The sequence below is a fragment of the Rugamonas sp. FW305-51 genome, from assembly GCF_058786935.1.
This window is the reverse complement of sequence record NZ_JBYSZG010000002.1, coordinates 1-57,245: the sequence shown is the minus strand read 5'-3', so window position 1 is coordinate 57,245 and position 57,245 is coordinate 1. Positions and strand designations below refer to the sequence as shown.

46 protein-coding genes (1 of these 46 running past the window's edge) are annotated in these 57,245 nt (G+C 67.5%); 14 read left to right on the top strand and 32 right to left on the bottom strand.

Annotated features, from left to right (window positions below):
- Both AC3WOS_RS01520 and AC3WOS_RS01515 read left to right on the top strand, forming a co-directional pair.
- On the top strand, positions 1-2,341 hold the 3' portion of the coding sequence (locus AC3WOS_RS01520) for a glycosyltransferase (RefSeq protein ID WP_492714054.1). The gene continues 107 nt to the left of window position 1, outside the view; only the last 2,341 of its 2,448 coding nucleotides appear in the window; its start codon lies beyond the left edge, outside the window; the stop codon is at positions 2,339-2,341.
- Positions 2,342-2,351: 10 nt separating this feature from the next.
- The gene (locus AC3WOS_RS01515; protein ID WP_492714053.1) at positions 2,352-3,104 is read left to right on the top strand and encodes a class I SAM-dependent methyltransferase; all 753 of its coding nucleotides are present in this window, start codon (positions 2,352-2,354) and stop codon (positions 3,102-3,104) included.
- Positions 3,105-3,121: 17 nt separating this feature from the next.
- Here the strand turns inward: AC3WOS_RS01515 and AC3WOS_RS01510 are convergent, their stop codons facing one another.
- The 10 genes from AC3WOS_RS01510 to AC3WOS_RS01465 all read right to left on the bottom strand — a co-directional run bounded on the left by AC3WOS_RS01510 (position 3,122) and on the right by AC3WOS_RS01465 (position 15,945).
- Positions 3,122-5,497 (bottom strand): efflux RND transporter permease subunit, encoded by a 2,376-nt coding sequence (locus AC3WOS_RS01510; protein ID WP_492714052.1) that lies wholly within the window; start codon positions 5,495-5,497, stop codon positions 3,122-3,124.
- Positions 5,494-6,639 carry a WD40/YVTN/BNR-like repeat-containing protein gene (locus AC3WOS_RS01505; RefSeq protein ID WP_492714051.1) on the bottom strand — a complete coding sequence of 382 codons (1,146 nt, stop codon included), beginning with the start codon at positions 6,637-6,639 and terminating at the stop codon, positions 5,494-5,496. The genes AC3WOS_RS01510 and AC3WOS_RS01505 overlap by 4 nt, the downstream gene beginning before the upstream one ends.
- Positions 6,640-6,743: 104 nt before the next feature.
- Entirely contained in the window at positions 6,744-8,084 is a 1,341-nt protein-coding gene (locus AC3WOS_RS01500; RefSeq protein WP_492714050.1) for a DUF1329 domain-containing protein, read from the bottom strand.
- A gap of 17 nt (positions 8,085-8,101) precedes the next feature.
- On the bottom strand, positions 8,102-10,090 hold the full coding sequence (locus tag AC3WOS_RS01495) for a DUF1302 domain-containing protein (protein WP_492714049.1): 1,989 nt from the start codon (positions 10,088-10,090) through the stop codon (positions 8,102-8,104).
- A gap of 159 nt (positions 10,091-10,249) precedes the next feature.
- Positions 10,250-11,401 carry an acyl-CoA dehydrogenase family protein gene (locus AC3WOS_RS01490; protein ID WP_492714048.1) on the bottom strand — a complete coding sequence of 384 codons (1,152 nt, stop codon included), beginning with the start codon at positions 11,399-11,401 and terminating at the stop codon, positions 10,250-10,252.
- Between the two features lie 2 nt (positions 11,402-11,403).
- Entirely contained in the window at positions 11,404-12,234 is an 831-nt protein-coding gene (locus AC3WOS_RS01485; RefSeq protein ID WP_492714047.1) for an SDR family NAD(P)-dependent oxidoreductase, read from the bottom strand.
- 38 nt (positions 12,235-12,272) lie between these two features.
- The gene (locus tag AC3WOS_RS01480; protein ID WP_492714046.1) at positions 12,273-12,692 is read right to left on the bottom strand and encodes a MaoC/PaaZ C-terminal domain-containing protein; all 420 of its coding nucleotides are present in this window, start codon (positions 12,690-12,692) and stop codon (positions 12,273-12,275) included.
- Between the two features lie 14 nt (positions 12,693-12,706).
- On the bottom strand, positions 12,707-13,147 hold the full coding sequence (locus AC3WOS_RS01475; protein ID WP_492714045.1) for a MaoC family dehydratase N-terminal domain-containing protein: 441 nt from the start codon (positions 13,145-13,147) through the stop codon (positions 12,707-12,709).
- A gap of 12 nt (positions 13,148-13,159) precedes the next feature.
- Complete coding sequence (locus tag AC3WOS_RS01470) at positions 13,160-14,341, bottom strand: lipid-transfer protein (protein ID WP_492714044.1); 1,182 nt, start codon at positions 14,339-14,341, stop codon at positions 13,160-13,162.
- 44 nt (positions 14,342-14,385) lie between these two features.
- Complete coding sequence (locus AC3WOS_RS01465; RefSeq protein WP_492714043.1) at positions 14,386-15,945, bottom strand: long-chain-fatty-acid--CoA ligase; 1,560 nt, start codon at positions 15,943-15,945, stop codon at positions 14,386-14,388.
- A 302-nt stretch (positions 15,946-16,247) separates the two neighbouring features.
- On the opposite strand from AC3WOS_RS01465, the gene AC3WOS_RS01460 reads away from it, so the two are divergent.
- Positions 16,248-17,207, top strand: a complete 960-nt coding sequence (locus AC3WOS_RS01460; protein WP_492714042.1) for an AraC family transcriptional regulator — start codon at positions 16,248-16,250, stop codon at positions 17,205-17,207.
- Positions 17,208-17,359: 152 nt separating this feature from the next.
- Here AC3WOS_RS01460 and AC3WOS_RS01455 read toward each other — a convergent pair whose 3' ends face one another.
- The 6 genes from AC3WOS_RS01455 to AC3WOS_RS01430 all read right to left on the bottom strand — a co-directional run bounded on the left by AC3WOS_RS01455 (position 17,360) and on the right by AC3WOS_RS01430 (position 22,472).
- The gene (locus AC3WOS_RS01455) at positions 17,360-17,650 is read right to left on the bottom strand and encodes a hypothetical protein (RefSeq protein ID WP_492714041.1); all 291 of its coding nucleotides are present in this window, start codon (positions 17,648-17,650) and stop codon (positions 17,360-17,362) included.
- A gap of 7 nt (positions 17,651-17,657) precedes the next feature.
- The gene (locus AC3WOS_RS01450; RefSeq protein WP_492714040.1) at positions 17,658-17,933 is read right to left on the bottom strand and encodes a DUF5676 family membrane protein; all 276 of its coding nucleotides are present in this window, start codon (positions 17,931-17,933) and stop codon (positions 17,658-17,660) included.
- Positions 17,930-18,577 carry a methyltransferase family protein gene (locus tag AC3WOS_RS01445; RefSeq protein ID WP_492714039.1) on the bottom strand — a complete coding sequence of 216 codons (648 nt, stop codon included), beginning with the start codon at positions 18,575-18,577 and terminating at the stop codon, positions 17,930-17,932. The genes AC3WOS_RS01450 and AC3WOS_RS01445 overlap by 4 nt, the downstream gene beginning before the upstream one ends.
- Positions 18,574-18,837: a DUF2933 domain-containing protein gene (locus tag AC3WOS_RS01440; RefSeq protein WP_492714038.1), complete on the bottom strand. Its 264-nt coding sequence runs from the start codon at positions 18,835-18,837 to the stop codon at positions 18,574-18,576. Before AC3WOS_RS01440 ends, AC3WOS_RS01445 begins: the two co-directional genes overlap by 4 nt.
- A 301-nt stretch (positions 18,838-19,138) precedes the next feature.
- A complete protein-coding gene (locus AC3WOS_RS01435) occupies positions 19,139-20,200 on the bottom strand; it encodes a glycosyltransferase (protein ID WP_492714037.1) in 1,062 nt (353 codons plus the stop codon).
- 193 nt (positions 20,201-20,393) lie between these two features.
- Complete coding sequence (locus AC3WOS_RS01430) at positions 20,394-22,472, bottom strand: glycosyltransferase (protein ID WP_492714036.1); 2,079 nt, start codon at positions 22,470-22,472, stop codon at positions 20,394-20,396.
- 72 nt (positions 22,473-22,544) lie between these two features.
- On the opposite strand from AC3WOS_RS01430, the gene AC3WOS_RS01425 reads away from it, so the two are divergent.
- Both AC3WOS_RS01425 and AC3WOS_RS01420 read left to right on the top strand, forming a co-directional pair.
- Entirely contained in the window at positions 22,545-23,864 is a 1,320-nt protein-coding gene (locus AC3WOS_RS01425) for a putative O-glycosylation ligase, exosortase A system-associated (RefSeq protein WP_492714035.1), read from the top strand.
- Positions 23,864-24,772, top strand: a complete 909-nt coding sequence (locus AC3WOS_RS01420; RefSeq protein ID WP_492714034.1) for a polysaccharide deacetylase family protein — start codon at positions 23,864-23,866, stop codon at positions 24,770-24,772. The genes AC3WOS_RS01425 and AC3WOS_RS01420 overlap by 1 nt, the downstream gene beginning before the upstream one ends.
- On the opposite strand, the gene AC3WOS_RS01415 is transcribed toward AC3WOS_RS01420, so the two are convergent.
- Genes AC3WOS_RS01415 through AC3WOS_RS01400 form a run of 4 tightly spaced genes read right to left on the bottom strand, consistent with a single transcriptional unit; the run spans position 24,699 to position 30,238 of the window.
- The gene (locus tag AC3WOS_RS01415; protein ID WP_492714033.1) at positions 24,699-25,568 is read right to left on the bottom strand and encodes a class I SAM-dependent methyltransferase; all 870 of its coding nucleotides are present in this window, start codon (positions 25,566-25,568) and stop codon (positions 24,699-24,701) included. The genes AC3WOS_RS01420 and AC3WOS_RS01415 overlap by 74 nt on opposite strands.
- Positions 25,543-27,426 carry an asparagine synthetase B family protein gene (locus AC3WOS_RS01410; RefSeq protein ID WP_492714032.1) on the bottom strand — a complete coding sequence of 628 codons (1,884 nt, stop codon included), beginning with the start codon at positions 27,424-27,426 and terminating at the stop codon, positions 25,543-25,545. The genes AC3WOS_RS01415 and AC3WOS_RS01410 overlap by 26 nt, the downstream gene beginning before the upstream one ends.
- Entirely contained in the window at positions 27,423-28,652 is a 1,230-nt protein-coding gene (locus AC3WOS_RS01405) for a pyridoxal-dependent decarboxylase, exosortase A system-associated (RefSeq protein ID WP_492714031.1), read from the bottom strand. Before AC3WOS_RS01405 ends, AC3WOS_RS01410 begins: the two co-directional genes overlap by 4 nt.
- The gene (locus AC3WOS_RS01400; RefSeq protein WP_492714030.1) at positions 28,649-30,238 is read right to left on the bottom strand and encodes an acyl-CoA ligase (AMP-forming), exosortase A system-associated; all 1,590 of its coding nucleotides are present in this window, start codon (positions 30,236-30,238) and stop codon (positions 28,649-28,651) included. Before AC3WOS_RS01400 ends, AC3WOS_RS01405 begins: the two co-directional genes overlap by 4 nt.
- A 168-nt stretch (positions 30,239-30,406) precedes the next feature.
- Here AC3WOS_RS01400 and AC3WOS_RS01395 point away from each other — a divergent pair, with 168 nt between their 5' ends.
- The 6 genes from AC3WOS_RS01395 to AC3WOS_RS01370 are packed head-to-tail and all read left to right on the top strand — an operon-like array spanning position 30,407 to position 34,907.
- Positions 30,407-31,138: a GNAT family N-acetyltransferase gene (locus AC3WOS_RS01395; protein ID WP_492714029.1), complete on the top strand. Its 732-nt coding sequence runs from the start codon at positions 30,407-30,409 to the stop codon at positions 31,136-31,138.
- Complete coding sequence (locus AC3WOS_RS01390; RefSeq protein WP_492714028.1) at positions 31,117-31,359, top strand: acyl carrier protein; 243 nt, start codon at positions 31,117-31,119, stop codon at positions 31,357-31,359. Before AC3WOS_RS01395 ends, AC3WOS_RS01390 begins: the two co-directional genes overlap by 22 nt.
- A complete protein-coding gene (locus AC3WOS_RS01385; protein ID WP_492714027.1) occupies positions 31,356-32,195 on the top strand; it encodes a hydrolase 2, exosortase A system-associated in 840 nt (279 codons plus the stop codon). Before AC3WOS_RS01390 ends, AC3WOS_RS01385 begins: the two co-directional genes overlap by 4 nt.
- Positions 32,192-33,031, top strand: coding sequence for a hydrolase 1, exosortase A system-associated (locus tag AC3WOS_RS01380; protein WP_492714026.1), 840 nt, complete (start codon positions 32,192-32,194; stop codon positions 33,029-33,031). The genes AC3WOS_RS01385 and AC3WOS_RS01380 overlap by 4 nt, the downstream gene beginning before the upstream one ends.
- Entirely contained in the window at positions 33,025-34,293 is a 1,269-nt protein-coding gene (locus AC3WOS_RS01375) for a glycosyltransferase (protein ID WP_492714025.1), read from the top strand. The genes AC3WOS_RS01380 and AC3WOS_RS01375 overlap by 7 nt, the downstream gene beginning before the upstream one ends.
- The gene (locus AC3WOS_RS01370; protein ID WP_492714024.1) at positions 34,290-34,907 is read left to right on the top strand and encodes a tetratricopeptide repeat protein; all 618 of its coding nucleotides are present in this window, start codon (positions 34,290-34,292) and stop codon (positions 34,905-34,907) included. Before AC3WOS_RS01375 ends, AC3WOS_RS01370 begins: the two co-directional genes overlap by 4 nt.
- Before the next feature lie 38 nt (positions 34,908-34,945).
- Here the strand turns inward: AC3WOS_RS01370 and prsR are convergent, their stop codons facing one another.
- From prsR to AC3WOS_RS01355, 3 genes are read right to left on the bottom strand one after another with little or no spacing between them, the layout of a single operon-like run.
- On the bottom strand, positions 34,946-36,301 hold the full coding sequence (gene prsR, locus AC3WOS_RS01365) for a PEP-CTERM-box response regulator transcription factor (RefSeq protein ID WP_492714023.1): 1,356 nt from the start codon (positions 36,299-36,301) through the stop codon (positions 34,946-34,948).
- 16 nt (positions 36,302-36,317) lie between these two features.
- Positions 36,318-38,378 carry an XrtA/PEP-CTERM system histidine kinase PrsK gene (gene prsK, locus AC3WOS_RS01360; protein WP_492714022.1) on the bottom strand — a complete coding sequence of 687 codons (2,061 nt, stop codon included), beginning with the start codon at positions 38,376-38,378 and terminating at the stop codon, positions 36,318-36,320.
- Positions 38,378-39,754: a TIGR03013 family XrtA/PEP-CTERM system glycosyltransferase gene (locus AC3WOS_RS01355; protein WP_492714021.1), complete on the bottom strand. Its 1,377-nt coding sequence runs from the start codon at positions 39,752-39,754 to the stop codon at positions 38,378-38,380. Before AC3WOS_RS01355 ends, prsK begins: the two co-directional genes overlap by 1 nt.
- A gap of 184 nt (positions 39,755-39,938) precedes the next feature.
- On the opposite strand from AC3WOS_RS01355, the gene nadB reads away from it, so the two are divergent.
- Positions 39,939-41,555, top strand: a complete 1,617-nt coding sequence (gene nadB / locus AC3WOS_RS01350) for an L-aspartate oxidase (RefSeq protein ID WP_492714020.1) — start codon at positions 39,939-39,941, stop codon at positions 41,553-41,555.
- Positions 41,556-41,562: 7 nt separating this feature from the next.
- Here nadB and AC3WOS_RS01345 read toward each other — a convergent pair whose 3' ends face one another.
- The gene (locus tag AC3WOS_RS01345) at positions 41,563-42,294 is read right to left on the bottom strand and encodes a substrate-binding periplasmic protein (RefSeq protein ID WP_492714019.1); all 732 of its coding nucleotides are present in this window, start codon (positions 42,292-42,294) and stop codon (positions 41,563-41,565) included.
- 233 nt (positions 42,295-42,527) lie between these two features.
- Between AC3WOS_RS01345 and AC3WOS_RS01340 the strand changes: the two genes are divergently transcribed.
- Positions 42,528-43,097: a GNAT family N-acetyltransferase gene (locus tag AC3WOS_RS01340; protein ID WP_492714018.1), complete on the top strand. Its 570-nt coding sequence runs from the start codon at positions 42,528-42,530 to the stop codon at positions 43,095-43,097.
- Between the two features lie 15 nt (positions 43,098-43,112).
- On the opposite strand, the gene AC3WOS_RS01335 is transcribed toward AC3WOS_RS01340, so the two are convergent.
- From AC3WOS_RS01335 to AC3WOS_RS01305, 7 genes are all read right to left on the bottom strand, one after another.
- Positions 43,113-45,728, bottom strand: a complete 2,616-nt coding sequence (locus AC3WOS_RS01335; RefSeq protein WP_492714017.1) for an EAL domain-containing protein — start codon at positions 45,726-45,728, stop codon at positions 43,113-43,115.
- Between the two features lie 3 nt (positions 45,729-45,731).
- Positions 45,732-48,821, bottom strand: coding sequence for a sensor histidine kinase, YfiR-like protein-associated (locus AC3WOS_RS01330; protein WP_492714016.1), 3,090 nt, complete (start codon positions 48,819-48,821; stop codon positions 45,732-45,734).
- The gene (locus AC3WOS_RS01325; protein WP_492714015.1) at positions 48,821-49,327 is read right to left on the bottom strand and encodes a TOL_0243 family YfiR-like periplasmic protein; all 507 of its coding nucleotides are present in this window, start codon (positions 49,325-49,327) and stop codon (positions 48,821-48,823) included. The genes AC3WOS_RS01330 and AC3WOS_RS01325 overlap by 1 nt, the downstream gene beginning before the upstream one ends.
- 99 nt (positions 49,328-49,426) lie before the next feature.
- Positions 49,427-51,388, bottom strand: coding sequence for a TOL_0244 family TonB-dependent receptor (locus AC3WOS_RS01320; RefSeq protein ID WP_492714014.1), 1,962 nt, complete (start codon positions 51,386-51,388; stop codon positions 49,427-49,429).
- 303 nt (positions 51,389-51,691) lie between these two features.
- Positions 51,692-52,558 carry a carboxylating nicotinate-nucleotide diphosphorylase gene (nadC, locus tag AC3WOS_RS01315; RefSeq protein WP_492714013.1) on the bottom strand — a complete coding sequence of 289 codons (867 nt, stop codon included), beginning with the start codon at positions 52,556-52,558 and terminating at the stop codon, positions 51,692-51,694.
- A complete protein-coding gene (gene nadA / locus AC3WOS_RS01310) occupies positions 52,555-53,688 on the bottom strand; it encodes a quinolinate synthase NadA (protein ID WP_492714012.1) in 1,134 nt (377 codons plus the stop codon). Before nadA ends, nadC begins: the two co-directional genes overlap by 4 nt.
- A gap of 93 nt (positions 53,689-53,781) precedes the next feature.
- Complete coding sequence (locus tag AC3WOS_RS01305; RefSeq protein WP_492714011.1) at positions 53,782-55,380, bottom strand: ABC-F family ATPase; 1,599 nt, start codon at positions 55,378-55,380, stop codon at positions 53,782-53,784.
- Between the two features lie 266 nt (positions 55,381-55,646).
- Between AC3WOS_RS01305 and AC3WOS_RS01300 the strand changes: the two genes are divergently transcribed.
- The gene (locus tag AC3WOS_RS01300) at positions 55,647-56,315 is read left to right on the top strand and encodes a hypothetical protein (RefSeq protein ID WP_492714010.1); all 669 of its coding nucleotides are present in this window, start codon (positions 55,647-55,649) and stop codon (positions 56,313-56,315) included.
- Positions 56,316-56,332: 17 nt separating this feature from the next.
- On the opposite strand, the gene AC3WOS_RS01295 is transcribed toward AC3WOS_RS01300, so the two are convergent.
- The gene (locus AC3WOS_RS01295; RefSeq protein ID WP_492714009.1) at positions 56,333-57,094 is read right to left on the bottom strand and encodes a DeoR/GlpR family DNA-binding transcription regulator; all 762 of its coding nucleotides are present in this window, start codon (positions 57,092-57,094) and stop codon (positions 56,333-56,335) included.
- Positions 57,095-57,245: the final 151 nt, after the last annotated feature.

Here is a 57,245-nt window from a genome sequence, read left to right as displayed (position 1 = left end):
GGACGCGGGCGCGCAGGTGGAACTGGTGCCCACCAACCGCCCGCCCCGGCAAGCCTGGCTGGCCCCGCTGCGCGGACTGCGCGCCCTGTTCCGATTGTTTCCCTATCTGGGCGCCCTGTGGCAGGCGGCGGGCCGGGCCGACATCGTGCACATCATGGCCAATTCCGGCTGGGCCTGGCATCTGCATGCGGCGCCGGCCGTCTGGATAGCCCGCATGCGCCGCAAGGGAGTGCTGGTGCATTACCACGGCGGCGAGGCGGCCGCCTTCCTGTCCCGGCAGGGGCGCCTGGTCACGGTCACACTGGCCCGTGCCCACGCCATCGTCGTGCCGTCGGACTTCCTGGCCCAGGTGTTCAGGCAGCATGGCCTGGCCGTGCAGATCCTGCCCAACGTGGTGGACCTGGCCCGTTTCTCGCCCGGCCCGCCCGTCCCGCGGCCCGGGCCCATGATACTGGTCTGCCGCCACCTGGAGCCGCTCTACGACCACGCCACCGCCCTGCGCGCCTTCCGGCAGCTGCGCCTGGCCGTGCCGCATGCGCAGCTGACCATCGCCGGCGACGGCCCGGAACTGGCGCGCCTGCGGCAGCTGGCCTGCGAGCTGGACGTAGCCGACGCCGTCGTCTTCGCCGGCGCCCTGGACCAGGATGGCATGGCCGGCCTGTACCGGCAGGCCGACGCCGTGCTCAATCCCAGCCTGGCCGACAACATGCCCGTCTCGATACTGGAGGCGCTGGCCAGCGGCGTGCCCGTGGTCAGCACCGACGTGGGCGGCATCCCCTGCCTGCTCGAGCACGGCCACACGGGCCTGCTGGCGGCCCCCGGCGACGCCGAAGCCATGGCGCGCCACCTGCTGTCCATCCTGCACGACACGGACGCGGCCCAGCGCATGGCCGCCGCCGGCCTGCGGCTGGCCCAGCGCTACACGTGGCAGGAAGTCGGTCCCCGCCTGCTGGCCCAGTACCGGCGCCTGCAACTGCGTCCGCGCGCGGACTGGTACAAGGGCCTCGTCGCCCGTCCCCTGTTCCTGCTGCAGGAAAAGATTAAGCACCACGCAGGCGCCACCCTGCTGCGCCGGCTCGAAACGAGTCAGTGGCTCGCGCCCGCCCATCTGCGGCAACTGCAGCTGCAACGGCTGCAAGCGCTGCTGCGCCACGCCGGCCGGCATGTGCCTTACTATCAGGCGCAATTTGCCCGGCTGGGTTTCGATCCGGCCAGGGTGCATGACCTGCGCGACCTGCGCTGCCTGCCCATCCTGGGCAAGCGCGACATCAGCGCCCAGCGCGACGCTTTCCGCTCGGACGTGGCCGGCCCCCTGCAGCGCGGCAACACGGGCGGCTCCAGCGGCGAACCGCTGATCTTCTACCTGGGCCGCGACCGGGTCAGCCACGACGTGGCGGCCAAGTGGCGCGCCACCCGCTGGTGGGGCGTGGACATCGGCGAACCGGAAGCGGTGGTCTGGGGCTCGCCCATCGAACTTGGGGCGCAGGACCGCTGGCGCGCCTGGCGCGACCGGCTGCTGCGCACCAGCCTGCTGCCCGCCTTCCAGATGTCGACGCCGCGGCTTGATAACTACCTGCAGCGCCTGCAGCACCAGCGCCCGCGCATGGTGTTCGGCTACCCGTCGGCCCTGTGCCATATCGCCCGTCATGCGCAGGCGCGCCGGGTCCGGCTCGATACGCTGGGGGTGCGCGTCGTCTTCGTCACCGCCGAGCGGCTGTACGACGAACAGCGCAAGCTGCTGTCGGCCACCTTCGGTTGCGCGGTGGCCAACGGCTACGGCGGGCGCGACGCCGGCTTCATCGCCCATGAGTGTCCCGAGGGCGGCATGCACCTGAGCGCGGAAGATGTGATCGTGGAAATCGTCGACGCGCAGGGCCAGCCGGTGCCGGACGGCACGCCGGGCGCCATCGTCGTCACCCACCTGGCCAGCGCCGACTTTCCGTTCATCCGCTACGCCACCGGAGATGTCGGCGCGCTGGGCACGGCACCCTGCCCTTGCGGCCGCGGCCTGCCGCTGCTGGAAAGGCTGGAAGGGCGCAGCACGGACTTCGTCGTCGCCCGCGACGGCACCGTCATGCACGGCCTGGCCCTGATCTACATCCTGCGCGACATTGCCCAGGTGCGGGCCTTCAAGATCGTGCAGGAAAGCCTGCTGCTGACCCGCGTGCTGCTGGTGTGCGTGCCTGCGCTGGGCGAGGAAATGCGGCGCCACATCGCCACCCAGTTCCAGGCCAGGCTGGGCGCCGACGTGGCCATCGACATCGCCGAAGTGCCCGAAATCGCCGCCGATGCGTCCGGCAAATACCGCTATGTGGTCAGCAAAGTCGCTGCCCCGTCCTGAAAGGCCCGCCATGCTACCGTATGCCACCGTGTCGCTTGTCTGCCTGGTCTTGCTGCTTGGCCTGTACAGCCTGCGCAAGCTGCGTCTGGTCCACATCCTGCTGCACCAGGTGCATGACCTGACCCGCCAGCAGCCGGCCACCCTGTTCCGCCAGCTGGAAGCCCTGCAAGGCCTGTACGTGGAACTGGCCTTGCGCCGCAGCCTGCCCGACACGCGGGGCTGGGCCGCGTCGCCGGACTTTCTGCTGGAGCTGGTGCGCCACGCCCGCGCGGCCCATCCGCTGACCGTGGTCGAATGCAGCAGCGGCACCTCGACCCTGGTGCTGGCGCGCTGCATGCAGTTGAACGGCGTGGGCAAGGTCTACAGCCTCGAACATGACTTGCATTTCGCCGAGCAAACCCGCCACCAGTTGCACCAGCATGGCCTGCATGGCTGGGCCGAAGTGCTGTATGCGCCCCTGCTGGCGCACAGCCTGGACGGCGAGCGCTGGCCCTGGTATGCCACCGAAGGCTTGCCGGCCGCCGGCATCGACATGCTGGTGATCGACGGCCCGCCCCAGGCCACCCGGGCCCAGGCACGGTTCCCGGCCGGGCCGCTGCTGTTTCCGCGGCTCTCCGACAGCGCGGCCGTGTTCCTCGACGATGCGGCCCGGACCGACGAACTGGCCATCGTCCAGCGCTGGCAACAGGCCTATCCCGACCTGGCGCTGTCATCGCGCCAGTGTGAGAAAGGCTGCGCGGTGCTGCAACGGCGCGCCGGCTAGGGCGCTCGTCGCGGCCGCTAGGGCGCTCGTCCCGACCGCGACGGCTGGCGCACGATCAGGGCGGCCAGCGCCGGTATCATGACAATGGCGCCTATCATATTCCACAGAAACATGAACGTCAGCAGCAGCCCCATGTCCGCCTGGAACTTGATGTCGGACCAGACCCAGGTCAGCACGCCCAGCGCCAGTGTCACGCCGGTCAGGGCCACGGCGGCCCCGGTGCCTTTCAAGGTTTCAAAATAGGCCGCTTTCAGATTCAGTCCCCGGTCCAGGAAATGCTGCAGCCGGTTATAGATGTAGATGCCATAGTCGACCCCGATGCCGATCCCCAGCGCGATTACGGGCAAGGTCGCCACCTTCACGCCCAGCCCCAGGCGCGCCATGATCGCCTCGCACAGGGCCGACGTGATGTACAGCGGCAGCATGATGCACAGCGTGACGCGCAGCGAGCGAAATTCCCACCAGACCAGCAAGGCCACGATCACGTAGACCAACAGCAGCATCTGCGTTTCGGCCTGCTTGATGACGATATTGGTGGCCGCCTCGATGCCGGCATTGCCTGCCGCCAGCGTGAAACGGACGTGGGCGTCGTCATTGGCGGCGGCAAATTGCTGCACCGCCGCCACGACCCGGCTCAGGGTTTCGGCCTTGTGATCGGCCAGGAACACCAGCACCGGCACCATCGAACAATCGTTGCTGTACAGCTCAGCCGGCAGCACCCGCTGCGCCGCGTTGGACACGAAGCGGTTGCGCGACAGCGCCGCCCAGCGCAGATCGCCGCCGTTGGTATTGGCGATGATCTTCTTCATGGCGGAGAACAGCGACGTGGTCGACTCGACCCCGGCCACGTTCTCCATCTCCCACTGGAACTGGTCGACCTTGTCGGCCGCCGGCCAGGCGCCGCACTCGCCCTTGTCGGTCTGCACCAGCACCACAAACACGTCGGCGCTGGTGGCGTAATGGGCGCTGACGTAGGCGCTGTCGCGGTTGTAGCGCGCCTCCGGACGCAATTCCGGCGCACCGGGATCGAGGTCGCCGATCTTCAGGTCGCCGCTCATGCTCCAGGCGGCGCCCAGCACCAGCAAGGCCAGCGCCACAGCCACGCGGGCATATTTCGGTTCGGCGAAGCGCGACAACTGGCGCGCCAACCGGTGGCCGCTGTCGCGCTTGCGCCGCTGGTGGCGCAAGCAGGCATCGGACACGCCCACGTACGACATCAGCACCGGCAGCAGGAACATCTTGGTCAGGATGATGACGCCGACGCCGATCGAGGCCGAGATGGCCAGTTCACGGATCACACCGATGTCGATCACCAGCAGCGTCGAAAAGCCCACCACGTCGCACAACAGGGCCACCGTGCCGGGCACGAACAGCTGGCGGAACGTCAATCTGGCGGTGGCCATGTTGGAGCCATCGGCCAGGCGCGCGCTGGCCATGGTATTGATGTTCTGTACGGCGTGGCTGACGCCGATGGCAAAGGTCAGGAACGGCACCAGGATGGAATAGGGATCGAGCCCGAAGCCGATCAGGCGCACCAGTCCCAGCTGCCACAGCACGGCCAGCCCGCAGCAGGCCACGGTCGCCAGCGTGCTGCGCCAGCAGCGCGAATACCACAGCAGCAGCAGCACCGTCAGCACCACCGCGATGGCGAAGAACAGGCCGATCGCGCCGGCGCCGGCGATCAGATCGCCCACCACCTTGGCAAAGCCGGTGATGTGGATGGCGATACCGTTCCTGCCATACTTCTGCCGCACCAGCTGTTCCAGGCGGGCCGAGAACTGGCCATAATCGAGCTTGGCGCCCGTTTCCGGGTCGCGCTCCAGCAGCGGCACCAGCACGACGCTGGAACGCTGGTCGGCCGCCACCAGGCTGCCGATGCGGCCGGAACGCTCGACATTGGTGCGCACCTGGCCGATGGTGGCGGGACTGCCGTCGAAGTCGGGCGGGATGATCTTGCCGCCGACCATGCCCGCTTCCGTCACCTCCATCCACAGCACGTTCGGCGTCCATAGCGACTTCAGGTTGCCGCGGTCGACGCCGGGAATGTAGAACACCTCATCGGTGATCCGCTTCAGCGTTTCCAGGTAGGCGCGATTGTAGATGTCGCCCTGCTCAGCCTCCACGACGATCCTCACCACGTTGCCCAGCGGGCGTAATTCCGCCTCGTACTTGAGGGAGTTGGCGATAAAGGGATGGGATGCCGGCACCATCTTCTGGAAGCTGGCGTCCGCCTTGAGCTGGCTGGCCTGCCAGCCGAAGAACAGCGACGCCAACACGAACAGCAGCAACACCGGCAGCCGGTGCGCGAACAGGCGCTGCTCGAGGAAGCGTTCCACGGCGCCGAACTTCGTGTGGCCACCGTTCACGTCCGGTTCTATCGATTCGATTTTCATTTTGGTCCTTTCGCCGCGCCGGCCATATTGAGGACCCGGACGCCGCCGATGCCGGCCACGGCCAGCCGGGCGGCACCGCGATCGAGTGCCAGGGCGCCAGCCAGCTCCAGGCCGGCGGCGGCTTGCTGCAAGGCGAAACTGCGGCCCTGATCGACACTGCGCAGGACGCTGCCGTCGCGTCCCACCAGCAGCACGGCGCCGTCGCCGGCACGTACCGCGCCGATCAGGCTACGGGTGACGACCCGCGGAACGGCCTGCCAGCTGCGGCCGCCGTCGGCGCTACGCAGCACGTTACCGCCGAAACCGTAGGCCAGCAGCGCGCCGCCGCAATCGATCACGCCATAGAGCTGGCCGCTGTAGCCGGTATCGAGCACTTGCCAATGCAGCCCGTGGTCGGACGAACGATATACCTTGCCGCCCTCGCCCGCCATCAGCAGCGTGTCGTCCGCGCCGCTACCGATTGCGTTCAGGTGCAGGCCATCGGGGTTGGCAATGGCGGCCGCCATGGATTGCCAGTGCACGCCGCCGTCGGCCGTGCGCAGGGCCTGGCCGAACGCACCGACCGCGTATCCCTCGTTGACGTTGCGGAACCAGATCGCCAGTAGCGGCCGGTCCGGTCCGGACTTGGCCGCCGCTTCGCGCTCGGCCACGACGCTGTCGGCGGCGTCCAGTGCCGCCGCCGCGGCGTTATCGGCCGTGGGCGTGTGCGCGTCCGGCGCCGCGCGGGCGTGCGCGGCCCCGGCCCTGGCGTCGGCCAGCAGCATGGCGTTGATGTCGCGGCCATCGAGCTGGCGGTGCCAGTGCTTGCCGCCGTCGCTGGTGTGCAGGATCACGCCGTCGTGGCCGGCCGCGTAGCCCGACAGGCGCTCGGCAAAGGTCACGCTGGTGAGCGTGCCCGACACGGGCACCTGGGCCTGGGTCCAGCGCGCCCCGCCGTCATCCGAATACAAGATAATGCCGCGCTCGCCCACCGCCACCAGCCGGCCTTCGGCCTGGGCCAGCGCCAGCAGCATGGCGCGCGGCGCCAGGACCGACATGCGGGCCGGGCGTGTCAGCGTGTCGGCCCGCGCCGGCATGGCCGGCACCGCGCCCAGCAGGCCGCACAGCAGCGCGGCCGCCATTTTGCTCCAATTTCTGTTCATTCCAATTTCCTCGTAGTGGTGCGCATGACATCACCGTCCTGCCCGGCGCGGGCGGGACGGCGCCGGGGCGCGCCGGCGTCAGCGCCGCCGCGCCGGCAGACGGGCTAGTTGCTCAGGCGCCGCAGGTTATCGGGCGTGAAATACTTGGCATCGACCTTGGGATGGAACTTGATCGGCTTTTCCTGGTTGGTCAGGCCGATCACGATATAGCGGCGCGCCTGCAGGTCGTACTGCACCTCGGCCGCGAACCAGGGGGTGGGCGCGTCGTAGAACTGGATCGCGTCCACTTCGTGCACGCGCCACAGTTCGCCGCGGCCGTCGTAGGCATCCGCATGGGCCACCTGCCAGCTGTCCTCGTCCACGTAGAACATGCGCTTGGCGTACACGTGGCGCTGCCCCGGCTTGAGCGTGGCCTCCACCACCCACACCCGGTGCAGCTCATAGCGCACCAGGTCCTGGTTCAGGTGGCTGGGGCGGACGATGTCGGCGTACTTCAGGCCGCGGCTGGCCAGCCTGTAGTTGTTGTAGGAGATGATCATCTCCTTCTTGCCCACCAGCTTCCAGTCGTAGCGGTCCGGCGAGCCGTTGTAGCCGTCGTAGTCGTCGGTCGTGCGCAGCGCGTCGGAGCCGGAACCGGGGCTGTCGTAGGCCACGTCCGGCGCCCGCAGCACGCGGCGCGCGCCGGGGTTGTAGATCCACGCCAGGCGCGCTTCCTTGACCTGGTCGAGCGGGTCGATCACCAGCAGCGCTTCGCCGGCCACATTCGACGGGCCCGTGATGGCGCCCATGTAGTACAGCTGGCGGTTCGGTTCCGGCTGGTCGAGCGAGTGGGCATTCATCAACGTCTCGGTGCGGGTGACGGGCGTGAAGTTGCCGTTGGCCTGCACCGGGAATTCAGCGTTATGCCGCTGCACGCTGCCGCCCCGGTAGCGCATCACGTGGTTCCACATCACTTCCACGCCCGTCTTCGGTTGCGGGAACGGCACGCTGGAACGGGCCACGTGCTGCACGCTGTTGCCACCGGCCGCCAGTTCGGCCTTGCCCGCCTCGGCCTTGATGTTGTCGTACATGGTTTGCGGGTAGGCGGCGCTGCGGTGGCTGGGGTAGACCGTGATCTTGTAGCTGGGGAAGCGCTTGAGCATCTCCAGCTGGCCCGGCGCCAGCTTGTCCCGGTATTGCGCCATGTTGGCGGCCGTGATGGTGTACAGCGGCTTGTCGCCCGGGTACGGGTCCTGGTAGCCCTGCTCCGGCGCGAAGCCGGCCGGCGCCCTGGCGATGCCGCCGTCCCACGGGGGGATGGCGCCATCCTTGCTGCCGGCCTTCTCGGCGCCCATCGGCGTCAGGTCACGCCCCAGCCGCTCCACCTCGGCGGCCGGCATGGCCGCCAGCGCGGGGCCGGCGATGGCAAGGCCGGCGGCCAGCGTCAGTTGGTACAGTGTCTTCATGGTCTCGTCTCCCAGGCTTAGAAATTGACGCCGGCCACGAACGCGTAGTTGTCGCGGTCGTGCATCGTGTCGTATTTGGCGTTGTGGTTGAAGCGGGTGTAGCTCAGCTCCGCGTAATACCTGCTGTTGTAGTCGGCGCGCACGGTGGCGCCCAGCGTCCGGCGGTCTTCGAGGAAGATGCCGTCGCCGGAATAGCCCTTCACATCGTGCGACCAGAACAGGCGCGGCTTGAGGTTCACGCCGGCGTACACGTCGGCGTAATTGAGCTCGCCTTGCAGCCGGTAACCCCAGGCGGACGGCGTCGCGTAGCCCTTGTTCTCGCAGTACGGCGCATAGCCGTTCAAGCCGGCGCAGGTGTTGCCCAGCGCCGCCGTGGGGCCGAAACCGTACAGGAAGCCGCGGCCGTAGCGGGTCGCGGTGGCCGGGTCGCCGATGCCGGTCCAGCGCTGCACGCCCACTTCGCCCATGATGCTGGCCGAACTGGCGCCGGCCACGGCCGGCAGCAGGCGCAGCATCGACACCTGCAGCTGGCGCTTGTTCTTGCGCTCGTAGCCGGGCAACACGGTGCCGGCGGCGACCGACGGGTCGCGCGCGAACTTGCCCACCGACGCCTGGGGCCCGATGCCGACCACGGTGCCCACCAGGAGGTCCACGGCGTTGATCTGCAGCGGCACGCCGCGCGTGTAGCTGGCCTCGCCGAACACGGAAAAGCCGGCCACGGTGGTGGCGGCCGACAGGCCCGCGGCCTGGATGTTCTCGGCGTCATACAGCCAGTTGCTTTGCACGCCAGGCACGCCGCCCAGCAGGCCGAACTGCGCCGCCGGCCCGGCCTGGCCCGCGGCGGCCAGCGCCTTGGACAAGCCCGTCAGCACCGGGCCGAACTGGCCGGAGAAGATGGAATTGCCGGCCGACGGCGTCTTGACGATGGAGATGCTGGGCAGGCGCGCATGGTAGTTGATGGCGTAGGCGCCAAAGTCGCTGCCGATGCGCTCGGCCAGGTAGTGGACCGACAGGCCGAACTGGCCGCCGTCGCGCGGCTTGACGGGCGCCGTCTGGTTCAGGATGAAGTTGACCGGCGTGGCGGCGTAGGCGCTGCCGCCCACGGCCGCCAGCAAGGCCGGCGGCGGCGCGGCCAGGATGGGCACGCCCGCGTACTGGGCGCGGTCGCCGCCCAGGCTGTCGCCGAACACCACGGTGCCGCCATTGCAGTTGAGCGAATCGGCCGCGCTCCAGTAGGTGCCGCAGCCATCGAGCACGGTCGGCTTCCAGCGCAGCTGGTAGAAGCCTTCCAGCGACACGCCGTTGCTCAGGCCCAGGTTGGCCGTCAACATGGGCAGCGGGCGCAGGATGTCTTTCACCAGGGCGCCGGGCCGGTGCGCCGCCGTCAGGTCGAACGCGCCCATGGCGTTCAGGCCGGGGATGAACGTGCTCTCGCCCCAGTTCAGCACCTGGTTGCCCAGCTTGACCTTGAGCGGCGTATCGGCGTCCAGGTCGAAGCTGTCGTACACATAAGCGTCGGCCAGCGCCAGGCCGGCAAAGCCCGATAGCCGGTCGAAGCCCGCGTCGTTCAGCCGCCCCGGCAGGTAGCCGTTGTTCCAGCTGCCATGTTCGACTTCCTGGTGCTTGAGCGTGTAGTCATACCAGCCCGTGCCGCGCAGGAACAGGCCCAGCTTGTCCTTCTTCAGCTGCAGCTCGCCCGTGAAGCGGGGGCCGCTGGAATAGACGCCGTTCTTCTTGAAGTTCAGGTTGCCGTCGTCCTGGCCGTTGCCGGCCTTGCCGCCGTTGCGGATGGCGATCAGGCGGGGATCGGCGTCATGGGCGCGCCAGCTGGCGCCCACGCTCATGTTGAGCGACCACAGGCCCTCCACGTCGTCGCCCAGCGTAAAATTGCCCGCTTGGGCGCCAGCGCCGGCCGCGATGGCCAGCGCCGCCATGGCCAGCTGGCAGGCACGGGCCATGCGCGTGGGCCGGATCCGCCGCCCCTTACGTTCTATCGATTGCTGCATATTGTCTCCGTTATTATTTCTTATTTTTTAACGCCGTGACGGCGGCTGCGCCATGTCGACTTCATGACTAAATCTGACTGCCGGCTCCCCCTTTCTCCTGACGCGCCGAGCTTACTGTTATGCAACGGCTGGCGCCGCCCGGCGGCTTCCCGCAACAGATCAGGCCAGCAGCCGGCGCGCGATCAAGTCCTTCATGATCTCGTTGGTGCCGCCATAGATGCGCTGCACGCGGGCGTCGGCATACAGGCGGGCGATCGGGTACTCGACCATGTAGCCGTAGCCGCCGAACAATTGCAGACACGCGTCCGTCACCTGGCATTGCTGCTCGGTGCACCACCACTTGGCCATGTAGGCGGCCTCGTCGTCGAGCGTGCCGTCCAGCAGGCGCTGGACGCAGTCGTTGACAAAGCCGCGCACCACGTGCGCCATGGTGGCGCACTCGGCCAGCTTGAAGCGGGTGTTCTGGAACTCGGCCAGCGCCTGGCCAAACGCCTTGCGCTGCCGGGTGTACTCCACCGTCAACCGCACGGCCGTCTCGATCACGGCCGCCGCCGGCACGGCCAGCAGCAGGCGCTCGTAGGGCAGCTGGCTCATCAGTTGCCGGAAGCCCTGGCCCTCCTGCCCGCCCAGCAGGTTGCCGGCCGGCACGCGGATGCCGCTAAAGGCCAGCTCGGCGGTGTCGGAAGCGTGCTGCCCCAGCTTTTCCAGCCGGCGCCCGACGCTGAAGCCGGCCAGGTTTTCCGTCTCCAGCACCACCAGCGACACGCCGCGGCTGCCCTCGCCGCCCGTGCGCACGGCCACCACCAGCAAGTTGGCCGTGTAGCCGTTGGTGATGAAGGTCTTGGCGCCGTCGATCACCAGCGCGTCGCCGTCGCGCACGGCGCGGCTGCGGATGGCTTTCAAGTCGGAGCCGCAACCGGGCTCGGTCAGCGCGATCCCGGCCAGCAGCTCGCCGCTGGCCAGCCTGGGCAGCCAGCGCTGCTTCTGCTGCTCGGTGCCGTAGTCGAGGATGTAGTGGGCGGCGATGGTGTGCACGGCCGTGTTGGCCGGCAGTTCCGCCTTGGCCAGTTCGTCCTGCACCACCAGCTGGTAGGCCAGCGACACGCCGGAGCCGCCATATTGCTCGGGCAGTTCCGGCAGCATGAAGCCCATGGCGCCGAACGGGCGCCACACTTCGCGCGGGATGTAGCCCTGGCGGCGCCAGCCCTCCAGCTGGGGCGCCAGCTCGCCCGCCACGTAGCGGCGCACCTGCTCGCGGAACGCTTCGATGTCCTGGTCCATCCACTGATGGCGATACAGTTGGGGCAGCATGGTCAGATCCCCGTCAGGCCGCCGCTGCACAGCAGCGTCTGGCCACTCACATAGTCCGACTCCGGAATGCACAACAGGTAGACGGCGCCGGCCGCCTCCTCCACCGTGCCGCCCCGGCCCAGTGGAATGCTGCGCTCCATCATGGCGATCAGGTCGGGGTTCACGCCCAGCTTGATGTCGCGGCCTTCGATGTTGGCCGACGATGCACCCGCCACGCCGTCGGTCAGGCGCGTCTTGACCAGGCCATAGGCCACGCAGTTGACAGTCACATTCATGCGGCCCCATTCCTTGGCCAGGGTCATGGTCATGCCGGTGATGCCGGCCTTGGCGGCCGCATAGTTGGCCTGGCCGGCGTTGCCGAACAGGCCGGCCACGGACGAGATATTGACCACCTTGCGCACCACGCGCTGGCCCGCCTCGCCTTCCGCCTTGCTCAGTGCGCGGATAACGGGCTGGGCGGCGCGCAGGATGCGGAACGGCGCCGTCAGGTGGCAGTCGAGCATGGCGTACCACTGTTCGTCGCTCATCTTCTGGATCACGCTGTCCCACGTGTAGCCGGCGTTGTTGACGATGATGTCCAGGCCCTGGAAGGCGCTGACGGCCGTGCCCACGAAGCGCTCGGCGAAATCGGGCGCGGTGACGCTGCCGATGCAGGCCACCGCCTGGCCGCCCGCTGCGCGGATGGTCTGCACGGTGTCCATGGCCGGCGCTTCGTCCAGGTCGTTGACGACGACGCGCGCGCCCTCGCTGGCCAGCTTGAGGGCGATGGCGCGGCCGATGCCGCGGCCGGAACCGGAAATGAGGGCGACTTTGCCTTCGAGTTTATTGCTCATGGTGCGGTACTCTCTTCTATGATGGAGGAAATGGGCGCTCAGGCCAGCGCGACGAGCGCCTCGCCGACCAGCTTGACCTGGCCGTACTGGTTGCTGCTGTGCAGTTCGATGCGCACGCAAGGCACGCCCTGGTATTCCAGCTGCTCGACCACGCGGCCGCCGCAGCGCATGGCGTGGCCCAGGTGGGTGATGCCCTGGAAGCGCACGTCGAAGCGGCGCAAGCGGCTTTGGGGCGCCCAGGCCGTCAGCAGCCGGCCCAGCCAGGCCATGCCCAGCATGCCCTGGGCGAACACGTCCGGCATGCCGGCCTGGCGCGCCACGTCCAGGTCGATGTGGATGGGGTTGAGGTCGCCCGAGGCGCCGGCGAACAGGCCCAGCGTGGTGCGGCCGACGGGCGGCAGTTGCAGCGCCGGCAGTTCGGCGCCGACGGCGACGCCGGCGTGGCGGGGTGGATGCATGTTGTCTTTCCCTTTCAATGGCGGCAAACGAGGACCGTGCGCAGCTCGGCCACCAGTTCCGCGCGCTGGTTGACGGCGCGGGCCGTCTTGACGACGAATTCCAGCGCGCCGTCTTTCTTGTCGTAGATGTCCGTGATGGTGGAGCGCACGGTCACGGTGTCGCCGGCGCAGGCCGGACGGTGGTAGCTGAAGCTCTGCTCGCCGTGCAGCAACTTGGCAATGGGAATTGCCAGATCGGCCAGCATCTGCTCCGAGGCGCCCGAGTCGAGCTCGGCGGCAAACAGGAAGGTGGGCGGGGCCGGCAGGTCGGGGTAGCCGGCGGCCCGGGCCGCGGCCACGTCGCTGTAGACGGGATCGGTCTCGCCGATGGCCTTGGCGAAGAACCGCAGCCGGGTGCGCTCGATGCTCAGCACCGATGGCGGCAAGGCGTGGCCTATCCACTTCTTGTCGATCATGATGGCTCCGCTTCAAACGCGTTCGTACAGGGTGACCACGCAGGCGCCGCCCAGTCCCAGGTTGTGGGCCAGCGCCAGGCGCGCGCCCTCGACCTGGCGCTGCCCGGCCGTGCCGCGCAGTTGCTGCACCAGCTCCGTGCACTGGGCCAGGCCGGTGGCGCCCAGCGGGTGGCCCTTGCTGAGCAGGCCGCCGGATGGATTGGTGACGATACGGCCGCCATAGCTGTTGTCGCCGTCGCACACGAAGCGCTCGGCGCCGCCCGGCGGGCACAATCCCAAGGCTTCGTAAGTCAGCAGCTCGTTGTGGGCGAAGCAATCGTGCAGTTCCACCACGTCCAGGTCTTCCGGGCCGATGCCGGCCGCCCGGTAGACTTGCTGCGCGGCCGACCGCGCCATGCTGTAGCCCACCAGCTCGCGCATGTCGCGCGCCTCGAACGTGACCGGGGTGTCGGTCGTCATGGCCTGGGCCCGGATGCGCACGCGCTGATCCAGGTCGTGGCGTTTGGCGAACCCGGCCGAGCAGACGATGGCGGCCGCCGCGCCGCAGGTGGGCGGGCATGCCATCAGGCGCGTCATCACGCCGTCCCACAGCATGGGCGCCTGCATCACGTCCTCCTCCGTCAGCACTTTGCGCAGCAAGGCCAGGGGATTGTTGGCCGCGTGGCGGCTGGCCTTGGCGCGGATCTTGGCGAAGGTCGACAATTTGGTACCGTACTGCTTCATGTGGGCCAGGCCGGCGCCACCGAAATAGCGCAGTGCCAGCGGCAGGTCGGCCTCGACCAGCTCGCCGGCCAGGGCGTCGAAGCGCTCGAACGGGCTGGGACGGTCGGCGTGCTGCATGGCCAGCGCGCCGGGACTCATCTGCTCGAAGCCGAGCGCCAGCACGCAGTCGGCGGCGCCGCTGGCCACGGCCTGGCGCGCCAGGAACAGGGCGCTGGAACCGGTGGCGCAGTTGTTGTTGACGTTAAAGACGGGAATGCCGCTCATGCCCACCTCGTACAGCGCGCGCTGGCCGGCCGTGGAATCGCCGTATACATAGCCCACGTAGGCTTGCTCGATGGCGGCGTAGCCGATGCCGGCATCGGCCAGCGCCTTGTGGGTGGCCTCGGCGGCCATTTGCGGATAGGGGGCGCTGCAGCCCGGCTTGGTGAACGGGATCATGCCGACCCCGGTGATGCAGACGTCACGGCTCATGCTTACTCCTGTGGTGGATGTATGAAATGGGGGAGGATGGCGGATCAGACGATGCCGCTGCCGCGGCCCTGCCAGAATTGTTCCCGCAGTTTGGTTTTCAGTACCTTGCCGGCGCCCGACAGGGGCAGCGCCGCCACGAAGGCCACGCTGCGCGGGCACTTGTAGCCGGCGATCATGCCCTTGCAGTGCGCTGTCAAGTCGGCCGCCGCCACGTCCGCGCCGGCGCGGCGCACGACGACGGCGTGCACGGTTTCGCCCCACTCGGGGCTGGGAATGCCGACCACGGCGCACGCGGCCACGGCCGGATGCTGGGCCAGCGCGTTTTCCACCTCGGCCGAATAGATGTTCTCGCCGCCGCTGATGATCATGTCTTTCAGGCGGTCGACGATGTAGATGTAGCCGTCCTGGTCCATGTAGGCGCCGTCGCCCGTATGCATCCAGCCATCGACGATGGCGGCCGCCGTCTGCTCCGGCCGGTTCCAATAGCCTTGCATGACGTTGGGCCCGCGCACCACGACCTCGCCTATCTGCCCGCGCGGCAGCTCATTCCCGTCGAGGTCGACGATGCGCAATTCAACCATGTGGCACGGCCGTCCGGCCGAACGGTGGCGGCCCGACTGGCGCCCGGCCGCGGTATAGTTGCGGGGCGGATTGATGGTCGCCAAGGGCGACAGCTCCGTCATGCCATAGGCCTGCATAATCTCGACCTGCGGCAGGGCCGCGACGGTGCGCTCCAACAACGCTTCCGTCATGGGTGCCGCGCCGTAAACCAGGCTGCGTAGCGAGGACAGCTCGCCCGCCCCGGCGCCCTCCATATGGTCGAGCAGCATCTGTATCATGGTGGGCACCAGCAGTGTCTGGTTGGCCCGGTATTGTTCGATCGCATCGAGTACTCGTGCCGGCGAAAAAGACGGGATCACGGCGTGGGTACTGCCCTGCATCCAGTGCGCCATCGCGATCCCCATGTCCGCCAGGTGAAACATGGGGGCGGCATGCAGATAAGTGGCTTCCGGCGCAGCGTAGCCCTCGGCCAACAGGGACAAGCCGGAACTGCACAGGTTGTTATGGCTGAGCATTACCCCTTTGGGGAAGCCTGTGGTGCCGCCCGTGTAGAAAATGCCGGCCAGGTCTTCGCCGCGGCGCAGCGCGTCCGCCACGGGTGCGCTGTGCGTCAGCAACGTCTCGTAATCGTGCATGCCGGCCGGGGTCACGCCTTCACCGCAGTAGATCACTTCCCTCAGGGTGCTGGAATTGGCCCGGAACTGCTGTACCTGATCCAGGAAGGCATCGTCCACCAGCAAGATGGCGGAGCCGGAGTCTTCCAGCGAATACAGGATTTCGGCCGCCGACCAGCGCGTGTTGCAGGGATTGATGACGCCGCCGCCCCAAGGCACGGCCATCTGATATTCCAGGTAGCGATCCGAGTTAAGGGCCAGCATCGCCACCCGATCGCCCCGGGCCATGCCCAGTGCCTGCAGCGCGCCGGCCAGGCGGGCGACTCGTTCGCCCAGTTGGCGGAAGGTCCGATGGCGGCCGTCAAAACGCACCGCGATGCGTTCGGGGTGCTGTTGCACGGCCCGGTGTAGGAATTGCGTCATATACATGCTTGTCTCCAGGTTTCCCTTCAGGGCGGGGAATTGTTGCCACGAAAGCCATCATAGGAAGCGGTGCCGGCGCCGGCAATGGCAGGGCGCGCCAATCCGATGGCCAAATACATCAAAGCACGCCAGGAGCGCGCCCGTCCCCCAGTCGGGCCCGTCCCGCGCATCCTGTGGGGACGGTCTGGGCAGGCCGGCAACGATTGCGCCGTGTACCGATGGCATGGCAGAATGCCCCCACCTTTTGACTTCCTCCCCCCACAATGGCCTGTCCTCCCGTCACCATTCAAATCGCCTTTGTGCACAACATGCTGTCAGGCGTGCTGGCCGGCGGCCACGATGTGCGGCCCTTCCTGCTCGAGGCCGGGATCGCACCGGAACTGCTGCAGGAGGCCGGCGCCCGTGTCACGGCGGAGCAGTACATCGCCCTGTTCCGGACGCTGACCGACCGGCTGGGCGACGAGGGTATGGCGCTGTTCTCGCGGCCACTGCGCCCCGGCAGCTTCGCCTTGATGGTGCGCTCCGCAGCCAGCGCAGACACGCTGGGCTCGAGCATGCGCCGCGCGATGCGCACTTTCCTCATTCTGCAAGACGACATCGTTCCGGAATTGCTGCGCGAAGGCGAGCTGGCCGGTTTTGGCTTGCGCTTCACCAGTCCCGTCAAGGCGCAGCAAGTGTTTTTGCATGAATTGCTGTTGCGCCTGTTCTGGCGCATGTTCGCGTGGCTGGCCGGCGGCCATCTGGCGGCCACACGTTTCGATTTCGCGTTCGAATGCCCGCCGTATGCGGGCTGGTACGGCAAGGCCTATACGGCGCCCCTATGCTTCGGCTGCGGGCAGTCGGCATTCTGGTTCGACGCGGACCGGCTGGAAGATCCCGTGCACCGCCCCGAGGCGGCGGTGCGCAGTTATCTGGCCGACGGACAGGGAAACATCATCTTGCCCAAGTTCAGGGGCGACCTGGTCAGCCAGCGTGTGCGCCGCCAACTACAGCAGGCGCACCGGACGTGGCCGGACCTGATCGCCATGGCGGAAATGTTGCACATGTCAACGTCCACCCTGCAACGGCGGCTGGCGGCGGAAGGCACCTCGTTCCAGGCGTTAAAGGATGAATTGCGGCGCGACGTCGCCATTGTGCGGCTCAATACCTGTACCATTTCGCTGGCGGAACTGGCCAGCGAACTCGGTTTTGCGGACAGCACGGCGTTCCAGCGCGCGTTCAAGGGCTGGACCGGCAGCGCACCGGGCGTGTACCGCCGCGGCGCCTGAAGGACCGGCGTTCGAACGCATTACCGCAGCCGGCCAGGTACACGTGCCGGATGCGGAACCGCTTGCCGCCGGCGATCGCACGCACGCGGTCGGCGCGGGCTTCGAGATGATCGGTCCAGACGGCGCAGGTGTGGGCGTTTGTGCCGGGCGGGTCAAGGTCCTATCTTGAATCCGCCATAGACGTCAATCAAACCGTGCGCCAGGTCATGTGCCCCGGTATCGTCGAGAGCATTAATGTGAACAATCGATCCGGGCGGCAGTGCACCCCTCAAGACCGTCTCGGCTGCATGCTTGACCTCAAGATACTCGGACACTCCGCCGATATTCCGGTCGACACTGCTGCGGCAAGCTCCGCAAATCGGGGCCTTCGCCAGACCACGCGTGTCAGGGTTAAGCTCGGCGCTGGCCGCCGATGCAGGACGTTGGTTGGCGCGCTCGTTCATTGTTGGCTCACTCACGTAGTCGCAGGGCGGATATTCGCCCGTGAATCCATGCGAAAAATGCGCCGACGCCAAAGGCCCATAGCCCCATAACCGTCACGGCAAAGAGGAACGCTCCGACGGTATACGGCTGTGCAACAACCATCGGACGGAAGTCGAGGCCATGGAATAAGGCATTCATGAATCCGAGGAACGGGCCAGGCCATACAATGGCGACCAGCGTACACAACGTGTAAAACACCATCACGGTCAGCGCGAGCGCGGCTCCGGTGGAAAAAGGCTTCATGCCGCCCCCCTTTCCTTGAAAAATATTGGGATAAATGCCGGGGTACGCTTCCGGTAGTCGGCGTACTCGGCACCGAACTGCGCTAGCATGTCCCTTTCCTCGGCGACAGCCAAGCGCATGTACACGACGACCAGCACCGGGAACATCACGAGCGTAATCAGGGTCGGCCATTGCAGCAGGAATCCGAACATGATGAGCACGAAGGCAACGTACTGCGGATGACGCATACGCGCATAAAGGCCGGTCGCTGCCAGCCGGTGTCGTTGCTGCGCCTTATACAGCACGCTCCACGCCGACGACAGCATGATGAAGCCGCCGAAAATGAACAGATTGCTTGCCAGATGGAATGGCCCGAAATGCGGGTTGACACGCCAGCCGAACATCATTTCGAGCAAATGGCCGGCATCATGCGAGAGGAAATCAATGCCCGGGAAATGCTTGGACAGCCACGGCAGCAGCAAATATATCGTCAGCGGAAAGCCATACATTTCCGTGAACAAGGCAACAATGAAGGCTGAGAATGCGCCAAACGAGCGCCAGTCCCGGCCCGTCTTCGGCATCGTGAAGCTGAACGCGAAGATGATGAACACCAGGGAATTGAGCACGACCAACGTCCACAGGCCATAGGCGGGATAGTCGTTCATGGCTGCCCCCGGCCTTCGCTCTTGGGCTGTCCAGTCGGATCCGAAGAGGGATTGCCGCCGTGGTGGTGGCGGCCGTGCCCATGATGGTGAAACAGGTGCATGAGTGGGCAGGCCAGAAAAACGAGATACGGCAGGATGCCAAGCAAATGCGCCCGATGTTCTGTCAACAGGAAGAAAACCGCGACACCGATAAACCCTGTCAGCACCCATTTCCCCCGCTTGGCGGCACCTTGTCCGTACTCCGCATGGTCATGTTCCATGGCTATCCCCTTTCTGGCATAGCTACCTTCGATGCCGGACACCGGACTGTCGGGCAGGTCCCGGGGTTTCCAATCGGTCCATCATCATTTATGGACGGGACTTAGCATTGAATTTAAATATGCTCCATGCTATGGCTCAAGATCCTAGGATTCCTTGATCCAAGTCAAATTAGGGAATCTGGAGGAAAATTAATAGCACTAAGCGTAAGTAGGCTAGTCCAAGTACATAGTCGGCGCTGATCCATGTTCAGAATTCGAAATAGAGAAATGCGCTGGCTTTGTTCATGCGGAGCCGAAAGAATTAAACAGCACCGGCCACCTCCTGCCGCGTGCGCAACACGTCGACATAGCAGGCGGCGATGCGCTCGGCCACGTGGCGCCAGGTATAGTCGGCCACCAGCGCCCGCACGGCGGGCCGCGGCGGCGGTGCAGCCAGCAAGGCGGCCACGGCATCGCGCTGGCCCCGCCTGTCATCCCAGCGCACCTGCCTGATGGCGCACTCGCTGCCGGCCAACCGCAGTGCGCTCTCCTCCGTCATGACGACGGGCGTGCCGGCCGCCAGGGCTTCCAGCACGCAGAGAGGAAACACTTCACCCTGGCTGGACAGGGCCAGGACCGAGGCGGCCGCATAGGCGCTGGCCAGCAAGGGATCGCCATGGTCGAAGGAGCCGAGCCAGCGCACCCGCGGATCGCGCTGCAGCTGCTGCAGATAAGCGTGGTGCTGGCGCTGGGCATGACCGATCAGCACGACGGGCACGTCCATACCGCCCAGCGCCTGGACCAGCCCCAGCTGGTTCTTGTAGGGCGAGATGGCGCCCACCATGAGCACGAACGACCCCGTGATGCCGAAGCAGGCGCGGAACAAAGCGCCATCGGCCTGGAAGAAATGGCCGCTGATGCCGTTAGGCAGCACGCATATCTTGCTGGCCTCGATCTGGAACGCGCTGCGGATGGCATCCCGTTCGGCGCTGCCCAGGGCGATGACCAGCTGCGCCAGTTGCAGGGCGCGCTTGGTGTGGGCATAGCTGGTTTGCACGGTCCAGGCCGTCAAGCGGCCCGTCAGGCGGTCGGCCAGGCGGGCGCGCCAGCCGTTGGCCCGGTTCCAGCCCGGCGACAGCAACGGCGACAGCACGATGGGCACCCGCATTTCATCGGCCGATTCCACCACCCGGTGGTTGCCGTTGATGGCGGCGAACACATGGATCAAGTCGAACTCGTCCAGCCGCTGGCGGTTGGGATCGAGCAATTCGACCTGCAGCTTGCCGCCCTGGCTGCCCCGGTAGCCGTTGAGGGCGGCAATCGTCTCCCGCACCTGGATCTGCAAGCCGCCTTCGCGCTGGAACAACATAGGATATGAAACCACGCCTACCCGCATCATGTTCTCCCCTTGCCTGATCTATATGCCCAGCGATATGCCCGGCCTTAGGCTGCCGGCCATGCCGACGAAGCCTGCGCCAGGACGGCCATGCCCATGCTGAACATGCTATCGAACGCCGATGCGCAACCCATGATGCGTATCAAAGCCCGGGCTGCCGCCATACTCACGGCGCGCCCCGTCAAACCAGGTCGCGGTAGAAGTCGCGCACCTGCTTGCCGACGACGGCGCTGCTGTAGCGCAGCTCGGCCTCGGCCCGCGCATGGTGGCCCATCTCCTGGCGCAGGGGCGCGTCGGCCAGCAGGCCGGCCAGCCGGTCGGTGGTTTCGTCGAGGTCGTTGTCCGGCACCAGCATGCCGCCCCGGCTGTCGCGCAGGATATCGATGCTGCCCGGCACGCTGGTGGCTACGGCCGGTACGCCGCACGCCATGGCCTCAATGGTGGCGATGCCAAATCCTTCATTTCGACTCATCAACAAATGAAGGTCGAAGGCCGGCATCACCGTTTCCACCGCCTCCACAAACCCGGCAAAGACCACGTAAGGCCCCAGCCCGGCCTGCTTGGCCTGCTGCCGCAGCGCCGTTTCCAGCGGGCCTGCCCCGACCAGCACCAGATACAGCTGGGGATAGCGGCGCCGCAGCCGGGCCAGCACCGCGATGAGCTGCGATGGCCGCTTTTGCACCGACAGCCGGCCCACGCTGCCCAGCACCAGGCTGTCGGGCGGCAGCTGCCACTGTTCGCGCATCGTGGCGCGCCGCTGGTCGCAGGGGCGGAACCGGTCCGTGTCCACGCAATTGGGAATGACGGCCAGCCGCGCGGACGGCAACAGATAGGGCTGGTAGATGGCCAGGAAATGCTGCATGGCCGACTCCGACACGGCATACACGCCCCGCACGGCCTCGAAAGCCTGGCGCAGCAAGGGCGCGTGCCAATCGCTGATGGTGTCCGGCGCGAATGCGTTGTGGACGCTGAGCACGACGGGCAGGCGGCAATGGCGGGCCAGCCACAGGGCCGAGAGCCCATAGTGGGTCCAGCACAGGGCGACATGGACCAGGGCCGGCCTGATCCGGCGCAAGGCGCGCGCCGCGAACAGGCGGGCGCGCCATTTGTTGAGGCGGTGCCAGCGCCACTGCTCGAAGAACAGGGGCGGCGCGAACGGTGTCCAGCGCAAGCCTTCGGCCAGCAGGCGGGCCGTCCACGCCGGGCTGCCGGGAAAGCGGCGGGTGCCGATCAGGCACTGGCAGCCGGCCCCGGCCAGGAAGCGCGCTTCCTGCGCCATGCGCAACTCCATGCCGCCCAGCTCCCCGGAATAACTGGTAATAAAGACCGTCCTGCCGCGCCGGGCCGCGCCGCGCCACGCTTCGCGGAAGTAACCTTGCAAATACGCCAGCTCCCAACGGTGCTGGAACAGGGCCCCGCCATCGCGGCGCAGCAGCGCCAGCGCCGCACCGGCCCCTTCCAGCAGCCAGCGCTTGAACATCCAGCGCGGCACGCCCAGCCATTCCGGGAACGTGCCGGGCTGCTCCTGGCGGTACTTGCCCCGCCCGAAACGCCGGGCCCGCTGCAGCAGGAACGGCGCTTCCAGCTGATGGGCACGGATATGGTGGGCCACCACGGCCTCGCGGCAGAACCAGCTGCGGTAGCCCGCTTCCGCCAGGCGCCGCGTGAACGCCGTCTCGCCCCCCATCGCGTACTCGCCGCCGTTGGGGCCCAGGCTTTCGTCGAAGCGGTAGCCGGCATCAAACACGGCGCGCCGCACGGCCATGTTGGCGCCCCAGACCAGGCCGGGAAATACGGGACCGTCCATCAGGCTGGCGGCCGTCAGGCCGAAGGTCAGGCCGAGCGGGACCCGCTCCAGCACCCAGTCCGGCGGCGGCGCGGCCCAGTCGGCCACGATGCTGCCGCCGAACACGGCGTAATCGGGCTGGGCCGCCGCGCACTGGGCCAGGCGGCGCAGCCAGCCCGGCGCCGGCATGGCGTCGTCGTCCGTGAAGACGAGCAGGTCGGTCGCCTTGTCGTCCAGCACCAGCGCCAGGCCCCGGTTGAGGGCCGCATTCTTGCCGCGCCGGCCTTCATATAGATAGTGCAAGGGCAAGCGGTCGGCATGGGCGGCAATGATGTCGCGGCTATGGTCGGTGCTGCCATTGTCGACCACCACCAGGCGCCAGCCGCCGTCCGGTGCGTCCAGCGCACAGTAGGCCGCCAGCACCCGGGGCAGGGTCGACGCGCCGTTGTAGGTTGCCATGAGAACGGTCAACAAGGGCGCTGCTCCTCTGTCCTATGATGGGTAGGCGTTACAGCCACAGTGTAGCGACGGCGGCCGGTCCGGCCGTTGAGACGCATCAACCCCATCCGTCCCATGCGCGACATTCTCGTCACCCTGATCGTGTTCGGCTGCCTGCCGCTGGTGTTCAGGCGGCCCGTGGCCGGCGTGCTGCTGTGGGTATGGATCAGCGTGATGAATCCGCACACCCAGGGTTGGGGTTACGCCCAGAACTTCCCGTTCGCCTACATCATCGCCATCTGCACCCTGATCGGCATGGCCGGCTGGCGCGGGCCCAAGGCGCTGCCCATCAACGGCATCACACTGACCTTGCTCGGCTTCATCCTGTGGATGAACGTGACGACCCTGTTCGCCCTGTTTCCCGACGCCAGCTATGACCAGTGGAACAAGGTGATGAAAATCATGCTGATGAGCCTGGTTACCATGATGCTCATACGCAGCCGCGAAGACGTGCACCGCCTGATATGGGTGCTGGTGATCTCGCTCGGCTTCTACGGCGTCAAGGGTGGACTGTTCACCTTGCGCAGCGGCGGCGCCGATCGCGTGTGGGGACCGGAAGGCACCTTCATCGGCGACAACAACGCCATCGCGCTGGCCCTGATCATGACCATCCCGCTGATGCACTACCTGCTGCAGCAAAGCGCCAACAAATGGACACGCGCGGCGATAGCCGTCACCATGGTGCTGTCGGCGCTGGCGGCGCTGGGCTCGTACTCGCGCGGCGCCCTGCTGGCCATCGCCGCCATGACGCTGTTCATGTGGTGCAAGAGCGGCAACAAATGGCTGAGCGGCTCCGTGATCGTGCTGCTGGCGCCGCTGCTGCTGCTGTTCATGCCGCCCAGCTGGAGCAACCGCATGGATACCATCGGCGACTATCAGGCCGACGACTCGGCCCAGGGCCGCATCAACGCCTGGTATATGGCCTACAACCTGGCCCGGGACCGACTGCTGGGCGGCGGCTTCGATGTCGCCGAACCGTCCACCTTCGCCCGCTACGCGCCCAATCCCACCGACGTGCACGCGGCCCACAGCATCTATTTCCAGGTGCTGGGCGAGCACGGTTTCGTGGGGCTGGTGCTGTACCTGATGCTGGGCATCTTCACCTGGCGCTGCGCCGCATGGATCGTGCACCACGCCGACGGGCAGCCGGAACTGGCCTGGGCGGCGCATCTGGCGACCATGATACAGGCCAGCTTCATCGGTTTTGCCGTGGGTGGCGCCTTCCTCAGCCTGGTCTACTACGACGTGCCCTACTACCTGATGGCGGCCCTGATCGCCACGCGCGCCCTGATCCGCGCCCGCCAGGCCGGCCACGCCCTGCCCCACGCGGCACCGCGCAGGGTCCGCTCGCCGGCGCCGGAGCTGTGATGCGCTGGCCCCACCGCCGCCTGTCTATCCTCATGTACCACCGGGTGCTGGCGCGGCGCGACCCGTTGCAACCGGACTTGCCGGATGTGCATCAGTTCGAGCGCCACATGCGTCTGCTGGCCCGCTGCTTCCACGTCCTGCCGCTGCACGAAGGGGCGCGGCGCCTGCGCGAGGGAACGCTGCCGCCGCGCGCGGCCTGCCTGACCTTCGACGACGGCTATGCGGACAATGTGGAACTCGCCCTGCCTGTGCTGCGCCGGCAAGGCCTGAGCGCCTGCTTCTTCATCAGCACCGGCTACCTGGGCGGCGGGCGCATGTGGAACGACAGCGTGATCGCCCACGTGCGCCACGCGCCCGGCCCCCTGCTCGACCTGCATCACCTGGGGCTGGGCAGCCATGCCGTGCATGACTGGCCGCACAAGATCGCGGTCCTGGACCATCTGTTGCAGCGCCTGAAGTACCTGCCACAGGGGCAGCGCCAGGCCATCGCCGACCAGCTGGCGCCGCCCATTGCCCCCGGTTTGATGATGACGCCGGCCCAGCTGCAACTGCTGCACCAGGCTGGCATGGAAATCGGCGCCCACACGGTACGCCATCCCATCCTGGTCACCTTGACGGCGCCGGCGGCCCGGCACGAGATCGGGGCCGGCAAGGCGGCCCTGGAACAGCTGATCGACGCGCCGGTGCGCTGTTTCGCCTACCCCAACGGCAGGCCGGGCCAGGACTACGACCGGCGCCACGTGCGCATGGTGGCCGAGCTCGGCTTCGAGGCGGCCGTCTCCACCCAGGCGGCGGCCGCCCACCGTGACAGCGACCCGCTGCAGCTGCCCCGCTTCACGCCGTGGGAGGCGGCGCCGTGGCGCTTTGGCCTGCGCCTGCTGCAAAGCCGCTGGCGGCGCCCGGCTTAATCCCCAGCAAGATGGTGTAAGGCGTGGCCACATGGGCCAGGAAGCGCAGCGGTGCCAGCCTGCGTATCGCTCGCACCAGGGCCGCGGCCAGGGGACCGTGGCGGCTCACGTCCATCATGTCGAACCGGTCCATGCAGCGCAGCCCCTGGGCCGCCAGGTGCCGGCGCAAGCCATAGTAGGTGAACCAGTTCACGGCCGGATAGGTGGCGTAGCCGGCCAGTTCGGGCCGGATGGTGCGGGCCAGGTGTTCGTAGCGGCGCTTGAGAAAGGATGGATACCACGAATACAAGGGCAGGGAAAATTCCTCCTGAACGGGACACAACATATTGCTGGTGCTCACGAACAGTGCGCCGCCCGGCCGCAGCACGCGCACCATCTCGCTCAGGCAGGTGGCCCAGTCCGTCACGTGCTCGAGCAGTTCCGGCGCGACGCACAAGTCCATCGAACCATCGTCCCATGGCAAGGCGGTGGCCGAGGCGACGGCGAAGTTGATGTCCAGCCCGGCCTGCCCGGCCCGCTTGCGGGCCAGGCCAATCAGCGCTTCGTTGATGTCGACGCCCGACACCCGGTGTCCCATGCCGGCCCACAGCCGGCATTGGGTACCGGCGCCGCAGCCGATGTCGCCCACCCGCAGCGCCCCGGCCGGCTGCCCCAGCGCCCGCCACAGCGTCGCATGGATCATCTGGAACCGGCCCCAGTCCGCCTCGCCGCCGCTTTGCCGCTCGTAGTGGTGGTAGAAGTCCTCGTGGCAAGCCGTATTCCAGTCCGGATCATCCTTGACGAATTTCGAACCCATCGTGCGCCTCTTCATGTGAGCGGCGTGCCCCGGCGCGCCGTTGGAACCACTGTTCCAGCATCATCAATACCCATACCATGGTGCCGTGGTACGGGGGATGGCTGGCCAGGTGCGTATCGAGCAGCGCGTCGATGAAGGCGGGCCGCACGATATGGCGCCGTTTCAGGTCGCTCAGACTGTCGCCGGCCAGGCTGCGCAGGCGGGCATGGCTGTGCAGCCAGTGGCCGACGGGCAGGCCGAAGCCGTGCTTGCGCTTGTTCAGTATGGCGCGCGGCAAGGTATCACTCAGCGCGGCCCGGAAGAAATGGCGCAGGCGGGTGCCATGCAGCTTGTCCTCCGGCCGCAGGCGGGCGGCGAACGCCACCACATCGTCGTGCAGGAAGGGGAACGCCGCTTCCAGCCCGGCCAGCTCGCATGCCTTGCTGACCTTGGGCAGATCGTTGTCGGCCAGCGTGTAGCGCATGTCGAGCGCCAGCAGACGGTTGATCTGGCTCAGGTGGCGGGTGCGCCAGTACGCCTGGTCCAGGGCGCCGGCCGGTGCCGCGCTGTCCACCATGGCCAGGAAGTCGGCTTCCAGCACCTGCCCCGGGCCGTAGCCTTGCAGCAGATTGTAGGTTTCCAGCCGGGCCGGCAAGGGCAGCAATGCTTGCCGCACGTAGCTGCGGGCCTTGCGCAGCAGCCGATGCTGTTGTCCGGCCAGCAGTCCGAACAGCACCGGTTCCAGCAGCAGCTGGCGCAGCGGCGCCGGACAACGTTCGTAGCGCGACAGCACGGCCTGGTGCGCATAGCGCGCATTGCCGCCGAACAGCTCATCGCCGCCATCGCCGCCCAGCATGCGGGTAATGCCGTCCGCCCTGGCCATGCGGGCGCAATAATAGGCGGGCACGGCGGACGCGTTGCCGAACGGCTGGTCGAACACGGCGCTGATATGGGGAATGGCGGCGATCACATCCTCGGCCGTCACATACAGTTCCCGGTGCCGGGTGTTGAAGGCCTGGACGGCGATGTTGGCGTACTCCATCTCGTCGTAGCCTTCCACGTCGAAACCGATGGAATAGGTGCGGGCCGTGGCGCCGCCCTGCGACAACATGGCGACCACGGTCGAACTGTCCGTGCCGCCGCTGAGGAAGGCGCCCACTTCATGCCCGGCCAACGATGCCTGGACGGCGCCCGCCACGGTGGCGAGAAATTGTGGCTTGAGCCGGGACCAGGGCGTGTGCTCGTGCTCCAGATAGCGCATTTCCCAGTACTGGCCGCGGCTGAGCTTGCCGCGCCGGTAGTGCAGGTACTCGCCCGGCAGCAAGCGCTGCTGCTGGCGGTAGATAGTGCCCGGGGCCGGTACCATATGAAAATACAGGTAATTGTAGATGGCCTGGTGGTCGAGCGCGGCATCGGCCCAGGGGTGGGCCAGCAGCGCATCGGCCGAGCTGGCAAACAGCAGGCCCTGCGGGGCGGGCTGGTACAGCATGGGACGGGCGCCGTTGCGGTCCACGGCCAGCAGCACCTCGCCGTTGCGGCTGTCGAGTATGCACAGCGCGAATGCGCCGGCCAGCCCGGCGCATGCCTGCGCGCCCCGCTGCGGCCACAGCGCGGCCAGCCGGTACGCGACGCCGTCCGCCTGGTCTGCCAGGGTGGGCTGGCCCCAGACGGCCACCAGCAAGCCATCCTCGCGGTGCAGCTGGGCGCTGTCCTCGCTGGCGGCGATGGCGGCGCCGGCCGCGCCGCAGGCGATGGCTTGTACGTCGCTGCCGTCAAAGCGCGTCAACGGCGCGGCCATGCGGGCCAGCTGGCGGCGCGGCTCGGCCGGGTCGGCGCCCTCGTCCCGCACCAGGCTGAACCAGCCGCACAAGCCGCTCATACCAGCACCTCCAGCGGCTGCGGATGACCGAGGAAGGCGGTCGGGCTGGCGCTGAGCCCGTAGGCGCCGGACTGGAACACGACCACCAGGTCCCCTTCCACGGCGGGCGCCAGCGCCATTTGCTCGGCCAGCACGTCGAGCGGTGTGCACAGGGGGCCGACCACGGACACCACTTCGCGCTGTCCTTCGGCCATGCGGTTGCCTATCGCCACGGGAAAGTTGCGCCGCACCCGCTGCCCGAAATTGCCGGACGCGGCCAGGTGATGATGGAGGCCGCCATCGGTGATCAGATAAGTCTGGCCGTGCGAGTGCTTGCGCTCGAGCACGCGGCACACGTAGACGCCGGCCTCGGCCACCAGATAGCGGCCCAGCTCTAGCGCCAGCATCGTGTCTGGCGCAGCGCGCTGCAACAGTTCCTGCGCGCGCTGCAAGGCGACGGCCACCGCTTCCATCATCAGCGGCTGGTCGCCGGGAAAGTACGGCACGCCGAAGCCGGCCCCGAGATTGAGCCGGCGCAGCGGGACGGACGCATGGCCGGCCATGCGCAGGGCCAGCTGCACGCTCAAGGCATGGGCCTCGGCGATGGCCGGCGCCGACAGGTTCTGCGCGCCGCAAAAAATGTGGAAGCCCTGGAACTCCAGGCCCAGGCGTGCCGCGCCTTGCAGCATGGCCGGCACCCGTTCCTCGTCCACGCCGAACGGCCGGGCGCCGCCGCCCATCTTCATGCCGGCCAGCTTGAGCTCGAAGTCGGGATTGATCCGTATCGCCACCCGCGGCACGATGCCCAGCCGCTGGCCCGTCTCGGCCACCCGCTCCATCTCCCGTTCCGATTCCAGGTGCAGCAGCACGCCCGCCGCCACGGCGCAGCGCAACTCGGCGTCGGACTTGCCCGGCCCGGCAAAGCTGATGCGCCCGGATTCCATGCCCGCGTCCAGCGCCACCCGCAGCTCGCCGCCGGAGGCGACGTCGATGCCATCCACCAGGCCCGCCATCATCTGCACCAGGGCCGGCATGGGATTGGCCTTCATGGCGTAATGCAAGCCCACACCGGGCGGCAACTGCCGGCGCAGGGCTGCCACGCGGTTGCGGATGTGCTGGCGTTCGTAGGCGTAGAACGGCGTGCGGCCCACCCGCTGCGCCAGCCGCGTCAGCGCGATGCCGCCCAGCTGCAGGCAGCCATCCTGCACGGCGAACTGGTCGAGCGGCGCATGGCGCGGCGTGTTCATGTCCGGCCCCCGTTGGCGGCCGCCGCCAGCCCGGCGGCCAGCAGCGGCCGGTCTATCTTGCCGTTCGGATTGCGCGGCAAGGGGCCATCGTACAATTTGACCCATGCCGGCACCATGTAGTTGGGCAAGGCGGCCTTGCACGCGGCCAGCACCTGTTCTGCGCTGGCCGGCACGGCATTGGGCACCACGGCCGCCAGCACGATGGCCTGGCCCAGCTGCGGATGGGGCACGCCGACGGCGGCCGCCTCGCTTACCAGGCCGGACGCGTAGACCACGTCTTCCACTTCGGTGGGACTGACCCGGTAGCCGGAAGTCTTGATCATGTCGTCGCTGCGGCCGATGAAATACAGATAGCCTTCCTCGTCCGTGCGCACGGTGTCGCCCGACCACACGGCCGCCTCCAGCAGCGGCAGCCCGGGCAGGCGCGGCGGCAGCGGCCGGAAGCGCAGCGCGGTACGTTCCGCATCGTTCCAGTAGCCCAGCGCCACCAGCGCGCCGCGGTGCACCAGTTCGCCCGGCTCGTTCGGCCCGCAGGGCGTGCCGTCGGCGCGCAGCACCAGCACCTCGGCGTTGGGAATGGCCTTGCCGATGGAGTCGGGCCGCCGGTCCAGCTGCTCCGGCGCCAGATAGGTGGAGCGGAACGCTTCCGTCAAGCCGTACATGAGGTAGACCTTGGTGCTGGGCAGCGCGCGGCGCAGGGCGTCGAGCGTGCGGCGCTGCATGACGCCGCCGGAATTGGTGATGTAGCGCAATCCCGTGGCGCTGTTCCAGCTCAGCTGGGCCAGCTGTATCCACAGGGGCGGCACGGCGGCCAGGCCCGTGATGCGTTCCTGTTCCACCGTGTCGATGATGTCGCGCAGCAGCAGATAATTCATCAGCACGGCGCAGGCGCCGCTGTGGAAAGCCGTCGTCAGCTGGCTCAGCCCGTAGTCGAAGCTGAGCGGCAGCACGCACAGGATGCGGTCCTCGGTCCGGTTTTCCAGATAGCTGGCGACGCTGACGGCGCCGGCCACCAGGTTGCGGTGCGACAGCACCACCCCCTTGGGCTTGCCCGTGCTGCCGGACGTGTACAGGATGGCCGCCACGTCGCTGTCGATGCGCCGGTGCGGGGTCGCCACGCTGGCCACGGCCATGCAGCCATGCCAGGCCAGCATGTCGAGCCCGGGCGCGGCCGGCAGCTTGTCTTCCATGCCGCCGACCAGCACCACGGTGCGCAGGTCCGGACACGCCGGCAGCACGGCCAGCAGCCGGTTCAACCGTTCGCGCGACGTGACGAGGATGCGCACGTTGCAATCGGCCAGGATGTGGGCCACCTGTTCCGCCTTGAGCAGCGGGTTGACGGGCACGAAGACGCCGCCGGCGGCGGCCGCGCCGAACATGGCGGCCACCGCTTCCTCGCGTTTTTCCAGGTAGACGGCTACCCGTTCGCCGGGGGCCAGCCCGCAGCGCAGCCACGCCCCCGCCGCCGCGCCCACCATGGCCGCCAGGCCCGCGTACGACAGCGACACGCCCTGGTACGACAAGGCCGGCGCCTGTGGCGCACGCAGGGCGGACTGGAAAATGAATTCTTGGATAAGCTGCGCCATCGCGCGACCTCTGAGCAGTGAGTATGGCCTATGATTGGGACAAACCGCGTACCGCTCTTTGATGTTAGTCAATCAACATCGCCGCTTGCGCGGGCGCAAACCGGCGCAGCGGCGGCCAGTGTCTAATCGGTGCTGTACGCAAGCACCCGGCCGCCGCCCGCTCCCGCCATGACCAACCGCCTGACCCGCGCATTCGCCCAACTGGGATGGCTCAACGCCCTCCTGTACCTGTGCGACCGCGCCCTGGCGCCGTTGTCGGGGGGGCGCTGGGGCATCCACAAATACCAGTTCGTGGCCCAGCGCCTGGGCGAACAGCCGCTGTGCGCCAACCGCGGCCGCGACATCGACGTGCGCCTGCTGGCCAGCCGCGCCGCCATCCCGCCCGGCTATCCGCGTCCGGCCGACGTGCTGGACCGGCGCTACGCCCAGGGCGCCATCAGCCTGGCAGCGTTCCGCCGGCAAGACCTGGTGGGCTTCCTGTGGCTGCTGTTCGACGCCTACCAGGAAGATGAGGTGCGGGCCCGCTACCGCCTTGTATCGCCCCGCTCATGCTGGGATTTCGATGTCTATGTGCGCCCGGAAGACCGCCTGGGCTGGGCCTTCCGCCGCCTGTGGGACGAGGCGCGCTGCCTGTTGCGGGCGCGCGCCGTGCGCTGGTCCTGCAGCCGCATCTCGGCCTTCAACCCGGCCTCGCTGGCGGCCCACGCCCGCATCGGCACGGTGCCGCTGGGCAGCGCCGTCTTCCTGCGCTGCGGTAACTGGCAATGGATGGTGGCCACGCTGGCGCCCCATTTCCACTGCTCGCGCCACCCCGCTTCCTATCCCCAGCTGCTGCTCGACACCAGCCGGCTGGACCACCACGCCAACCTGGAGCCGCCATGCCGCCACTCGAGCAAGTAAGAATCATCCTGTGCGATACCCTGGGACTGGGCCAGCTGCGCCTGGCGCCCGACACACCGCTGCTTGGCAGCGTGGCCGAACTCGATTCGATGGCCGTGGCCGGCGTCATCACGGCGCTGGAACAGCATTTCGGCATCGAAGTGATGGACGACGAAATCAGCGCGCGCCACTTTGCCACCCTCGGCACGCTCAGCGACTTCGTCGACAGCAAGCTGGCATGATGCGCGACCTGGCGACGGGCGCCACGCCCTTTTTCCTCGACACCAGCCGCGGCCAGCGCTTCTGCCTGTTTCATGCGCCCGATCCCGGCCGCGCGCGCGGCGCCATCGTCTACGTGCCGCCGTTTGCCGAAGAGCTCAACAAGTGCCGCCGCATGGCCGCCCTGCAGGCCCGCCGCTTCGCGCAGGCCGGCTACGCCGTGTTGCAGATCGACTTGTACGGCTGCGGCGACAGCAGCGGCGATTTCGGCGACGCCCGCTGGGAAATCTGGCTGCAGGACCTGGTGCAAGCGTGCCGCTGGCTCAGCCAGCGCGGCTACAGGCAAGTCAGCCTGTGGGGGGTACGGCTGGGTGCCCTGCTGGCGATCGACTTCGCCTGCTCGGCCGGCGTCACGCCGCAGGCCCTGGTGCTGTGGCAGCCCGTGGTCAGCGGCCGCACCCACCTGCACCAGTTCCTGCGTGTGGGCCGGGCGGCACGGATGCTGGCGATGGAGGGCGGCCCGGAAACGCACTCTGTGGTTAGCCAGGCAGCCGCCGTCGAGACGGCACCGGTCGAAGTGGCCGGCTACACGCTGGCCCCGGCGCTGGTCGATGCCATCGGCCAGCGCGACGCGGCCTTCGTCACGCCTCCCTGCACGGTCTACTGGCTGGAAGTACCCATCGGGCCGACGGCTACGCACGACGTGGCCCCCTCGTCGGCGCGCCACATTACCCACTGGCGCGCGATGGGGGTGCCGGTGGAGGTACAGCTTGTGCCAGGTCCCGCATTCTGGGCCAGCACGGAAACGGTACTGTGTCCGGCACTGCTGGACGCCACCAGCGCGCTGGAGCTGCCGTGACGCAGCCGCAGCAAGTGTTGCGCTTCCCGTGCGACGGCGACTGGCTGATCGGCGTATTGCATCTGCCGCCCAGCCCCCTGCCGCGCGGCGTGCTGATCGTGACGGGCGGCCCGCAGTACCGGGTCGGCAGCCATCGCCAATTCGTCCTGCTGGCGCGCGCCCTGTGCGCCGGCGGCATACCGGTCATGCGCTTCGACTATCGGGGCATGGGCGACAGCGAAGGCGAAAGCCGTAATTTCGAGCAGGTGGACGACGACTTGCAGGCCGCCGTCCACCAATTCTTCCACTCCGTTCCCGCGCTGCGCGAGCTGGTGCTGTGGGGCCTGTGCGACGGCGCCACGGCCGCCGCCTTCCACGCCGCCGCCGACCCGCGCATACGTGGCCTGGTCCTGCTCAATCCCTGGGTGCGCAGCACACGCGGCGAAGCGCGCGCCACCTTGCGCTATTACTATCTGGCGCGGCTGCGGGAGCCTGAATTCTGGCGCAAGCTGGGCAACGGCACCTTCGGCCTGCTGCAGGCCTTGCGTAGCCTGGGGCAGGTACTGCGGCGCGCCCGCGGCGGCGGCGCCGGCGATAACGGCCAGGCGGACTTGCCGCAACGGCTGTACCGGGCGCTGGCGGGGTTCGATGGCCGCATCCTCGTCGTCCTGAGCGGCGCCGATCTCACCGGGCGCGAATTCGCCGGCCTGCAGGCCGACCATGCGCACTGGCGCGCACTGCTGGCGAGGCCGCGCATACGGCAGGTGACGCTGCCCCAGGCCAACCACACCTTCGCCAGCGCGGCCTGGCGCGATGAAGTGGCCACGCTGTGCGCCGATTGGATCGCATCATGGTAAAGCGCGTGCTGATGATCGCCTTCCACTATCCGCCGATGCAAGGCAGCAGCGGCATCCAGCGCGCGCTGAAATTCTCGCAATACCTGCCGCAGTCGGGCTGGCAGCCGCTGGTGCTGTCGGCCCACCCGCGCGCCTATCCCGACACCAGCGCCGACCAGGTGGCCGAAGTGCCGGCCGGACTGGCCGTGTGCCGCAGCGCGGCCTGGGATGCGGCCCGCCATTTCGCCGTGCGGGGCCGCTACCCATCCCTGCTGGCCCAGCCCGACCGCTGGATCTCGTGGTGGCTGAGCGCCGTGCCGGCCGGCCTGCGGCTGATACGCCAGCACCGGCCCGACGTCATCTGGTCCAGCTACCCCATCGCCACGGCCCACCTGGTGGCGCTGACGCTGCAGCGCCTGAGCGGGTTGCCGTGGATCGCCGACCAGCGCGATCCGCTGACCGAACCAGGGTTCCCGCTCGATGGCCGCACCCGCCGCATCCACCAGTGGCTGGAACGGCAGGCGGCCCTGCGCAGCGCCGCCATCGTCTGCACCACGGCCGGCGCCATGCGCGCCTGCCAGGGCCGGCATCCGCAGTTGACGGATGAGCGTCTGCGCCTGATCGAAAACGGCTATGACGAGGACAACTTCCGCGACGCGGCGGCCGCCACCACGCCGGGCGCGCCCAGGGGACGCGTGTTCCGACTGCTGCACAGTGGCCTGATCTATCCGTCCGAACGCGATCCGCGCTTCCTGTTCGCCGCCCTGCAGACGCTGCAGGCCGGCGGCGATATTGGCCCCGACAACTTCCGGCTGGTGCTGCGCGCGCATGGGCACGACGATTTCCTGCGTCCCCTGATAGACCGCTACGGCGTCGGCGCGCTGGTCGAACTGGCGCCGCCCCTGCCCTACCAGGCGGCGCTGGCCGAAATGCTGGCCGCGGACGGGCTGCTGCTGCTGCAGGCGGCCAATTGCAACCATCAGATTCCGGCCAAGCTGTACGAATACCTGCGCGCGCGCCGCCCCATCCTGGCCCTGACCGATCCGTCCGGCGATACCGCCGCCACCTTGCGCCGGGCCGGCATCGACACGATAGGCATGCTCGACTCGGAGCCCGACATCGTGTCGGCGCTGCTGCGCTTCCTGCGGCTGGCGCGGCAAGGGGCGGCACCGCTGGCCGGCCAGGCCGCCATCGCCCGCCACTCACGCGCGGCGCGCACGCAGGAGCTGGCGGCGCTGCTCGACGAAGTGAGCGTCAGGGCAAGAAACATGGAGAAAAGATGAAACTTCCATACGCACTGTGCACGCTGCTGCTGTCGGGCGCCGTCCACGCCGCCAACGACTGCGGACCGCTGATCCACCACGACCAGGGCGGCGACTACACCAACGCCACCGATCGCGAGGGATTGCCCGTGGTCGAACAATTCCATTTCACCCCGGAGGTCGAACACCTGATCCGAGGCAAATCCGGTGACCTGGGCAGCGACATCGATTACACGCTGGACCATTTCCCCAACCATCACCGGGCCCTGGCCGCCATGGCCCGGCTGGCCCTGCGCGGCAAGACCAACCGGCCGTCGGGGGCCAAGTACACGGTGCAATGCTATTTCGACCGGGCGCTGCGGGTCCGCGCCGACGCCCCCCAGGTCCATTCCCTGTTCGGCAGCTACCTGCTGGCGCTCGGCGACCTCGATTCGGCGCTGGAGCAGTTAAGCATGGCCGCCCGGCTGGAACCGGGCAACGCGACGGCCCAGTACAATCTGGGCCTGCTCTACGTGCGCAAGCACGACTACGCCCAGGCGCTCGTGTGCGCCCACGCCGCCTATGCGCTCGGGTTCCCCCTCGAAGGCTTGAAGAAGCAGCTGATCGCCGCCGGCCAGTGGCACGACGCGCCTTAGGCACGGGCGCTCGCGCGCCGGGGATAGCTCTTCCCCCTTCAGCCGGGGCTGCGCAGGCCGTGGTGGGCCATCAGGTCATACAGCGTGGGCCGGCTGACCCCCATCAACTCCGCGGCCTTGACGATGTTGCCGTCCACGCGCGCCAGCGCCCGCACCATGACGCGGTACTCGGCCGCGTCGCGCGCCTGCCGCAGGTTGAAGGTTTCCTCGGCCGCGCCGCCCTCCGGCAGGCCCAGGTCTGCGGCCGTGATGAGCGCACCGTCGGCCATGATGACGGCGCGCTTGATGCAGTTCTCCATCTCCCGCACGTTGCCCGGCCAGGCATAGCCCTCGATGGCGGCGAGCGCCTCGGGGCTGAAAGCCATGGCCGGCCGTCCTTCGCTGGCGCTGAACTTGTTCTTGAAGTGGTGCGCCAGCAGCGCGCAGTCGCCCACCCGCTCGCGCAGGGGCGGCAGCATCAGGACGATCTCACTGAGGCGGTAGAACAGGTCTTCACGGAAGCGGCCCGCCTCGGCCAGCGCGCGCAGGTTCTGGTGTGTGGCGCACACGATGCGCACGTCGACGCCGATCTCGGTGCGCCCGCCCACCCGCTCGATCACGCGCTCCTGCAGGAAACGCAGCAGCTTGGCCTGCAGCGCCATGGCCATGTCTCCTATCTCGTCGAGGAAGAAGGTGCCGCCGTGGGCCAGCTCGATCTTGCCCAGGGTCTGGCGCAGCGCGCCCGTGAACGCCCCCTTCTCGTAACCGAACAATTCGCTCTCCAGCAGATGCTCGGGGATGGCGGCGCAGTTGATGGCCACAAAGCGCTTGTCGTGGCGCGCGCTCAGCGCATGCAGGCCGCGCGCGATCAGCTCCTTGCCGCTGCCCGAATCGCCCAGCAACATGACGGTGGCCGACGACGGCGCCACTTTTTCCACGCTGCGGCACACCTTGAGCATGCTCGGATCGCGGCTGACGATACCGGCCAGCGGCGAATCGGCCTGGGTCTGCAGCATGCGCCGGTTCTCCTGCTGCATCTCGTGCAGATAGTAGGCGCGCCCGATCACGAGTGCCAGCAGGTCCGCGTCCAGCGGCTTCTGATGAAAATCGTAGGCGCCGGCGCTGATCGCCTTGAGCGCATTACCGCGGTCCTGGTTGCCCGACAGGATGATGACCTTGGTGTCCGGCGCCGCCGCCAGGATCAGCGGCAGCAGGGTCAGCCCCTCGCTGGCGCCATCGGGGTCGGGCGGCAGGCCCAGGTCCATCGTCACCACGGGCGGCTGGTGCCGGCGCAGCTGGGCCAGCGCCGCTTCGCGGTCGGCGGCCACCACCACTTCATAATTGTCCAGGCTCCAGCGCAGCTGCTTTTGCAGTCCGGGGTCGTCCTCGATCACCAGCAGCTTCTTCTTGCCCATGGCCTGCCTCCCTGTCCTAGGCTGCCGCCGCGGCCTGCTGATACAACGGCAGGACCACGCGGAAGGTCGAGCCCATCCCCGGCGTGCTGGCCACTTCCAGTTCGCCCCCCAGGTCGCGGACGTATTCGCGGCTCTCGAACACGCCTATCCCCATGCCGGCCGGCTTGGTCGAGTCGAAGGGCTGGAACAGGCGTTCGCGAATGAACTGCTCGCTCATGCCATGGCCGGTGTCGGCCAGTTCGACCACGGCCGCCTGGCCCACGCGCAGCAGCCGCACGGTGATGGCGCCGCCGACCGGGGTGGCATCGACGGCATTTTGCAGCAGGTGGCCCAGCACCCTTTCCAGGCGGCTGCCATCGGCCCGTACCGTGAGGCCCGGCGTGCAGCAGGCCAGCGCGGGCGGAGGCGCCCGGTCCGCATGGGCCTGCAGCGCCCGCAGCAGCAGCTGGTCCAGCGGCTGCGGGCCGTCCTGTTCCTGCCGCCCGTCGCGATGCAGCTTGTGCAGCAGCAGCTTCATCTTGTCCACGGAATGGGCCAGCGTAGCCAGCATGTCCTGCTGGAACTCGGGATTGGCCTGGTGGCGGGCCGCATTCGACAAGAGCAGCGACAGCTGCGACACCAGGTTCTTCAAGTCATGCACGATAAAGGCCGACATGCGGTTGAACGACTCGAACTGGCGCGCCACGGCCAGCGAGTCGGCCGATTCCCGGTGCGCCAGGTAGCCGGCCGCCTGGCTGCCGGCGATCTTTAACACGTCAGTCACTTCCCAGTTAAGCGCGATGCGGGTGCGCGGCTGATCCAGCGTGACGAAGCCGAACAGGCGCCCATGCAGCATCAGTGGCACCACCAGCCACACCTGCGCCATCGCCGCCAGCCAATCCGGCAGCGGCAGCTGGCCGTATGGCTGGCGCGACTGGCGCCATGCGCCCACGTCCATCACCCACTGGCGCGCTTCGAGAAACTGGCAGAAGGCGCTGCCGGCATCCTCGACCGCCGCTGGCGCGGCCTGGTTCCAGCCGGCGGCCGGCTCGAAGCGTTCCCGCTCGCGCCGTATCCACAGCGTGCCGGCCGGGCTTTCGACCAGCGCCGCCACGGCCTGGATGGCGCGTTCGGCCAGCGCGGGGCCGTCGTCGGCCAGCGCCCGGGTAAAGCGCAGCCATTCCTGGCGATAGTCGAAACTGCCCCGGTAGAAGTGCTTGTTGATCTGTACCTTGAGACTGGCGCGCATGGCGCCGGAAAACAATACCCCGGCCAGCAGCAGCGCCGCGCCGAACAGGCAGGCCAGTTGCATCAGCGGGCCCCATACGCCACCGATGTAGCGCAGATAATAGGCGCTCGATGCCATGGCCAACAGATAGGTGGCTGAACCGAGCAGCGCGGCCGAACGGAACAGGATCTGGCGCGACAGCATCAGCTCCGGCGCCCAGGCCCGGTTGCGCGCGGCGGCGATGCCGATCAGCGGCGCGCACAAGGCGGTGACGATGCCGCGCGCGGCCCAGATTTCGCTGTTGATGTGCCGAAACAGCAAGGCGTCGCTGTACAGGTAGAACTCGTAGGCGAACAGGCCGCCTATCCCCAGGCAGGCGAACTTGATGCCCCACCGGCCCACGGGCGGCGTGTTGCGGTACAGATGTTCCACCAGCAGCATGCCCAGCACGGCCAGGCTCACGTGGATGATGATGGCCAGCATGGCCCCCCGGCCGCCGCCCTCCTCCGGCGCCGCCGGCCAGAACTGGGCGCCCATGCCGGCAACGACGGCGACGGCCAGCACCACGGCCCCGGCCAGCAGGCCGGCCGGCATGCGCCGTTCCTGGTACAGCAGGCGCTGCAGGAACAGCAGCCAGGCTCCGGTGCGCAGCAACTCGAGCCACTGCAAGGCCGGCGCGGCGGGCCGGGCCGCGCCCAGGGCCGCAGCGGCAGCCCAGGCCGCCGTCAGCAGGCAGGCGCAGCCGAGCGCGGCGCCGTGCCGGCGCGATTTACTCTTTTGCAACAGGAGCAGGAACAGGATCAGAAAAGCGACGCCCGCGCTGCCGTAGCTGAAGGCGGCAACGTCGGACGGCGCCCAACGGGGCAGCATTATCGGCTGCCTTTGCCGAACAACACCACTTGCACCGTGTCGATCAGGATCAGCAAATCGAGGAACAGGCTGTTGTTCTTGACGTAATACAGGTCGTATTGCAATTTTTGCACGGCATCGTCCACCGATGCGCCGTAACGGTAGCGCACCTGGGCCAGGCCCGTGATGCCGGGCTTGATGCTGTGCCGCAGATTGTAGTACGGTACCTTTCCGCACAGCTGGTCGACGAAATAACCGCGCTCGGGCCGGGGGCCGACAAAGCTCATCTCGCCCTTGAACACGTTGAGCATCTGGGGCAGCTCGTCGATGCGCAGCTTGCGTATCCAGTGGCCCACCCGCGTCACGCGCGGATCGTCGGCGGCGGCCCAGCGCGGCTGGCCATCGCGCTCCGCGTCCATGCGCATGCTGCGGAACTTGAGCACGTTGAAGTTGCGCCCGTCCTTGCCCACCCGTTCCTGCTGGTAGAACACGGGACCGCCATCCTCGGCCACGATCAGCATGGCCGTCAGCGCCATCAGCGGCAAGGTGACCAGGCAGATGGCGCCGCTGGCCAGCAGGTCGAAGGCGCGCTTGACGGCGGCCCGCAGGAAGCTCTGGTCGAAGCCGCCACCGAAGATCAGGTAGCTCGGTTGCAGCGAATCGATGCGGATCTGGCACGCCTCGCGCTCGAAGAAGGTGGCCGCATCGGTGATACGCAGGCCGCCCAGCGCGCACTCTAGCAGCTGGCGCACGGGGAAGGCGCCGTTGCGGCGATCGCCGACGGTGACGACGATTTCGTTGACGCCATGGCGGCGGGCCAGGGCCAGCAAGGACTGGTCCACCGGCAGCAGGGCCTGGCCCGTCACGCGCGACGGCTCGCCGGCCACCGGCACGCAACCGACCACCTGGAACTGGTGCAGCCCGGCCCGGCCGGCGGCCAGGGCCAGGCATTCGCTGGCCGTGGCGCCATCGCCGACCAGGATCACCTTTTCCACCAGCATGCTGGACTGGGCCGAGGCCAGCACGGCCAGCCGGATCAGCAGCACGCCGATGGCGCCCAGCAGAAAAACAACAGCGGCCGACTGGCCGAACTGGATGGCCGGCGCCACCCCGATCAACATGCTCAGCAAGCCGAAACCGAGCGCGAACGAAGGCAGGATGCGCAGCAACGTATGTTTGATGTCTTCCCGGGAATTGTTCTGGTACATGCCCAGCGTGCTCATGCTAAATACCAGCACCAGGGCGAAGGCCAGGGCCGACAGATAGGGGTAGTCGAGGTGGCGCCGCCCCAGCCACGCCAATGATGGGGCCGCTGCGACCGTCAGCAGTATCAGCAGCTCCATCAGCAACAGCATGAAGCCCATTTTCGACACATAATGGTGGAAAATCCTGATCACGGCGACCTCCTGCCCACCCAACCGACGGGGGAGCCTCCATGATGGCGAACTGTGGCGACATGCGTGTTGAGGCGCCACAAGGCCGGGTTAGCCCGGCAGTAAATTCGCCTGTCCAGCCCGCCCGGCTGACGGCTTGCTGCCAAATGGTCTATAGTAGAGGTCTTCACCGAATACAGACTTCACCATGAAATTTGATGTTGCTATCGTCGGCAGCGGACTGGCCGGCTTGTCGGTCGCCTTGCATTTGGCCGAAACGCGCACTGTCGCGATCATTTCCAAACGTGCCCTGCAGGATGGCGCCAGTAACTGGGCCCAGGGCGGCATTGCCGCCGTGCTCGATTCAGGCGACAGCCACGGGGAGCATATCAACGACACCCTGGTGGCCGGCGGCGGCCTGTGCGACGAAGCAGCCACCCGCTTCATCGTCGAGCACGGCCGCGAAGCCATCGAATGGCTGATCGAGCAAGGCGTGCCGTTCACGCGCGACGAATCGGCCGAACTGGGCTTCCACCTGACGCGCGAAGGGGGCCACAGCCAGCGCCGCATCATCCACGCGGCCGACGCCACCGGCCACGCGGTGCAGGTCACACTGGAAGAGAAAGTGCGGGCCCACCCGAACATCACCCTGTTCGAACATCACTGCGCCATCGACCTGATCACGTCCGACAAGTTGCATCCGGCCAAGAAAGGCCACGCCCAGCCCAAGTGCCACGGCCTGTACGTGCAGGACGAGCAGAGCGGCCAGGTGCACACCTGCGCGGCCGAGCACACGGTGCTAGCCACGGGCGGCGCCGGCAAGGTCTACCTGTACACCACCAATCCGGACACGGCCAGCGGCGACGGCATTGCCATGGCCTGGCGCGCCGGCTGCCGCGTGTCGAACATGGAATTCATCCAGTTCCACCCCACCTGCCTGTACCACCCATACGCCAAGTCGTTCCTGATCACGGAAGCGATCCGCGGCGAAGGCGGCCTGCTCAAGCTGCCGCCCGAAGCGGGTGCGGCGGCCGGCAGCCGCTTCATGCTGGCCCATGACGAGCGGGCCGAACTGGCGCCGCGCGACGTGGTGGCGCGCGCCATCGACTTCGAGATCAAGAAACGGGGACTCGATTATGTGCACCTGGACATCAGCCACAAGCCGGCCGCATTCCTGATCGAGCACTTCCCCACCATCTACGCGCGCTGCCTGGAACTGGGCATCGACATCACCAAGCAGCCCATCCCCATCGTGCCGGCCGCCCACTACACCTGCGGCGGCGTGGTGACTGACCTGGCCGGGCGCACCGACCTGCCCGGCCTGTACGCCGTGGGCGAGACGGCCTGCACCGGCCTGCATGGCGCCAACCGCCTGGCCAGCAACTCGCTGCTCGAATGCCTGGTGATCGGACGCGCGTGCGCGACCGACATCGCGGCCAAGGAAAAGGACGAAGTGCCCTACCTGCCGGACTGGGACGAAAGCCGGGTGACGGACGCCGACGAGGAAGTGGTCATTTCCCACAACTGGGACGAGCTGCGCCGCTTCATGTGGAATTACGTGGGCATCGTGCGCACCACCAAGCGCCTGGAGCGGGCCCAGCACCGGATTGCCCTGCTGAAGGAAGAAATCGACGAGTACTACCGCAACTTCCGCATCACGCACGATTTGCTGGAGCTGCGCAACCTGGTCGATGTGGCCTCGCTGATCGTCAACAGCGCCCTGCAGCGGCACGAAAGCCGCGGCCTGCATTTCAGCCGCGACTATCCGGAAACGCTGCCCAAGGCGCTGCCGAGCGTGCTCACGCCGCCGCGCCGCAAGGGCTAGCAACCTGCTAGGGCACCTGCACGCCGAAACGCTGCCCGAGGCGTTTCAACTCGCCCTGCTCAACCAGCGTCTTGAAGGCCGCGTCGAAACGGGCGCGGAATGCGTCGTGCTCCGCGTCGCGGGGAAAGGCAAAATAGCCGTCCTGCTGGTCGAACGCCTGCGGCAAGGCCGTCACCACGCCGGCCAGATGGAGCCGGGCCAGCACCGGCTCCGTGTTGCGCACATTGGTCGCAAACAGATCCACGTGCTGGTGCGCCACCATCAGCAGCCCGCTTTCGACCGTGTTGGCCACGCTGGTGTGCAGGCTGCCGCTGGCCTGGGCGAAGGCGGCGCCATAAACCCAGCCGTTCAGGATCACGATACGGCGTCCGCTCAGCTTGCCGTAGTCGCCGTCCCACCCGATGCGCGCCTCCGGACGGGCGTAGAACACCATCTGGTCGCGGTAGAACGGCAATTGCGAAAACGCCATCTGCCCCAGGCGGGCCGGCGATTTGTAGGGGCCGACCAGCAGATCGACCTTCCCCTGCGCGACCAGCGCCTGCGCGCGCGGCCACGGATACAGCTCGAAGCGCACCGTATCGTTCATCGCCTGCGCCACGCGGCGCACGATGGCCGGGCCGAGACCGGCGAATTCGCCCTCGGGTGTACGCTCGTACACGCGCTCGAAGTGCGCGCCGGCCACCAGCCACTCGCGCGCGGCAACCGGCGCGGCCACGCACGGCAGCATCAACGCCAGCACCAATAGCGTCGGCAGGCCGGACCAATGGCTTCGCCGGGAATCGTGATTCGACCACGCAAACCGCATAGTTGCTCCTTGCCGTAGGCAGCCTCGTCATCACATCATACCCAATTCCCGCCCTGCCCAGCCAATTTGCTCGGCGCACGCGGCACCTGGCGCTGGACGGGGCTGGCGAACTGCGTTAACTTGACGCTACCACAACCACTTTGCAGCCCATCGCGCTTCGCCACCGAATGAACCAAGCCTCCAGCAACCCGACCACCAGCGGCCTGCAACTGCGCGCCGCCCTGCCCGCCGACATCGCCCGCATGGAGGCGCTGATCGCCCGCTCCGGCATTGAACTGAGCGCAGGTTTCTACACGGCAGAGCAGGCGCATGCCATCACGCGCCACGTGTTCGGCGTCGACACGCAGCTGGTAGCGGACCAGACTTACTTTTTGATTGAACGGGATGGGGAAATGCTGGCCTGCGGCGGCTGGAGCAAGCGCGCCACGCTGTTCGGGGCCGACCGCACCAAGCGCGGCGCCGATCCGTTGCTCGATCCGGCCACCGAACCGGCCCGCATCCGCGCCTTCTTCGTTTCGCCGGACGCGGCGCGCCAGGGGCTGGGCCGCATGCTGCTGCGGCACTGCGAACAGCAGGCCGCCGGCGCCGGCTTCGGCGCGCTGGAACTGGCCGCCACCCTGCCCGGCGTGCCGCTCTACCTGGCCTGCGGGTTCAGGAAGATGGAGCAGCTCGACCTGACGTTGCCGGGCGGCGTGCATGTGCCGCTGGCGCGCATGCGCAAGGAAATGACGCGCTGACGCACGGCCTGCCCGTCAGCCCGACTGGTGCCGCCGCAGCGCATCGACCACCGTGTGCTTGAGCAGCTGGTCGTCCCACGGCTTGGTCAGGAAGCGGTAGACCTCGCCCCGGTTGAGCGCATCGAGCGCCGCCTGCAGCTCGGCATAGCCGCTCAACACGATCCGTATCGTATCGGGATACAGCCGGGCGACGATGGAGATCAAGGGTCGCCCATCGCGCTTGTGCACCATGCGGTCGCTCAGCACCACCTGCACGGACTCGGTGGCCAGCACGGTGAGCGCTTCGCTGGCCGACCTGGCCTGCAGGATGCGGTAGCCCTCGTTGCCCAGCGCCCGCTGTACGGAATCGCGCAGTTCCGTCGCCTCGTCCACTACCAGGATGGTCGGCGCGGGACCGGCGCCGCATACGCCCAGGTCCAGGCACTGCCCGCTGGCCAGCATGGCGTGGAACGCCGGCGCCGCCACGGGACGGCTGAAATAGTAGCCCTGGATATAGTCGCAGTCGCGGGCCCGCAGGAACTGCAGCTGGGCCGCCGTTTCCACACCTTCCGCGATCACGCGCATGCGCAGGCTGTGGGCCATGGCGATGATGGCCATCGAGATGGCTGCGTCGTCGGGGTTGGTGGTGACGTCGGTGATGAAGGCGCGGTCGATCTTCACGTATTGGAACGGAAAACGCTTCAGGTAGGCCAGCGATGAGTATCCGGTGCCGAAGTCGTCGAGCGACAGCTTGAGGCCCAGGGCGCCGAAGGCCAGCATGGTCTGCTGGGCGATGGCCGGGTCCTGCATCACCACCGATTCCGTCAGCTCCAGTTCGACGCAGGCCGGATCGAGCGCATGCTCTTCGAGCACGCTGCGCAGCGTGGCCAGTACGTTGCCCTGCCGGAACTGCAGCGCCGACAGGTTCAGGGCCACAGGCACCACCGGGCCGCCAGCCCGCTGCCATGCGCTTTGCTGAGCGCACACGGCCCGTATCACCCAGTCGCCGATTGGCACGATCAAGCCCGTCTCTTCGGCCAGCGGAATGAAGCGGTCGGGCGGCACCATGCCCCGCTCGGGGTGCTGCCACCGTATCAACGCTTCCGCGCCGGCGATGGCGCCGGTGCGCAGATCGACCTTGGGCTGGTAGTACAGCACGAACTGCCCTTCCTGGATGGCGAGCTTGAGCATCTGTTCCAGTTCCAGCTTTTCCGCCATCCGTGCGTTGAGCTCCTGCGAAAAGTACAGGAAGCGGGCCAGCGCCGCCTTGCTCTGCTTCTGGGCCGCCTCGGCGTTCCTGAGCAGGGCTTCGGCGTCGTCGCCGTCGGCCGGGAATACGGCCACCCCGAGGCGGGGCGCCAGCTGTACCGCCTGTTCGCCTATCGTGATGGGCGCGCTCACCAGCTCGATCACCTGCTCGCACAGGGCGGCCAGGTCGTCGCCCGGCGCCAGTTCGCCGGCCAGCGCAAAATTGTCGGCGCCGATACGGGCCACCGTGCAAGGCCGGCACAGCTCCTGGCTCAGGCGCGAGGCGACCGTGCGCAGGGCCTGGTCGCCACCGTGCCGTCCCACCCCGTCGTTGACCTGTTTGAACCGTTCCAGGTTGAGCGCGATGACGAACGCACCGCCGGCCTCGTGGCGCGCGCCGTTGACGAGCTGCTCGAGCCGGTCCAGGAACAGCGTGGTGTTCGGCACGCCCGTCAAGGCGTCGTAATAGGACAGGAAATTGGCGCGTTTCTCGTTCTCTATCGATTCCAGCGCAAAGGCGATGTCGCCGGCCAGTTCGTCGAGCAGCTTGCGCTCCTCGTCGTCGAAGGAGCCGGCGCTGCGCGCGTACAGCAGCATCACGCCGATCACGCCGCCCGACGCGTGCAGCGGCAGGCCCAGCACGGAGTGGTAGCCGCGCGCCCGCGCGTCGGCGCAGTTGGCGCCGCAGTCGGCCGGCACTTTGCCATCGTCGCACACGGCCGCCGCGCCGTGGTGCAGCACGTGGGCCACGATGTCGCGCGCCGGGGGCGGCAGCCCGGTGGCGGCGGCGGCGCCGTCCACGCTGGCCGACAGGGTGATGGCCTGGGCGGCGTCGGCCAGGCCTATCCATGCATGGCCGAAGCCGCCGTGCGCCACGGCGATGCGGCACGCTTCCTGCAGCAGGGCCAGCGGCTGGCGGATGCGCACGATGGCGCTGTTGGTGCCGCTTAGCACGGCGTGGATACGGCTCAAGCGTGCCGTCTTGGCCTGCTCCAGCTCCAGTTCCCGCACGTAGTGTTCCAGCTTGGCGGCCCGCACCAGCGACAGCTGGTTGCGCACCCGGGCATGGACCAGGGCCGCCGACACGGGCTTGATGATGTAGTCGACGGCGCCGCAGGCAAAGCCGGCTGCCTCGTCGCCCACTTCGCTCATGGACGATACGAAGATCACCGGGGTATCCTCCGTCAGCGGGTCGCTCTTCAGGCTGCGGCACACGGCGTAGCCGTCCATGTCCGGCATCTGCACGTCGAGCAGGATCAGGATGGGCCGGTGCTTGCGCGCCGCGGCCAGGCCTTCGGCGCCGTTGCGGGCAAAGGCCAGCGTATACTGGTCGCCAAGGATCTGCTCCAGCAGCGCCAGGTTGCTCGGTTCGTCATCGACGATCAGGATGGGACCTGCTTGCATGATCTACTCCCGTGTTGCCACGTCCAGTTGTGTCATCAGTTCCCGCGCCAATGACTCGGCCGCGCGGAAGTCGAAATCGTCGATGCGGGCCCTCAGCTGGCCGGCGCTGGCGGCGCCGATGCGGGGCGCCAGCGCGTCGAGCCGGGCGCTGGCCCGGGCCCGGGCGTCGGCGTCCAGGGCGGCCAGCAGTTCGCGCAGCAGTTCGGCCGTCGCGGCGCAGTCGCCGTCCGGCTCGGGCTCCGGTTCCGATGCCGCAACGGCGGGCGGCGCCGCCTCGGCCGCGTAACCGGCGATCGATTCAAGCGCGGTGGCGATGGCCCGCTGCAGCGGCTCCATCGCCGCGTCAGGATCGGTGCCGGCCCGCTCGGCCGTCTCCAGCAACGCCGCCGCGCCGGCCACCTCCATCAAGGCCAGGCTGGCGGCGCTGCCCTTGAGCTTATGGGTCAGGGCCCGCGCGGCCACCGCGTCGCCGGCCGCATAACAGGCCGCCACCCGCGCCACGCTGTCGCCGTAGTCGGCGCTGAACTTGAGCAGGAAGCGGCGGTAGTCGCCCGCGTCCTTCCACACCGCCAGTCCCCGCTCCAGGGCGATACCGGGCCAGCGCTCGCGCGCGGTGGTTCCGGGCACTTCCACGGCATCCACCGCATCCAGTGCATTCGCCCTATTCGCCGCATTCGCCGAGTTCGCCGCCACAACGGGCGCAGCCGGCACGGACATTGTGTGGCGGGTCAGGCGCAGGATGGCGGCGATCAGTTCATCCACATTGAACGGCTTGGCGACGAAGGCATCCATGCCGGCTGCATGGGCCGCGTCCTGCTGGGCGCGGAAGGCGCCGGCCGTCAGCGCGATCACAGGAATGGCCTGGCAGGACGGAGTGGCGCGCAACTGGCGGGTTGCTTCGTAGCCGTCCATCTGCGGCATCTGCACGTCCATCAGCACGATATCGACGTCCTGCGGATGCGCGCGCAGCCACTCCAGCGCCGATACGCCGTCCTGCGCCAGCTCCACGGTGGCACCTTCGGCCATCAGGATGCGCAGCGCCACTTCGCGGTTGATCTCGCTGTCGTCCACCACCAGCACCCGCACGCCCGGCAGGCGTTGCCCGCTGTCGGCCGGCTGGATCTCCATGCTGCCCGGCGCGGCGCGCCGCCGCAAGGCGTTGGCCACGCCGTTGAACAGGGCCGAACTGGTAACGGGCTTGCTCAACACGCCATCCACGTCGCCGATGTCGGCCTGCTGATTGAGTTCGTCCTGGGAATAGGCGGTCACCATCAGCACGATGGGCGTAGTTTCCTCGTGCAGGGCGCCACGCAGGCGGTGGGCCAGTGCCAGGCCATCCATGCCCGGCATCTTCCAGTCCACCAGCAGCACGTCGTACGCGCTGTGGTGCGCATGCTTGGCCATGACTTTTTGCAGCGCCGCCTCGCCGCTGTCGACCATGGTGGCGGTCCAGCCGATCGAACGGGCCGTCAGGGTCAGGTTCTCGCGCGCGATCTCGCTGTCGTCGGCGATCAGCACGTCCAGGTGGGCCAGTTCCGGCGGCGCGTATTCGTCGCCGTTGTGCCAGTCGAGCGGCACGGTGAACCAGAATTCGCTGCCCCGCCCGGGCGCGCTGATGACGCCGATCTCGCCGCCCATCTGGCTCACCAGGTGGCGGCAGATGGTCAGCCCCAGTCCGGTGCCGCCGAAGCGGCGCGTGGTGGAGGCGTCGGCCTGGGAGAAGGCGGAAAAAATCTGCGCCTGCTGCTCGAACGGGATGCCTATGCCGGTGTCGCACACGGCAAAGCGCAGCATGACCGTATGCTCGTCCTGCGACATCAGCGTGATGCCGACCTTGACGGCGCCCCGGTCCGTGAACTTGATGGCGTTACCGGTCAGGTTGATCAGGATCTGCTCGAGCCGCAGCGCATCGCCCATCAGGTGGCCGCCGCAGGCCGGCGGCGCCGCGATCACCAGTTCGATCTCCTTGTCGCCGGCGTTGGCGGCCATGATGGCGGCCAGGTTGTCACAGACATCCTGCAGCCGGAACGGCGCATGTTCCAGTTCCAGCCGGCCCGCCTCGATCTTGGAAAAATCGAGGATATCGTTGATGATGGCCTGCAGCGAGCGGCCTGCGTTGCGTATCTTGCGCACCATCTCGGCCGCCTCGCCTTCGAGCTGGCGCCGGTCCAGCAGGTAGGCCAGGCCCAGGATGCCGTTCATGGGGGTGCGGATCTCGTGGCTCATGTTGGCCAGGAAGTCGGCCTTGGCGCGGTTGGCGCTCTCGGCCTCGGCGGTGCGGGCCGTCAGGCTGCGGTTGGCCACCTCCAGTTCGGCCGTGCGGCTGTGCACGCGCGCCTCCAGGTCCGCGTTCAGGTTGCGCACCGCCTGCTCGGCCGCGCCCCGCTCGCCGATCTCGTGCTCGAGCGCCTGCAGCATGCCGTTAAAGGCGTCGGCCAGTTCCCCCACCTCGTCCTCCGTTGTCCTCGGCGCGCGCAGGTGGAAGTCGCGCCGCAGCATGACCTGCTGCGCCACGTTGCGCACGGCCAGCAGGGGGCCGGAAATCCAGCGTTGCAGGCGCGACGAGATCAGCAGCCCGAACACGAGGCTGGCCACCATCACTGCCGCCAGGATGGCCAGGTAGTCGCTGAGCCACTGGCGCAACTCGTGCCGCTCGCGGATGAAGACGGTGCCCAGCACGTCGCCCGTGGCGTTGATGGGTCGGAACACGGTCAGTTCGCCGCCGTCGTAACGAAAGCCGGCCGGCTCCGGCGCGGCCGGCACTTCGCCCTGCCGCGACGGATCACGCGCATAACTGGCAAACAGCTTACCATGCACCGTGTAGATGGCGGCCGCCGCGATGTTGGGCGCCGAGCGCAAATGGGCCAGGTTTTCGCTGGCCACCTTGGGATCGGAAAATTCGAGCGCCGTCACGCTGCCCTGCCCGATCAGGTTGGCCAGCGCCGTCAGGTCGGCCGTCGTGCGGGCCCGCGCCTCGTTCAGGTCGTGGTACAGCAGGGCCGCCCCTGCCGCCAGCAAGGTGCACAGGTTGGCCACCAACACCAGCAACAGCAGCTTGGTGCTGACCGAGCGCAAGCGAAACGATGACTTCATCAAGGCTCCTTCCCTTCGATCTTGTAGGCCACGTCGAGCAGGCGTGCACTGACTTTCAGGCCGGCCGCGGCGGCATGGGCGAGCGACACTTCAAACCGTATCCGTTCGTCCACCGTCAACAGGTTGATGGTGCTGCCGGCGCTGAGCATCCCCTCCGCATCCGTGACCGTGAGCACCGGCTTGCCCGCCAGGCCGCTCAACATCTGGCGCGCGCGGTTGCCGGCGCGCTGGCCGATGAACACCATCTGCACCCCGCTCACCGGGGCCCCCGGCACCAATTCGCGCACCTGCACCGGGCGGTTCTTGAGCGGATAGGCCGCGCTCAGTGCCTTCAGTTCGGCCGTCACCCCTTCGGCATCGACCACGCCGATGGTGAACGGGCCGGCCGCCGCTGGCGTGTCGCCGCCCGGCCAGTCGACATAACCGGCGAACTTGTAGACATAGGTCGCCTTGATCTTGTCGGCCATGGCGGCGTTGCCGGGATCGGCGGCCGGCCCGTTCACCATTGGGGGGGTTGCGGGTAGGGGGGGCGGGCGCCGCCGACGCCGGCATCCGGAGGGCAAACAGGCAGGCCAGCAGGCAAAGGAGCAGACGGGCGGCGCGCATCAGAAGCTCGCGGTCAGGGACAGCACCAGCCGCCGCTCGACCAACACCGGATCGTCCGCAACCGGTCTGCTGGACGGGAACTCGACATGGCGCCGGTCTAACAGGTTGCGCACACCGAAGCGCAGTTCGCACGTTGGCCTGGGGTGCCAGCCGAACATCAGGTCGAGCACCGTGTAGGCCGGCACGGCGGGATGGGGCAGCGCACCCACGTGACGCAGGCGCAGGTCGACATCGATGCCGCCGCCCGGATTCCAGCTGGCGCCAAGCTGCAGCTGCTGGCGCGGATCGTCGCCGGGTGGCGACAGCGCCACCGGCCCCTGCGCACGCTGGCGCATCCACGTCCAGCCGCCGTCCAGGGTCAAAGAGCGCGTGGCCTGGTAGCTGCCCCACGCTTCCAGCCCGCTGACCTGGGCCGCGATCCGGTTGTCCAGTATGTACGCGCTGCCCTGCTGGCTCAGGCTGCGCACGCGCCGGTAGCGGCTGTGGAACAGCGTGGCCGAATAGACCAGCGCGTCGGGCAGCTGGCCGCGCGTGCCCAGTTCCAGCGTGTCGGCCAGTTCGGAGCGGAAGTCGGGGCCGCCGACCAGCTGGTACGGCGGCTTGGCCGGCGCATACAGTTCCACGTCGAGCCGCGACGGCGCCCGCACGGAACGGGCCAGCCCGGCCCAGTAGCTGTGCTGCTCGCCCTGCTTCCAGGCCAGCTTCACGCTGGGCAGCCATTCCATTCCCGTGTAGTGGTTCGACTCCAGCCGCAGCCCACCAATCAGCCGCAGCGCCGGCGTCAGCGCCCGCTCGTGCTGGACGAACAGATTGGACCAATGCAGATCGCGCCGGGCCGGCAGGAAGGCAAGGCCGGCGGAATTGCGCACCTCGTCGGCCGACAGCCGGTAGCCGCCGCCGAAGATGGTCTGCACGCCGCCGGCTTCAGGCAAGTTGTAGCGCAGGTCCAGGTCGATGGTGTCGAGCGTTTCACCGAACAGGCCGGGCACGTCGCGCCGGGTGCGGTCCAGGTAGCCCTGCACGGACAGGCTGGCGCCGTTGGACCGCTTGCCTTCCCAGCGTGCCAGCAGGTTGGCGCCGGACAGGCTGGCCGTCGGGCCCGCCACCTGCGATTCGCGGCCGTCGTAGACGTCGCCCATCACGGTGCGGCCGGCGTCTCCGTGCTGCCAGTCGGCCCGGAAGCCGGCCTGGTGCACATGCCAGCCGTCGCGCGCCGGCTTGCCGCTGCTGCGCGTCATGTCCTGCCACACGTCCGTCTTGGCATACAGGCGGTAAGCGCCGCCGCCGAACGCGCCGCCATGGCGCACGGCCGCCTCGCGCACGCCGTCGCCGCTGCCGCCCTGCACGGCGTCGCCCACGGTCTTGCCGGCCTCCCGGGTGATGATGTTGATGACGCCATTGACGGCGTTGGTGCCCCACACGGTGCCGCCGGGTCCGCTGACCACTTCGATCCGGTCGATATCCATCAGCACGGTGTTCTGCGCATCCCAGAACACGCCTGAATAGAGCGGCGTGTAGACGGTACGCCCGTCTATCATCACCAGCAGCTTGTTGGCCGTGCTCGAGTTGAAGCCGCGCGCGCTGGTGGCGTACTGGTTGGCGTTGATGCGTGCAACTTGCAGGTTGGGAGCGAGGCGCAAGGCTTCGGGCAGGCTGCGCGCGCCGGAGCGCCGTATCGCATCGTTGGTGATGACGTAGACCGAGGCGGCCGCGTCGGACAGCCTTTCCTCACGCTTCGAGACGGAGGTGATGTGCAGGTCGCCCAGTTCCTCCAGCGACAGGTTGTAGTACTCGTTCGGCTGGGCGGGGTCGCCCGCGCGGGCGGGCGCAGCCAGCAACACGCACAAGGCGGACAAGGCGGACAAGGCAGCGGCCGCCGCTGCGGGCGATGGAAGCGCCCCGCCCGGCAAGGCGCCGTTCGCCGGCGCGGCCGAGGTATCCTTGCGGGGAACGCTCTCCATCTCCACCTCCTCCGCATCGCGGGATGCAAGATAAAAGTGAGCAGTGCCGGACGGGCGCCGGCTGCAGGCAGGCGCGTGATGATTCAGCTCGGGGCGCGTGCCATCACGATAGTAATATCACTATTTTCTGCCGAAACACAGTGGAATTACTACCGTGCGCGCCCGAGTACGCACTGGCCGCAACAGCCGATGCAAATTTTTGGATTGCGACATTTGGAGAGAATGTTGGCGCGGCAATTGTAGTAGGCGCCGGAGAAGCGCGGCAGTACCGGCCTGGCCGGCACCGCCGTCGCGGCGGCTGTGTCAGCCGACGATGCGCATCGAATAATCGGTGGCGCGCACGTCCTTGGTCAGGCTGCCGATGGAGATGCGGTCCACACCCGTTTCGGCAATGGCGCGCACGGTGTCGAAGTTGATGCCGCCGGACGCTTCCAGCAACGCGCGGCCGGCGTTGGACTTGACGGCCGCCCGCATCATCTCCAGGCTGAAGTTATCGAGCAGGATGGAGGTGGCGCCGGCCACCAACGCCTCTTCCAGCTCGGCCAGGCTTTCCACTTCCACCTGGATCGAGACGCCCTTGTCGAGGCGCATGGCGGCCGCCACGGCCGCCGTGATGCCGCCCGCCGCCGCGATGTGGTTTTCCTTGATCAGGATGCCGTCATACAGCGCCAGGCGCTGGTTCTGGCCACCGCCCACGCGCACCGCGTATTTCTGCGCCAGGCGCAGGCCGGGCAAGGTCTTGCGGGTGTCGAGGATGGCGGCGCTGGTGCCCTCCACCACATCCACATAGCGGCGCGTGACGGTCGCCACGCCCGACAGCAGCTGCAGGAAATTGAGCGCGCTGCGCTCGGCCGTCAGCAAGGCGCGGGCCGGGCCCTGGATGGTGCACACCAGGCTGCCGGCCGTCATCATCTCGCCCTCGGCGTACTGCCAGTCGATTTCGATGCTGGCGTCCAGGCAGTGCATGATGCCTTCGAACCAGGGCGCGCCGCACAGCACGGCGTCCTCGCGCACGATCACGCGCGCGGTGGCGCGCCCGCCGGCCGGCACCAGCTCGCCCGTCAGGTCGCCGCTGCCGACGTCCTCCAGCAGCGCCGCCAGCAGGTTCGCTTCAAACGCGGTTTTCAGGGCCGCGTCGAACGGGGCAAAACGATTGACGAGGGTACTCATGCTGGACCGACTCCGGAAAACAGTGCAGCTTCCTGCGCCAGGTCAGCGCCCGGCTGGACCTTGGCTTTTTTCGCCGCGGCGAAATCGAGCATGCGGTTGATCGACTTGACGGCGGCCTGCCCCACGGCCGGGTCCACATGGATTTCGTTGCCCATGTTTTCCAGCACGTCGGCCAGGTTCTGCAGGCCGTTCATGGCCATCCACGGGCAGTGGGCGCAGCTCTTGCAGGTGGCGCTGTTGCCGGCGGTGGGCGCTTCGATGAAGGTCTTGCCCGGCGCGGCGGCGCGCATCTTGTGCAGGATGCCGTTGTCGGTGGCGACGATAAAGGTGTCGGCGTCCGATTCGACGGCGGCGTTGATCATCTGCGAGGTGGAGCCAACCACGTCGGCCAGCGCCACCACGTTGGCGGGCGACTCGGGGTGCACCAGCACCTTGGCGTTCGGGTACTGGGCCTTGAGCAGGTCCAGTTCGATGCCCTTGAATTCGTCGTGCACCAGGCAGGAGCCCTGCCACAGCAGCATGTCGGCGCCGGTCTGCTTCTGGATGTAGGAACCGAGGTGCTTGTCCGGCGCCCACAGGATCTTCTTGCCCTGCGCGTGCAGGTGGGCCACGATGTCGAGGCCGATGGAGGACGTCACCATCCAGTCGGCGCGCGCCTTCACGGCCGCGCTGGTGTTGGCGTACACCACCACGGTGCGGTCGGGATGGGCGTCGCAGAAAGCGGTGAATTCGTCCACCGGGCAGCCCAGGTCGAGCGAGCAGGTGGCGTCCAGGTCCGGCATCAGGATGCGTTTTTCCGGGCTCAGGATCTTGGCCGTCTCGCCCATGAAGCGTACGCCGGCCACCACCAGCGTCTTGGCCGGATGGTCGCGGCCGAAGCGGGCCATTTCCAGCGAATCGGAGACGCAGCCGCCCGTTTCCTCGGCCAGGTCCTGCAGGTCGGCGTCCACGTAGTAGTGGGCCACCAGCACCGCTTCGCGCTCCTTGAGCAGGCGCTTGATGCGCTCGCGCAGTTCGGTGCGCTCGGCCTGTGTCGGCGTGGCCGGGGTGCGGGCCCAGGCGCGCGCGGTGCAGCTGGCGCCGTCCTGGGGATGTTCATACTCGACGGACTTGATCGGTAAAGTTTGCATGGTGTTCGGTGACGTAAAACGTGAAGCGACACTATCGCACATTGCGGCGCTTCGTGCCGGGCGCCATCCCGCCGGGGGACGGCGCCCCCGGTATTAATCGATGCCCTGGCTGGTCAGGTAGTCTTCGTAGTTGCCGTGGAAATCGACCACTTCGTTTTCCTTGATCTCGATGATGCGGTTGGCCAGCGACGACACGAATTCGCGGTCGTGCGACACGAAGATCAGGGTGCCGGCGTACTTTTCAAGCGCCACGTTGAGCGACTCGATCGATTCCATGTCCATGTGGTTGGTCGGCTCGTCCAGCAGCAGCACGTTGTGACGGCCCAGCATCAGCTTACCGTACATCATGCGGCCCTTCTCGCCGCCCGACAGCACCTTGACGGACTTCTTCACCTCGTCGCCGCCGAACAGCAGACGGCCCAGGATGGAACGCACGGCCTGGTCGTCGTCGCCTTCCTTGGTCCACTGGCCCATCCAGTCGGTCAGCACGGTGTCGGTGGCGAATTCCTCGGTCGGGTCCTGCGGCATGTAGCCCACGTTGGCGTTCTCGGCCCACTTGACGCGGCCCGTGTCCGGCGCCAGGTGGGCGATTTCGCCGGCGATGCAGCGCAGCATGGTGGTCTTGCCGGCGCCGTTGGCGCCGATGATGGCGATGCGTTCGCCCGCTTCGACCATGATGCTGAAGTTCTTGAACAGCTGGCGGTCGTATTTCTTGGAGATGCCTTCCACTTCCACGGCCAGGCGGTGCAGCTTCTTCTCGCCCTCGAAACGCACGAAGGGGTAGGCGCGCGACGATGGCTTGATGTCGTCGACCTTGATCTTCTCGATCTGCTTGGCGCGCGAGGTGGCCTGGCGGGCCTTGGACTTGTTGGCGGCGAAGCGGCGCACGAAGTCCTGCAGCTCGGCCACTTTTTCCTTGGCCTTGGCGTTGTTGGCCAGCTGCTGGTTACGGGCCTGGGTCGAGGCGAACATGTAGTCGTCGTAGTTGCCAGGGTAGATCTTGAGCGTGCCGTAGTCCATGTCGGCCACGTGGGTGCAGACCTGGTTCAGGAAGTGGCGATCGTGGGAAATGATGATCATGGTGGAGTTGCGCTCGTTGAGCACATCTTCCAGCCAGCGGATGGTGTTGATGTCCAGGTTGTTGGTCGGTTCGTCCAGCAGCAGGATGTCCGGGTTCGAGAACAGGGCCTGGGCCAGCAGCACGCGCAGCTTCCAGCCGGGCGAGACGTTGCTCATCGGGCCCTGGTGCAGGTCGATGGCCACGCCGGCGCCCAGCAGCAGTTCGCCGGCGCGCGATTCGGCCGTGTAGCCATCGTACTCGGCCACTTTGCCTTCCAGTTCGGCCGCGTGCATGTAATCGTCGTCGGTCGCTTCCGGATTGGCGTAGATGGCGTCGCGCGCCTGCATGGCGGCCCACATTTCCGTGTGGCCCATCATGACCACGTCCAGCACGCGCATCTCTTCGTAGGCGAACTGATCCTGGCGCAGCTTACCGAGGCGCTCGTTCACATCCAGCATCACGTTGCCGGCCGACGGCTCCAGGTCGCCGCCCAGGATCTTCATGAACGTGGACTTGCCGCAACCGTTGGCGCCGATCAGGCCGTAGCGGTTGCCATCGCCGAACTTGACGGAGATGTTTTCAAACAACGGCTTGGCGCCGAACTGCATGGTGATGTTTGCTGTGCTTAGCATCTTGGATTTCTACTCTGCTCTAAAGATCGTGCCGTGAGGCGGAAAGGCGACATTATACAACACCGCCCTCCTGCCTAGCCATTAGGCAAGTAAAACAAAGACTTACGCCAGCCTGGTGAGATGGGCTGGCGCCCCCCCCCCGGCCGAAACTTCTGCTGCCATACGTGCAATTTGCTCATTAACACACCAGTTATACATTCAAACAATGTTACGCTAATGGAAATTGTTGTTAAAATTGCCGCACTATTGTCCGCACAGGAAAGCCCATGCACGTCGAAGTCCCGAAATCGAAATTTTCTTCCTTTAAAGAATTTGCCGGCGAATACGCCATGATCGTGGTCAGCATCGGCACCGCGCTGGCGCTCGAGCATGGGGTGCAGTCCTGGCACCACAAGCATGAGGCGGAACTGGCGACCGGGCGTATGGAAAGTGAACTCCGCGCCAATCTGGCGGAAATAGAACAGGTGGACAAGCATAATGCAGAGCAAGGAAAACGGCTGAATATGCTGTCCGAGGCCCTGCTGAAAGATCTGCAGGCCAAGGTGCCCGATCAGGTGGCCGTACAGCATTTCAACGCACAGAGCAAGGACGACTTCGGCATCAACCTGCGCACGGCCACACTTAGCCGCGACGCCTGGGACGTGGCCGTGGCCAACCAGTCGGCCAGCTGGCTCGACGCCGCCACCTTGCAGCGCTACTCCAGCGCCTACGCCGCCATACGGGACGCCCAGACTTCCTATGCCGCCGGCTTCATCTTCATGAACGGTCCCGATATGATGCGCACCATGAGCGATATGCAGATGGGCACCATCACCGCCCGGAACCTGTATTACTCGGTGCGCCAGATGCTCGCCAGCTATGCGATCACGAACCAGAATCTGCGCAGTTTGAAGACCGAACTCAACAAGGCGCTCGACGCCAAAGCGGCGAGCTGAGCGCGCCGGCGCCCCGCTCAGCCCGCTCCGGCCACCAGCACTTCCACGCCGGCCCGCTCGAACGCCTCGGCCGCCTCGGGCGGCACCGGCAAATCGGTGAACAATTTGTCGACTTGCGAGATATTGCCCAGCCGCACCAGCGCGTGACGGCCGAATTTGGTGTGGTCGGCCACCAGCCACACTTCGCGCGACTGTTCGATGATCGCTTGTGTCACGCGCACCTCGCGGTAGTCGTAGTCGAGCAAGGTGCCGTCGTTCTCGATGCCGGACACGCCGATGATGCCGATGTCGACCTTGAACTGGCGCATGAAGTCGATGGTGGCTTCGCCCACGATGCCGCGGTCGCGCTTGCGCACCAGGCCGCCGGCCACGATCACCTCCACCTCCGGGCAACCGGACAAGGTGAACGCCACGTTCAGATTGTTCGTCACCACCCGTATGGCCTTGTGGTGCTGCAGGGCCTTGGCCACCTCCTCGGTGGTGGTGCCGATGTTGAGGATCAGCGAGCGGCCGTGCTCGACCCGGGTCGCGGCCAGCCGGCCGATGCGGCGCTTGGCGTCGCTGTCCATCACGCGGCGCCGGTCGTAATCGATATTTTCCACCGTGGACGGAATGCCGACCCCGCCGTGGTAGCGCGCCAGCACGCGCGCATCCTCCAGTTCGCGGATGTCGCGCCGGATGGTCTGCGTGGTCACCCCGAGAACCCGGGCGAGCTCCTCGACCGAGGTGTCGCCGTGCTGGCGGATATGGTCGAGCAAACGGCGGTGGCGTGGCGTCATGGCGTCTCGTTTAATGGACAACATCGTGGAAACCGGAGAAATCCTGTTGCTATTGGTGCAAATTTCCTTACAATAAACAACGAACCGGAGCACTTTCGTTTTTGCTCATTATAGTTCATCTGTTTGTGCCGTACCAGCGGACCGTAGCCCG

Bases quoted from the DNA above. Each gene is read 5' to 3' on its own strand.
- AC3WOS_RS01490 (WP_492714048.1), bottom strand. From the start codon at position 11,401: ATGCTGCCCCAACTGTATCGCCATCAGTGGATGGACCAGGACATCGAA.
- AC3WOS_RS01515 (WP_492714053.1), top strand. From the start codon at position 2,352: ATGCTACCGTATGCCACCGTGTCGCTTGTCTGCCTGGTCTTGCTGCTT.
- AC3WOS_RS01300 (WP_492714010.1), top strand. From the start codon at position 55,647: ATGCACGTCGAAGTCCCGAAATCGAAATTTTCTTCCTTTAAAGAATTT.
- AC3WOS_RS01295 (WP_492714009.1), bottom strand. From the start codon at position 57,094: ATGACGCCACGCCACCGCCGTTTGCTCGACCATATCCGCCAGCACGGC.
- prsR (WP_492714023.1), bottom strand. From the start codon at position 36,301: ATGGGCAAGAAGAAGCTGCTGGTGATCGAGGACGACCCCGGACTGCAA.
- AC3WOS_RS01370 (WP_492714024.1), top strand. From the start codon at position 34,290: ATGAAACTTCCATACGCACTGTGCACGCTGCTGCTGTCGGGCGCCGTC.
- nadB (WP_492714020.1), top strand. From the start codon at position 39,939: ATGAAATTTGATGTTGCTATCGTCGGCAGCGGACTGGCCGGCTTGTCG.
- AC3WOS_RS01335 (WP_492714017.1), bottom strand. From the start codon at position 45,728: ATGCAAGCAGGTCCCATCCTGATCGTCGATGACGAACCGAGCAACCTG.
- AC3WOS_RS01420 (WP_492714034.1), top strand. From the start codon at position 23,864: ATGCGCTGGCCCCACCGCCGCCTGTCTATCCTCATGTACCACCGGGTG.
- AC3WOS_RS01390 (WP_492714028.1), top strand. From the start codon at position 31,117: ATGCCGCCACTCGAGCAAGTAAGAATCATCCTGTGCGATACCCTGGGA.
- AC3WOS_RS01325 (WP_492714015.1), bottom strand. From the start codon at position 49,327: ATGGTGAACGGGCCGGCCGCCGATCCCGGCAACGCCGCCATGGCCGAC.
- AC3WOS_RS01320 (WP_492714014.1), bottom strand. From the start codon at position 51,388: ATGGAGAGCGTTCCCCGCAAGGATACCTCGGCCGCGCCGGCGAACGGC.
- AC3WOS_RS01445 (WP_492714039.1), bottom strand. From the start codon at position 18,577: ATGAACGACTATCCCGCCTATGGCCTGTGGACGTTGGTCGTGCTCAAT.
- nadA (WP_492714012.1), bottom strand. From the start codon at position 53,688: ATGCAAACTTTACCGATCAAGTCCGTCGAGTATGAACATCCCCAGGAC.
- AC3WOS_RS01505 (WP_492714051.1), bottom strand. From the start codon at position 6,639: ATGAACAGAAATTGGAGCAAAATGGCGGCCGCGCTGCTGTGCGGCCTG.
- AC3WOS_RS01410 (WP_492714032.1), bottom strand. From the start codon at position 27,426: ATGAGCGGCTTGTGCGGCTGGTTCAGCCTGGTGCGGGACGAGGGCGCC.
- AC3WOS_RS01455 (WP_492714041.1), bottom strand. From the start codon at position 17,650: ATGAACGAGCGCGCCAACCAACGTCCTGCATCGGCGGCCAGCGCCGAG.
- prsK (WP_492714022.1), bottom strand. From the start codon at position 38,378: ATGCTGCCCCGTTGGGCGCCGTCCGACGTTGCCGCCTTCAGCTACGGC.
- AC3WOS_RS01495 (WP_492714049.1), bottom strand. From the start codon at position 10,090: ATGCAGCAATCGATAGAACGTAAGGGGCGGCGGATCCGGCCCACGCGC.
- AC3WOS_RS01395 (WP_492714029.1), top strand. From the start codon at position 30,407: ATGACCAACCGCCTGACCCGCGCATTCGCCCAACTGGGATGGCTCAAC.
- AC3WOS_RS01450 (WP_492714040.1), bottom strand. From the start codon at position 17,933: ATGAAGCCTTTTTCCACCGGAGCCGCGCTCGCGCTGACCGTGATGGTG.
- AC3WOS_RS01340 (WP_492714018.1), top strand. From the start codon at position 42,528: ATGAACCAAGCCTCCAGCAACCCGACCACCAGCGGCCTGCAACTGCGC.
- AC3WOS_RS01440 (WP_492714038.1), bottom strand. From the start codon at position 18,837: ATGGAACATGACCATGCGGAGTACGGACAAGGTGCCGCCAAGCGGGGG.
- AC3WOS_RS01480 (WP_492714046.1), bottom strand. From the start codon at position 12,692: ATGCATCCACCCCGCCACGCCGGCGTCGCCGTCGGCGCCGAACTGCCG.
- AC3WOS_RS01330 (WP_492714016.1), bottom strand. From the start codon at position 48,821: ATGAAGTCATCGTTTCGCTTGCGCTCGGTCAGCACCAAGCTGCTGTTG.
- AC3WOS_RS01460 (WP_492714042.1), top strand. From the start codon at position 16,248: ATGCTGTCAGGCGTGCTGGCCGGCGGCCACGATGTGCGGCCCTTCCTG.
- AC3WOS_RS01385 (WP_492714027.1), top strand. From the start codon at position 31,356: ATGATGCGCGACCTGGCGACGGGCGCCACGCCCTTTTTCCTCGACACC.
- AC3WOS_RS01510 (WP_492714052.1), bottom strand. From the start codon at position 5,497: ATGAAAATCGAATCGATAGAACCGGACGTGAACGGTGGCCACACGAAG.
- nadC (WP_492714013.1), bottom strand. From the start codon at position 52,558: ATGAGTACCCTCGTCAATCGTTTTGCCCCGTTCGACGCGGCCCTGAAA.
- AC3WOS_RS01485 (WP_492714047.1), bottom strand. From the start codon at position 12,234: ATGAGCAATAAACTCGAAGGCAAAGTCGCCCTCATTTCCGGTTCCGGC.
- AC3WOS_RS01375 (WP_492714025.1), top strand. From the start codon at position 33,025: ATGGTAAAGCGCGTGCTGATGATCGCCTTCCACTATCCGCCGATGCAA.
- AC3WOS_RS01400 (WP_492714030.1), bottom strand. From the start codon at position 30,238: ATGGCGCAGCTTATCCAAGAATTCATTTTCCAGTCCGCCCTGCGTGCG.
- AC3WOS_RS01475 (WP_492714045.1), bottom strand. From the start codon at position 13,147: ATGATCGACAAGAAGTGGATAGGCCACGCCTTGCCGCCATCGGTGCTG.
- AC3WOS_RS01470 (WP_492714044.1), bottom strand. From the start codon at position 14,341: ATGAGCCGTGACGTCTGCATCACCGGGGTCGGCATGATCCCGTTCACC.
- AC3WOS_RS01415 (WP_492714033.1), bottom strand. From the start codon at position 25,568: ATGGGTTCGAAATTCGTCAAGGATGATCCGGACTGGAATACGGCTTGC.
- AC3WOS_RS01500 (WP_492714050.1), bottom strand. From the start codon at position 8,084: ATGAAGACACTGTACCAACTGACGCTGGCCGCCGGCCTTGCCATCGCC.
- AC3WOS_RS01305 (WP_492714011.1), bottom strand. From the start codon at position 55,380: ATGCTAAGCACAGCAAACATCACCATGCAGTTCGGCGCCAAGCCGTTG.
- AC3WOS_RS01405 (WP_492714031.1), bottom strand. From the start codon at position 28,652: ATGAACACGCCGCGCCATGCGCCGCTCGACCAGTTCGCCGTGCAGGAT.
- AC3WOS_RS01465 (WP_492714043.1), bottom strand. From the start codon at position 15,945: ATGTATATGACGCAATTCCTACACCGGGCCGTGCAACAGCACCCCGAA.